This window comes from Streptomyces atroolivaceus (genome assembly GCF_000717025.1).
Classification (GTDB): Bacteria; Actinomycetota; Actinomycetes; order Streptomycetales; family Streptomycetaceae; genus Streptomyces; species Streptomyces atroolivaceus.
In genome coordinates, this window is record NZ_JNXG01000004.1 from 281,973 (window position 1) to 338,861 (window position 56,889).

A 56,889-nucleotide genomic window follows, 5' to 3' on the forward strand; every position below is an offset into this window, starting at 1 on the left:
TCGGCGTACCCGCGGCGACCCTCCTGGGGCAGCACCTCGGCTGGCGCGCCACGTTCATGGTGGTCGCGGTGATCGGGCTGGCCGCGATGGCCGCGCTCGCCCGCCTCGTCCCGCAGATCCCCGTCGAGGCGCACCAGAACGTACGCCGTGAGATGAGCGCGCTCGGCAACCGCCAGGTCGTCCTCGGCCTCCTCACCGCCGTCCTCGGTTTCGCGGGTGTCTTCGCCGTCTACTCCTACCTCTCGTCCATGACGACCGAGGCGATGGGCTTCGGTGAGTCCTCCGTGACGCTCGTCCTCGCGCTCTTCGGCATCGGGATGACCCTCGGCGCGCTGGCGGCGGGACCGCTGACCGACCGGGCGCTCCGTCCCACCCTCTACGGCTCCCTCGGTGCCCTGGCCGTCGTCCTCGTCGTCTTCCCCTTCACCGTCCACGTGCAGTGGGCGGCGCTGGTCATGGTGGTGCTGCTCGGCGGCGTCGGCTTCATGACGACCACACCGCTGCAGATGCTCGTGATGAACAAGGCCAAGGACGCCCCCACCCTCGCGTCGGCCTCCAACCACTCCGCCTTCAACCTCGCCAACGCGGGCGGGGCCTGGCTCGGCGGTGTCGCCATCGCGGCAGGATGGGGCTGGACGTCTCCGGCCCTGGTCGGCGCGGTGCTGGCCGCCGCCGGACTGGCGGTGGCGGTCACGGCCGGTCTGCTGGACCGGACCCCGGGCACCTCGCGCGTGGTGGCATCCGGCACCCGGTCCGAGTCGCGCGAGCGCGTGGGGGCGCGCTCCGAGTCCTGAGACGCGCGGGGGCCGGGCCGGGCTGTCCTGCCCGCCCTCGCGGACCGTAGGACGGAGCCGGGCCGCACGCGCGTGCGGCCCGGCTCCGGTGCTCGCGTCAGCCCGACTCGCGCCACCGGTTCGTGACCGGGAGCCGGCGGTCCTTTCCGAAGCCCTTCGGCGAGATCTTCGTGCCCGGCGGGTACTGACGCCGCTTGTACTCCGCGGTGTCCACCATCCTCAGCGTCTTCGTCACCAGCGCGTCGTCGAACCCGGCCGCCACGATCGCGTCCCGGCCCTGGTCCCGGTCGACGTACAGCTCCAGGATCCGGTCCAGCACGTCGTAGTCCGGCAGCGAGTCCGAGTCCACCTGGTCCGGGCGCAGTTCGGCGCTCGGAGGTTTGGTGATGGACGCCTCCGGGATCGGCGGGATCTGGCCGCGCTCCTCGGCGGCGCGGTTGCGCCATTTCGCGAGGCGGAAGACCGACGTCTTGTACACGTCCTTGATCGGGCCGTACGCGCCGACGGAGTCCCCGTACAGCGTCGAATAGCCCACCGCCAGCTCGGACTTGTTGCCCGGTGCCAGCACGATCTGGCCCTCCTGGTTGGAGACGGCCATCAGCATCGTGCCGCGCAGCCGCGACTGGAGGTTCTCCTCGGCGAGCCCGGTGAGCCCCAGCGAGGCCATGTACGCGTCGAACATCGGCTCGATCGGTACGGTGCGGAAGTTCAGCCCCGTACGCCGTGCCAGCTCGGCGGCGTCACCCTTCGAGTGGTCCGACGAGTACTTCGACGGCATCGAGATGCCGTACACGTGCTGAGCGCCGAGCGCGTCGCAGGCGATGGCCGCGACCAGCGCCGAGTCGATGCCGCCGGAGAGCCCGATCAGCACGCTGCTGAAACCGTTCTTCGCGGCGTACGCCCGCAGCCCCACGACCAGCGCCGAGTACAGCTCCTCGTCGTCGTCGAGCCGCTCGGCGTACCCGCCGGCGAGCTCCGGTTCGTAGGCGGGGAGCGGCTCCCCGCTCAGCACCACGTGGTCGATCCGCAGCCCGTCGTTGACGACCCCGGACGGTGCCTCGGCCGCAGCGGCCGGCAGGTCCAGGTCGAGGATCACCGTGCCCTCGGCGAACTGGGGCGCGCGGGCTATGACTTCGCCGTCCTTGTCGACGACGATCGAGTCCCCGTCGAAGACCAGCTCGTCCTGGCCGCCGATCATCGCCAGGTACGCCGTCGTGCAGCCGGCCTCCTGAGCCCGCTTGCGGACCAGTTCCAGCCTTGTGTCGTCCTTGTCGCGCTCGTACGGAGAGGCGTTGATCGACAGCAGCAGCCCCGCTCCGGCGGCGCGCGCGGCCGGTACGCGGCCGCCGTCCTGCCAGAGGTCCTCGCAGATCGCGAGGGCCACGTCGACGCCGTGCACCCGCACGACGGGCATCGAGTCGCCCGGCACGAAGTACCGGAACTCGTCGAAGACGCCGTAGTTGGGCAGGTGGTGCTTGGCGAAGTTCAGCGCGACCTCGCCGCGGTGCAGCACCGCTGCGGCGTTGCGCGGGGAGCCCGCGGGCTGGCCGTAGCGTTCCGCGGCGTGTTCCGAGCGGTCGAGATAGCCGACGACGACCGGCAGCTCGCCGAAGCCCTCGTCGGCGAGGCGGACGGCGAGCGCGCGCAGTGCGGTCCGTGAGGCCTCGACGAAGGACGACCGCAGGGCGAGGTCCTCGACGGGGTACCCGGTCAGTACCATCTCGGGGAACGCCACCAGGTGGGCGCCCTGCTCGGCGGCGTGCCGGGTCCAGTGGACGATCGACCCGGAGTTACCGGCGAGGTCTCCGACGGTCGCGTCGATCTGATTCAGTGCGAGGCGTAGTTGAGGCACGCGGCCAGTGTAATCGTCTGACTGACGCGATGTCCTGCTCCGCCCGGTGCCCCCGCGGGTGCGGGGGCACCGGGCCGGGGGTGCGCGGGGGCGGACGGCGGGCGGGCGGGGAGTCAGGTACGGGTGTAGACCTTCTCCGCCCAGCCGGCGACCTGCTCGTCCGAGAGGTGGAGCGCCAGGTCCGCCTCGCTGATCATGCCGATCAGCTTCTTGTCCTCGACCACCGGGAGCCTGCGGATCCGATGGCTCTGCATCTCCTCCAGCACCGCGTCGACGTCCGCCGTCGACTCGATCCAGCGCGGGGTGCCGTCGCAGAGCTCGCCCGCCGTCACCTTCGACGGATCGTGCCCCGACGCCACGCACTTGATCACGATGTCGCGGTCGGTGATGATGCCGACCATCCGGTCCTGCTCGCCGTTGGCGGAGACGGGCAGAGCCCCCACCTTGTGGTCCCGCATCATCTCGGCCGCGCGGTCGAGCGTCTCGTGGGCGGGGATCCAGTGGGCCCCGGTGTGCATGATGTCCTTGGCCGTGGTCATGGGGTTGCCTCCTGCGTGCCGGTGGGCACTGCTGTACGGCCCCGAGTCCTTCCATCGTCGCGGGCCCGCCCGCCGCACGCGAACGCTGTCACCCGTTCGGCGTACGCCGGGCTCAAGGCCGGGGGCGTACGCCGGGTCCAGGCCCGGGGGCGTGCGCCGGGCTCAGGGCCGGGGGCGTGCGCCGGGCCGGTCCCGTGCTCAGGACCGGGGGCGTGCGCCGGGCCGGTCCCGTGCTCAGGACCGGGGTGCCGCCCCACGCGCCGCGAGCATGTCCGCCATCAGGTCGAGCTCGGACTGCTGGGCCTCGACCATGCCCTGGGCGAGGCGCTTCTCCACCGCCACCGTGCACTGCCCGGCGCAGCCGCGGGCCATGGTGACGCCGCCCTCGTGGTGGTCGGTCATCAGCTGGAGGAAGAGGATCTCGGCCTGCCGGCCGTCGGCCTCGCCCAGCCGTTTCAGCTCGGTCCTGGTCGCCATGCCGGGCATGAGCGCCCCGTCGTGGTCAGTGCCGTGCGTGCTGTGGGCGCCGTGGGCGCCCGGCATCCAGGCCATCGGGCCCTGCCCTTCGGGCGCCGTTTTGGGCAGCTCCCACAGGTCCAGCCAGCCGAGCAGCATGCCCCGCTGGTTGGCCTGCGTGTTGGCGATGTCGTACGCGAGACGCCGTACGTCCTCGTCACGCGTACGGTCCCGCACGATGAAGGACATCTCCACGGCCTGCTGGTGGTGGACGGCCATGTCCCGCGCGAAGCCCGCGTCCGCGGACTGTGCCGAGGGCGTGCGGGGCGCGTGCGGAGCCCCGTCGCCGCGCGCGGAGGCGACCGTGGCCGCGCCGGCGAACAGCAGGGCGAGGGCCACGGCGGAGCCCGCCACCCACCGATTACGCCGGGTGAGGGCGGCGCTCACCCGTCGATCCCGCCGGTGCACGGCGCGCCGGGCTCGGGTGTCTGCGCACCCTGGACGTACTTCGCGAAGAACCGGGCCACCCGAGGGTCGTCCGCGCCGTCCACCGTGACCTGCTTGCCCCAGGCGCTGAGCATGAGGGACCCGGCCTGGCCCTCGTACGGGGACATCAAGGAGTACGGGGTGCTCCTGACCCGGGAGGCGAGTGCCTCGACGTCGGAACCGGAGGCCTTCCCGTTGTACGTCACCCATACCGCGCCGTGCTCCAGGGCGTGTACGGCGTTGACGTCCGGGACCGCCTTCTCGTATACGACGCCGTCGCAGTTCAGCCAGGCCGGATGGTGGTTCCCGCCGACGGGCGGCGCCATGGCGTACTCCACGCCGGTCGTGACGTGCTCGCGGGTCAGCTTCTGTGCGTCCCACGTCTTCTCGTCCGCGATCGGCTCGGCGGCGAGCTTCTTCTTCTCCTGCTCGGTCTGCTTGGCGTCCTGGGCCTGGCTCTCCCCGGTCTTCTCCTTCGCCTCGGACTTCTCCAGGAGCATGTACGAGCCGAAACCGAGCAGGCCGGCGACGACGACGGCGCTCAGGCCTATGGCGACGACCCGGTTGCGGCGGTCGCGTGCACGGCCGGCGCTGCGCATCTGCTCCATGCGGGTCCTGCGGTCGAAGCTCATGACGTCGGGTCCTTCTGCCAAGGGGGAGTGAGGGACGGGAGCGGAGCGGGGCGGAACCGGGTGCCGGGGGCCGTGGCCGGGCGACCGCGGCCCGTGCACACCGTGGGCGCCGATCGTAGTGGGTGGCCGCGTGCTCTCTCTCACACCGTGTGCGTAATCTGGGTGAAATCCCGGGTCGTGATACTGAGGTGTCCCCCTACCCCGGGCGGTGGTGCACGGACCGTCTGAACTGCAAGGATGTGGCTATGGACAAGCAGCAGGAATTCGTCCTCAGGACGCTTGAGGAGCGCGACATCCGCTTCGTACGGCTGTGGTTCACCGATGTTCTCGGTTACCTCAAGTCCGTCGCCGTGGCCCCGGCCGAGCTCGAACAGGCCTTTGACGAGGGAATCGGCTTCGACGGCTCCGCGATCGAGGGCTTCGCCCGTGTATACGAATCGGACATGATCGCCAAGCCGGACCCCGGCACGTTCCAGATCCTTCCGTGGCGTGCGGAGGCCCCGGGGACGGCGCGGATGTTCTGCGACATCCTGATGCCGGACGGCTCGCCCTCCTTCGCGGACCCGCGCTTCGTCCTCAAGCGCATCCTCGCGAAGACCTCCGACCTGGGCTTCACCTTCTACACCCACCCGGAGATCGAGTTCTTCCTGCTGAAGAACAAGCCGGTCGACGGCAGCCGCCCCACCCCGGCAGACAGCTCGGGCTACTTCGACCACACCCCGCAGAACGTCGGCATGGACTTCCGCCGCCAGGCGATCACGATGCTCGAATCGATGGGCATCTCCGTCGAGTTCAGCCACCACGAGGGCGCCCCCGGCCAGCAGGAGATCGACCTGCGGTACGCGGACGCGCTCTCCACCGCCGACAACATCATGACCTTCCGCCTGGTCATGAAGCAGGTCGCGCTGGAGCAGGGCGTGCAGGCCACCTTCATGCCGAAGCCGTTCTCGGAGTACCCGGGCTCGGGCATGCACACCCACCTCTCCCTCTTCGAGGGCGACCGCAACGCCTTCTACGAGTCCGGTGCCGAGTACCAGCTGTCGAAGGTGGGCCGCTCCTTCATCGCGGGCCTGCTCAAGCACGCCGCGGAGATCTCCGCCGTGACGAACCAGTGGGTCAACTCGTACAAGCGCATCTGGGGCGGCTCCAGCCGCTCCGCGGGCGCCGGCGGCGAGGCCCCCTCGTACATCTGCTGGGGCCACAACAACCGCTCCGCGCTGATCCGCGTCCCGATGTACAAGCCCGGCAAGACCGGCTCGGCCCGCGTCGAGGTCCGCTCCATCGACTCCGGCGCCAACCCGTACCTGACGTACGCGGTCCTGCTCGCCGCGGGCCTCAAGGGCATCGAGGAGGGCTACGAGCTCCCGGCCGGTGCCGACGACGACGTCTGGGCCCTCTCCGACTCGGAGCGCCGCGCGATGGGCATCGAGCCGCTGCCGCAGAACCTGGGCGAGGCGATCTCCCTGATGGAGAAGAGCGAGCTGGTGGCGGAGACCCTGGGCGAGCACGTCTTCGACTTCTTCCTGCGCAACAAGAAGCAGGAGTGGGAGGAGTACCGCAGCGAGGTCACGGCCTTCGAGCTGAAGAACCTGCTGCCGGTGCTGTAGCGGCTGGTCAGCGGTCCAGAGAACGGAATGAGGGCGGGTCGCCCGGTTCAGCCGAAGCGACCCGCCCGCGGTCACGATCAGCTCTGGGCCGCCAAGGGGCCTTCAGACCCGGATGGCGGCCCGACTGCGCCGGTTACGAGACCGATCATGTGGAAGCTCGGTCAGCCCCAGCACCTGCACACCTCAGGTCCAGGGGAGCGTGCGCCACGGGCTGGCCGGGTCACTGGTCAGGGCGCGGTGGGTCGCGAGGGCAGTCTCGTACCACTCGCCGAACTCCTCTTCGTCGAAGTGGAGGCATCGGCCAAGAACGTAGGCGGCCGAGAAGTTCTCCCACGAGCGGTAGTTGAGCTGGACGAGACGGCCGGCGCGGACCACGGCCGCCTCCGCCTCCTGCAGGGAGCACAGGCGGGCGGCGAGGCCCCAGCGGGCCATACCGGAAGCCCGGCCGTAGTCCCAGGCCTCGACACTTTGGACGAAGCCCCCTTCGGGTAGAAGGCCGTCGGCGCGGAACCGCGCCTCGTAGCGGGCGATACGGCCGATCAGCCGCTGCACGCCGGTCACTTGTCCCTCCAGCTCCGCTGCGGTGACGGTGCGGCCCTGAGTGACACCGTCCGCGGTCAGGCAGGGTTCGGCGGCGGCCTCGGTGCGCCGGCGCACCACATTCGCCGCGGCCTCGCGCCAGTGGTCGACGTCGACGGGGCCCGCGAAGTCCAGGACCATGGAGCGGCGCAGCTGCAGGACGAACTCCCAGACGCCGCTGACCATCCCGGCGCGCAGCAGCTGTTCCTGCGTGTCCAGCCAGTCCTCGCGGGTGGTGACACCCCACCAGCGTTCCAGCGTGCGCTTCTCGTTGCGGTAGCCGCCACCGTGGTAGGCCATCGCGTTCCAGTAGCGGCCGTTGCGCACGTTGATGTGCGCGCCGGCCGCGAGACCGAAGGCGACCGGACCGCTACGTGGCCCGCCCATCTCCAGGGTGTGGACGACGTCCTGGGCCAGCCCCGGCCGTTCGACCAAGGCTGAGTGGCGCTGCCACAGGGCGCGGCCCTCCGGCCCGGCCGGCAGGACGCCCTCGCAGGGGCTGCCTGGGTTGACGACGAGGTAGGGCGGGTCGTTCTGGTCCCAGGCCTCCGCGAACCAGCCCAAGTCGTAGCAGTTGTAGACCGGGTCGGCGACGGGCGGCGGCAGCATGCCGCCGGTGTAAACGGCCAGGCACATGGTCTGGGTCTGAGGGCTCCAGTAGGGGTGGAAGCGGGTGTTGCCCGGGTTCGCGTCGACGTACGCCCGCGACTGCATCATGTACAGGTCGGCCCGGGCGACGAGGTCGTAATATGCGGGCCAGTCGCCGCGCGACCTCGCCTCGTACAGCCCCCACTCGACCGCGCTCGGCGCCTGCCAGCCCTGTGCTGGGGCCGTCGGACCGGGCAGGGCTCCTCCGTCGTGACCTGCTGTCAAACCCATGGGCAAACCTTAAGGGGTGGTCCCACGGTCGGCGTACGACTCCGGGGCGTAGGACCCGCGTAGCTCCGCGCAAGGCTCATGCAAGGGTCCTGGTGCCATCTCGGCCGGTGTCGGATGGGCTGCCCTCGTGGACCCAGTGGTACGGCTCACCGAGTTGTCGCGCTGCCGGACCCGTTGAGGACCTCGCCGGGCCGGCGGTCCCCGCTGCCGGACGGCCCGTCACCGCTTCAGTCGTGCCGGGCCGTCCGGGCGTCGTGCGGAGCCCCGTCAGGCGCGGCCGCCTGCGCGGCGTGCACGTCCGGACGCGTGGTGCGCCGGGTGCCGATGGCCGGGGCGAGGAAGACCGCCACGGCGACGAACGCGAGGACGACGATCATGGCGGAGCGCAGCCCGTAGTGGTCGCCGAGGAAGCCGAGGCCGGGGGGCCCGACGAGGAAGGCGATGTAGCCGATCATCGCCACCAGGCTGACGCGCGCCGCCGAGTCGGGGCCCGAGTCGCCGGCCGCGGAGAGCGCGACCGGGAAACCGAGTGAGGCTCCCAGGCCCCAGAAGAGCACAGCGGCACCGGCGAGGACGGGGGAGTCGGCGAAGATGACGAGCGTGAGCCCGAGGGCCGCGGACAGTGCGCTGGCCCGGACGACCGGGGCGCGGCCGAATCGGTCGATGAAGAAGCCGCCGCCGAAGCGGCCGATCGTCATGGCGGCGGCGAAGCCCGCGTAGACGGCCGATCCCAGGGCCGGGTCCACGCCATGGCCGTCGACCATGAGCAGTGGCAGCCAGTCGTTGGCGGCGCCCTCCGCCAGTGCCATGGCGAGGATGATGCCGCCGATCAGCAGCAGCCGCCTGTCCTTCCACACCGCCGCCCGGGGCGGCGCCGTGCTGCCGTCGGCCGGCCGGGGCCCCTTGGTCCTGCCGACCGAGGCCGGGATGGCGCGGAAGGCGTGGACGAACATCGCGGCGGCGACGACGGCTGTCGCGGTCAGGTGCCACTGCACCGGGAACTCGATGGCGGTGAACAGGATGCCGACCGCGGCTCCCACGACCGTGCCGAGGCTGAAGAAGCCGTGCAGGGTGGGCAGCACGGTGCGGCCGATGATCTGTTCGACCTCGGCGCCGTCGATGTTGACCGCGACCTCCCCGCCGCCCATCCCTGCGCCGAAGAGGAACAGCCCGGCCGTGACGGTGGGGGCCGAGGAGAGCAGGGCTCCCCAGCCGATGACCACCATGCTGAGGATGACCAGTGCCGTCCCCACACCCATGACCGGCCTGGTGCCGAACCGTGCCACCAGAGCACCGGAGCCGAGGATGCCGAGCATGGAGCCGACGGACAGGCCGAACAGGACGAGCCCCATCTGGGCCGTGGAAGCGCCCAGCTGATCCCTGATGTCGGGCGTCCGCGTCACCCAGGAGGAGATCGCCAGGCCGGGCATGAGGAAGAAGAGGAACAACGCCGTTCGGCGGCGACGGGTGGCCAGGTCCATCAGACACGTCTTTCACGAGAACACGGCAGGGCGTACGTCACCCCGGGCAGAGCATGTACGAACGTACACTCCGGCGCCGGGCAGAGGAAGAGCGCCCGGCGAGGAGCAGGCGGGCGGAGCGCTCCCGCACCGTCTGGGCGGGCCCCGGTCAGCGGTAGGGGCGTGCGAGGGTGCAAGGGGGGCAGCCGTACCCGTAGACCGTGGGCCCGTCGTGAACGGCCCGCGAACCGCTGCCGAGCCCAGGAGGAAGACGTATGACGACGCTGGCCGTGACCGGGCACACCGACCTGACCGAAAAGACCGTGCCGCTCGTACGGGCGGCGCTGCGCGAGGTGCTGAAGCCCTACAGCGAGGACCTCACGGGGATCTCGTGCATCGCCGCCGGCGCCGACTCGCTCTTCGCGGAGGAGGTCTCCGCCATGGGCGGCCGCCTCGTCGTCGTCGTTCCGTCGCTGGACTATCGCAGTGCAGTGGTGAAGCCCGAGGACCTTCCGGTCTTCGACCATCTCAACGAGACCGCCGTCGAGGTGCAGACCCTGCCGTACGAGAGCGCCGACCGTGCGGCCTACGAGGCGGCCAACTCCGAGCTGCTGGAGCGCGCCGACCGTCTGGTCGCCGTGTGGGACGGAACGCCGTCCACGGGCCGGGCCGGCGGGACGGCAGACCTGGTCGAGGAGGCCCGGCGGGCCGGGCTGCCCGTGGACGTGGTCTGGCCGGACGGCGCCGTGCGGGGCGGCTGAGTCACCTTCCGCGTACGGCCGCGGTGACCGCCAGTGCCATGGTTCCCGTCAGGACGGTCACCACGAGTGAGGCGAAGAACAGCACCACCAGCCATCCAGGGGCCGCTCCGGTGACCGTCCCGTCCGCGGCCGCGCAGGCCACCTCCGTCGGGAAGACCTGCCTGCGTACGTCGTCGCAGGTGTTGGGCAGGTCGTCGTTGACGGCGTACGCCTGGATCCAGCACATGGCCCAGCTCGCCAGGAAGACGGCCAGCGCGCTGAACGAAACGGCCCACAGGTGGTTCGGGCCCGCCGGCCGCGGCGTACCGCCCCTCGACTCCGGTGACATGCGGGGAGCCTATCCGCACGGCGTCAGGACGGGGCGGGCGTCCCGGCCGGCGTCCGGTGGTGACGTGCGGGGTGGCGGGGCGCGCGGGCGCGGTTCCCGCAGCGCCAGCAGTCCTCGAAGGCCGCAGATGTGAGGCATCGTCAGGTGGGTGCCGGTCCGGTAGTGTGACCCCTCCCGAGACCGGGACCGACCCAGGAGGTGAGACCCATTACCGCTTCAGCAGGCTGGGCGCTCACCCCTCGCCGTCGTGTGGCCGACCGGGCCTGAGCGATCGCGGAGCGCCCATCGGTCATCCCGAAAGGCTCCGCACCATGCAGGAACACGCCCCACCGCTCACCTTCCCCGCCCTCGTCACCGCGCTCCGCGCCGCCGGCTGTGTGTTCGCCGAGGACGAGGCGGAACTCCTTCTCGCCTCAGCGGCGGACCCCGCCGGACTCGCCGCCATGCTGGAACGCCGTGCAGCCGGCCTGCCGCTCGAACACGTGGTCGGCTGGGCCGAGTTCTGCGGTCTGCGGATCGAAGTGGACCCCGGGGTCTTCGTGCCACGTCGGCGTACCGAATTCCTCGTCCGGCAGGCTGTGGCCCTCGCGTCCGGCCGGGCGGTCGTGGTCGACCTCTGTTGCGGGACCGGCGCGCTCGGCAGGGCACTCGCGTCGTCGCTGCCCGAGGCCGAACTGCACGCCGCCGACGTGGAACCCGCCGCCGTGCGCTGCGCCCGGCGCAACGTGGGCGGGCGCGGGACGGTCTACGAGGGCGACCTCTTCACGCCCCTGCCCCGCTCGCTGCGCGGGCGGGTCGACGTGCTGCTCGCCAACGTGCCGTACGTTCCGACCGAGGACGTCGAGCTGCTGCCCGCCGAGGCGCGCATCCACGAGCCGCGCGTCGCGCTCGACGGAGGCGGTGACGGGCTCGACGTGCTGCGGCGGGTCGTCGCCGAGGCGGACGACTGGCTGGCCCCCGGCGGCAGTCTGCTGGTCGAGACGAGCGAGCGGCAGGCGGCGCGCGCCCGGGAGACGGTGGGCAGCGGCGGACTGACCGCGCGCGTGGTCGTCTCCGAGGAGCTGTACGCCACCGTCGTCATCGGGACCCGGCCGCGCTAGGCCGGCCAGGGCCACCGGGCCGGTCCGCCTCCCCGGGGACCCGGCCGCGCCAGGGTCTCTCGTTCGGATCGGGCAGGCCAGGGCCACCGGGCCGGTCCGGCCCGGCCCCGTGGCGCCGCTCAGGCGAAGCGCCAGCGCGTCTGGCCGTACGGGTCGCCTTTGGCGAAACCGAAGGCGGTGCGGGGGGCCACCGCGAACACCTCCGCACGGCCGCCCGCACCGTTGGAGAACATCCCGTCCGTGACGCCGAAGTGCCAGTCGGCGCCGTACTTCGCCTCCCAGGCCTCGGCCAGCACGATCAGCCGCTGCTCGTCCGCCACCCGGGCGGCGCGGCCCTCGACCACCACGTCGAACCCCTCGTTCAGCGTGTTGGCGCCGGTGGTCAGGACGACCTCCGGGTTGGAGGCCAGGTTGCGCGCCTTCCGTTCGGAGGGGCCCGTGCAGAAATGCAGCGCGCCCTCCGACCAGAGGCCGATCAGCGGGGTGACGTGGGGGCGGCCGTCGGGCCGGACCGTGGACAGCCAGTACAGCTCCGCGCGGTCCAGCAGGGCGACCGCCTCCGCCCAGGGCCGGGCGGTGGCGTCCTCGCCGCTGTAGTGGGGGTCGAGAGTGGTGTCGGGGGTGGCTGTGTCCTTGGCCGGCATGGCGTGCCTCCTGGGGCGGTATGGCGGTGTGCGTGGCCTTTTCGTCGATCGTGCCTCTGCAGTACGGACTCCGCCGCCGCTCCGGATTCATCGGGGCCGGGCTAGGCTCGAAGGGCGGATATGTGTGATCGGCGGGCAGGAGACACAGGATGACGACGGTGCCGGGACGCAGAAGCAGTACGTTCACCCGACTGCTGCGGCACGGTTTCACCGATCCGTCCGCCGCCGAACGGCTGCTGGATCTGCCCGAGCTCTCCTCCGTACGGGCCGATCCCGTCCTCTTCGACGCCCTCGGGGCGACCGCCGACCCCGATCTGGCCCTGCACAGCCTCGTACGGCTCGTCGAGGCCGAGGAGGCCGGGGAGCGGCAGGTCCTGCTGGACACCCTGGTCACGGCCAAGCCGCTGCGGGACCGGCTCCTGGGGGCCCTGGGCGCCTCCGAGGCGCTCGGGGACCATCTGGCACGGCACCCGCGCGACTGGCAGGTGCTGGTCACGTACGAGGCCACCGATCTGCACCCCGGGGTCCCCGAGTTCGAACACATGCTCTGCGACGCCGTCGACCCGGACTCGCTGCGCGTCGCCTACCGCAGGTCACTGCTGTCGATAGCGGCCCGCGACGTGTGCGGCACGACCGACGTCGCCCAGGTCGCCGCGGAGCTCGCCGACCTTGCGACGGCCACGCTGCGGGCGGCGCTCGCCATCGCCCGGGCAGCCGCGCCCTCGGACGCCGCGCAGTGCAGGCTCGCCGTCATCGCGATGGGCAAGTGCGGCGGACACGAGCTGAACTACGTGTCCGACGTCGATGTGATCTTCGTGGGCGAGCCCGTGAACGGCGCGGAGGAGAGCGGCGCCATGCAGGCCGCGACCCGGCTGGCCGCCCACCTGATGCGCATCTGCTCCGACACCACCGTCGAGGGCACCATCTGGCCCGTCGACGCCAACCTCCGCCCCGAGGGCCGTAACGGGCCGCTGGTGCGGACCCTGTCCTCGCACCTCGCCTACTACCAGCGCTGGGCCAAGACCTGGGAGTTCCAGGCGCTGCTCAAGGCCCGGCCTGTCGCCGGCGACCCCGAGCTGGGGGCGGAGTACGTCGAGGCCGTGTCCCCACTGGTGTGGCAGGCCGCCGACCGGGAGAACTTCGTCAGCGATGTACAGAAGATGCGTCGCCGCGTCGTCGACAACATCCCCGTCGACCGTATAGACCGCGAACTCAAGCTCGGTCCCGGCGGCCTCCGGGACGTCGAATTCGCCGTACAACTGCTCCAGCTCGTCCACGGCCGCAGCGACAGCACCCTGCGCTCCGGCTCCACCCTGGAGGCACTGCGGGCCCTCGCCGACGGAGGATACGTCGGGCGGGCGGACGCCGCTCAGCTGGACGAGGCGTACCGCTTCCTGCGGACCATGGAGCACCGGATCCAGCTCTACCGGCTGCGCCGCACCCATCTGGTCCCCGAGGAGGAGGCCGACCTGCGCAGGCTCGGGCGTTCCCTCGGACTGCGTACGGACCCTGTCGCCGAGCTCAACCGGGCGTGGCGGCGGCACGCCTCCGTCGTACGGCGGCTGCACGAGAAGCTCTTCTACCGGCCGCTGCTCGACGCCGTCGCCCAGCTCGCGCCCGGCGAGAGCAGGCTCAGCGCGAAAGCGGCCGTCGTCCGGCTGGAGGCCCTCGGCTACGCGGACCCCGCCGCCGCCCTCAGGCACCTGGAAGCACTGTCGTCGGGGGTCTCCCGCAAGGCCGCGATCCAGCGCACCCTGCTGCCGGTGCTGCTCGGCTGGTTCGCGGACTCCGCCGACCCGGACGCCGGGCTCCTCGGCTTCCGGCAGGTGTCCGACGCGCTCGGCAAGACCCCCTGGTACCTGCGGCTCCTGCGCGACGAGGGCGCCGCGGCCGAGAACCTCGCCCGGGTCCTGTCCGCCGGCCGTCTCGCCCCCGACCTGCTGATGCGTGCCCCGGAGGCCGTCGCCATCCTCGGTGACCCCGAAGGCCTGAGGCCGCGCAGCCGGGACCACCTGGAGCAGGAGGTACTGGCCGCGGTCGGACGGGCACCGGGGGCCGAAGCGGCCGTCGCGGTGGCGCGCGGGGTCCGGCGCAGGGAACTGTTCCGTACGACCGCCGCCGATCTCATCGGCTCGTACGGCACCGAGGACAACCCCGCCGAGACCGACCCGGGTGCTCTCGCCGACCGGGTCGGCTCCGCGGTCACCGACCTGAACGCCGCCACCCTGTCCGGGGCGCTGCGCGCCGCTGTCCGGGAGCGGTGGGGCGACACCCTGCCGACCCGGTTCGCCGTCATCGGCATGGGCCGCTTCGGCGGTCACGAGCTGGGCTACGGATCGGACGCGGACGTCCTGTTCGTGCACGAACCCCGGGAAGGGGTCGGCGACGAGGAGGCGGCCAGGGCCGCGAACGCCGTCGTCACGGAGATGCGCAGACTGCTGGAGCTGCCGACCGCGGACCCGCCGCTCCTGATCGACGCCGACCTGCGGCCGGAGGGCAGGACCGGCCCCCTGGTGCGCACCCTGAAGTCGTACGAGGTCTACTACCGGCGCTGGTCGCTGGTCTGGGAGAGCCAGGCGCTCCTGCGCGCCGCGCCGGTGGCCGGGGACGAGGAGCTCGGCCGCGCCTTCATCGAGCTGATCGACCCGCTGCGGTACCCGATGGAAGGGCTGGGGGACGACGCGGTCCGGGAGATCCGGCGGCTCAAGGCGCGGATGGAGTCCGAACGCATGCCACGCGGGGCCGATCCGACGCTCCACACCAAGCTGGGGCGCGGCGGGCTGAGCGACGTCGAGTGGACCGTGCAGCTGATGCAGATGCAGCACGGCTGGGTGGAGCCCGGACTGCGGACCCCGCGTACGCGGGAGGCGCTGGCGGCGGCCTGCGCGGCGGGGCTCATCCCCGCGGAGGAGGCACAGACGCTGGACGAGGCGTGGGTCCTGGCCTCGCGGGTCCGTAACGCGGTGATGCTGGTGCGGGGGCGGCCGGGCGACACCTTCCCCTCGAACCCGCGTGAGATGACGGCGGTCGGCCGGTACCTGGGCTACGAGCCGGGGCACGTGGGGGACATGCTGGACGACTACCGGCGGATCACCCGGCGGGCCCGGGCGGTGGTGGAGGAGAGGTTCTACGGCGCCGCGGGGTGAGTGGGGTGAGTGGCGGGGCGCCGGGGCGGCCGGTCCGGCGCCCCGGCCCGTACGCCGTCCCGGCCGAGGCCCGTACCCGTCCCGGCCGAGGGGCCGGGAGAATGCCGCTCAGCCGCCGGGCGGGCTCGATCGCGGCGGGGCGGTTTCCGCCGCTCCGGCGGGTGAAGGACCGGCCTGAGCCGTCAGTTCGGGTGCGAGGGCGGGTGGCCGTCGCAGGGCGCGCAGGCGGCTCGTACCGGACTGCCGCACCTGCTTCGGCAGACGGTGCGGCAGCGCCCCGTACCAGGCGCAGGAGACCGCCACCCCGAACGCCAGGCAGGCCATACCGCCCACCGCGTCCAGCCAGAAGTGGTTCGCCGTCGCCACGATCACGACCAGCGTGGCCATGGGGTACAGGGCGCCGAGGATCCGCGCCCAGGGCGCGGTGGCCAGGGCGCATATGGTCAGACCGCACCACAGGGACCAGCCGATGTGCATGGACGGCATCGCCGCGTACTGGTTCGACATGTGCTTGAGGTCGCCCGAGGCCATCGAGCCCCACGTCTGGTGCAGCATCACCGTGTCTATGAAGGCGTTGCCGTTCATCAGCCGGGGCGGCGCCAGCGGGAAGACGTAGTAGCCGAGCAGGGCGACCGCCGTCGTGGCGAAGAGAACCAGGCGGGTGGCCGCGTAGCGGCCCGGGTGACGGCGGAAGAGCCAGACGAGCACACCGATGGTCACGACGAAGTGCAGCGTCGCGTAGTAGTAGTTCATCGACACGATCAGCCATGTCACCGAGTTGACGGCCCGGTTGACCGTTTCTTCGAAGGCGAGGCCCACGGTGCGCTCGAGTGACCAGATCCAGTCGGCGTTCCGCAGGGCCGCTGCCTTCTGCTCGGGCACGGCGTTGCGCACGAGCGAGTAGAGCCAGTAGCTGACCGCGATCAGCAGGATCTCGAACCAGATGCGTGGGTGGCGCGGGGAGCGCAGGGATCGGAGGGAGGGTCGGGTACGCATGCGTGAAAGGGTGATCGCTCTCGTTGAACCGGAGGCCGTCGTTCCGTTCGCGACGGGTGACGGGGTGGCCGCCGTGCGGTCTTCCTGTGTGGTCACGTGCGATTCACCCATAGGCGCAGAGTCTGCCAGATACGTCCCCCTCTGCCCGATGATCCTCCGGTCGGGTTCCGGTCGCACATCCAGGACTTCACCGATGGGCGCGAGGGGCCGAGGAGGGGCCCGGGCCCGAGGCCGTTGAACCGCGTACGACCAGTTCGGGCATGAACACGAACTCGCTGTGCGGAGCGGGTGTGCCGCCGATCTCCTCCAGCAGTGTGCGCACGGCGGCCTGGCCCATGGCCGTCACCGGCTGCCGGATCGTGGTCAGCGGCGGATCGGTGAACGCTATGAGGGGCGAGTCGTCGTAGCCGACCACCGAGAGGTCGCGCGGCACCTCCATCGACAGCCGGCGGGCGGCGCGGATCGCGCCGAGCGCCATCATGTCGCTCGCGCACACCACCGCGGTGCATCCGCGTTCCATCAGCGCCGAGGCGGCCGCCTGGCCGCCTTCCAGGGTGTACAGGGAGTGCTGGATCAGCTCCTCCACCGCGTCGGCGGTGAGATCCAGCTGTTCCCGCATCGTGGCGTGGAACCCCTCGATCTTGCGGAGCACGGGAACGAAGCGCTTGGGCCCGACCGCCAGACCGATCCGCTGGTGGCCCAGCGCGACCAGGTGCGTCACCGCGAGCCGCATCGCCGCCCGGTCGTCGGGGGAGATGAAGGGGGCCTGCACCTTGGGGGAGAATCCGTTGACCAGGACGAAGGGGACACCCTGGGCGCGCAGTTGCTCGTAGCGCTGCATGTCGGCGGAGGTGTCGGCGTGCAGTCCGGAGACGAAGATGATGCCCGAGACCCCGCGGTCGACGAGCATCTCGGTGAGCTCGTCCTCGGTGGAACCGCCAGGCGTCTGGGTCGCCAGCACCGGCGTGTAGCCCTGCCTGGTGAGTGCCTGGCCGATGACCTGGGCCAGCGCGGGGAAGATCGGGTTCTCCAGCTCGGGCGTGATCAGGCCGACGAGACCGGCACTGCGCCGGCGCAGCCGGACGGGGCGTTCGTAGCCGAGGACGTCGAGCGCCGCGAGGACGGATTCACGGGTGGCCGCTGCGACACCGGGCTTGCCGTTCAGTACGCGGCTGACCGTCGCTTCGCTGACCCCCGCCTGAGTTGCGATATCGGCAAGCCGTGCGGTCATGGCACTGGACTGTACCGGGCGCGTGTCGGATTGCCCACCGTGCGCGGGATTCGGGCGGTCCACCCCCGCAGCCACCGGCCGGAGGGTTTCTCGCAGCAATATCTTGCAAGGCCTTGCGGGCGCTGCCGGGCTGTCGCGTCCGGATCCTCCTGCCACCGCCGTAAGGGGTCTGGCCAGGACAAGGCAGGGTGAAAGGGCTTCCGTCAAGAGGCTTGACGGCAACCTTGCGGACACGCCAATGTAACGATCAGCAGCGCTTGCAGAAATCTTCCGCAAGGTCTTTCGGTCGTCTTTCATCCTTGTTACGTTCACGTCGACCCGGCGCCGCGACGGAGCGGTACGGCAGTTGAAGGAGTTCAGATGCGACGTGGCATAACGGCCACCGCCCTGGTCGCGACCCTGGCGCTCGCGGCGACCGCTTGCGGAAGCGACGACGAGTCCGGCGGCAGCAAGAGCTCGGGCGAGCTCTCCGGCACGGTGACCTGGTGGGACACCTCGAACGTCGGCAGCGAGGACAAGGTCTTCAAGAAGATCGCCGAGGGCTTCGAGAAGAAGCACCCGAAGGTCGACGTCAAGTACGTCAACGTGCCCTTCGGTGAGGCGCAGAACAAGTTCAAGAACGCGGCCCAGGCCGGTTCCGGCGCCCCCGACGTCATCCGCTCCGAGGTCGCCTGGACCCCCGAGTTCGCGGACCTCGGCTACCTGGCCCCGCTGGACGGCACCACGGCGCTCAAGGACCAGGACGACTTCCTCAAGCAGGCCGCCGCGTCGACCAAGTACAAGGGCAAGACGTACGCGGTCCCGCAGGTGATCGACTCCATGGGCATCTTCTACAACAAGAAGATGTTCGCGGACGCGGGCGTCGAGCCGCCCGCGAAGATCGCCGACCTGAAGACCGTCGCCAAGAAGATCAAGGACAAGACCGGCAAGTCCGGCCTCTACCTGCGCGGCGACGACTCGTACTACTTCCTCTCCTTCCTCTACGGCGAGGGCGGCGACCTGGTCGACGCGGACGCGAAGACCGTCACCGTGGACAACGCCGAGGGTGTCAAGGCCTTCGGTGTCGTGAAGGACCTCGTCGACTCCGGGGCGGCCAAGACCGACGCCACGGACGGCTGGGAGAACATGATGCAGTCGTTCAAGAACGGCGACGTCGCGATGATGATCAACGGCCCCTGGGCCGTGGCCGACACGCTGACCGGCAAGGAGTTCACCGACAAGGCGAACCTGGGCATCTCCACGGTGCCGGCCGGCTCCGCCGCACAGGGCGCCCCGCAGGGCGGCCACAACCTCGGCGTCTACGCGGGCTCCAAGAACATCGACGCCTCCTACGCGTTCGTCGAGTACATGACCTCGGTCGAGGCCCAGGCGCAGACCGCCGGTGAGCTCAACCTGCTGCCGACCCGCACCTCCGCGTACTCCAAGAAGGAGGCCGTGGACAGCGAGATCGTCCAGTTCTTCAAGCCCGTCGTCGAGACCGCGGTCGAGCGCCCCTGGATCCCGGAGACCGGCAGCCTCTTCGCCCCGCTGAACGTCGAGTACACCAAGGTCCTCACCGGCCAGACCACGCCGGAGAAGGCCGCCAAGGCGACCGGCGACTCCTACCGCAAGCTCCTCAAGGGCTGGAAGTAACTCAGGAAGGCAGGCCGACTGATGGCTGTCCACACCAGCCAGTCGGTGGCGAAGGCCGCGGGCGACGACGTCGCCCGCGGCCGGAGCCGCGGTACTGGTAACCCCCCACCGCCGAGCAGGTTCCGGCGCGCCCTGTCGGTCCACTGGTACGCCTGGACCATGGTCGCCCCGGTCGTGCTCGTGATCGGCGTGATCATCGGATACCCGCTGGTCCGCGGTATCTGGCTGTCGATGACCGACGCCAACGAGCGCAACGTCGCCCGGTCCATCGGTGTCAACGAGATGCCCGCCACCTACGAGTTCGTGGGGCTGGACAACTACGCCGACGCCCTGACCGGGACCCAGTTCCTCGGAACGCTGGGCTGGACGCTGGTGTGGACGGTCTCCTGTGTGACCATCACCTTCTGCCTGGGCATGGCCCTCGCCAACATCCTCAACCGCAGGATCGCCGGCCGCTCCGCCTACCGGATGGCACTGATCCTGCCCTGGGCGATCCCCGGCTTCGTCTCGGTCTTCGCCTGGCGCTTCCTCTACAACGAGAACAACGGCCTGCTCAACAAGATCCTCGGCGGCGCCGGAATCGACGGCATACCCTGGCTGAACGACCCCACCTGGGCCAAGTTCTCCGTCATCGCCGTCAACGTCTGGCTCGGCGTGCCGTTCATGATGGTCGCCCTGCTCGGTGGACTCCAGTCGATCCCCTCGGAGCAGTACGAGGCCGCCGAGATGGACGGAGCCACCGCCTGGCAGCGCTTCCGCCACGTCACGCTCCCCGGACTGCGCCCGGTGTCCACCACGGTGGTCCTGCTCTCCACCATCTGGACCTTCAACATGTTCCCGGTGATCTTCCTGCTGACCCGCGGCGGACCCGGCGAGGCCACGCAGATCCTGGTCACCCAGGCCTACAAATTCTCCTTCGAGATCAGCCCGCGCGACTTCGCGCAGTCCTCCACCTGGGGCGTGCTGATTCTCGTACTCCTGATGCTCTTCGCCATGGTGTACCGGCGAGTGCTCCGCACGCAGGGAGACAACTGGTGACCACCGTTACGGCAACCCCCGCCCGGCACGGCGCCCGCAAGGCCCCCAAGGTCCGCAAGCGCGGCGACCGCTCGCCGGCCGCCTCCGTGGCCCTGCACCTCACCCTGATCGTCATGTCGGTGATCGCGGTCTTCCCGGTGCTGTGGGTCCTGCTGACCTCGCTGAAGCCCGCGAAGTTCGCTTCCACGACAGACTTCTTCAAAGAGACGACGTTCGAGAACTACACGAACCTGATCAAGGACACCGAGTTCCTGAGCTGGTTCGGCAACTCCGTGGTCGTCGCGGGACTCTCCACCGTCATCGGTGTCTTCGTCTCCGCCACCACCGGCTACGCCGTCAGCCGCTTCCGCTTCCCCGGCAAGCGCGGGCTGATGTGGACCCTGCTGGTCACCCAGATGTTCCCGGTGGCCGTCCTCATCGTGCCGATCTACAACATCATGTCGACGATGGGCCTGCTCAACCAGCCGGCCGGGCTCGTCATCACCTACCTCACCATCTCGGTGCCCTTCTGCGCCTGGATGATGAAGGGCTTCTTCGACACGATCCCGCGTGAGATCGACGAGTCGGGGCAGGTCGACGGACTCACACCGTTCGGGACGTTCTGGCGGCTCATCCTGCCGCTCGCCAAGCCCGGCCTCGCCGTCACCGCCTTCTACTCCTTCATCACCGCCTGGGGCGAGGTCGCGTACGCCTCCGCCTTCATGGTCGGGGACGAGAACCTCACGCTCGCCGGCGGACTGCAGAAGTTCGTCAACCAGTACGGAGCCCAGTGGGGCCCGATGACCGCGGCGTCCGTACTCATCGCGATCCCGGCCGCGCTTGTCTTCCTCTTCGCGCAGAAGCACCTGGTCACCGGCATGTCCGCCGGAGCCGTCAAGGGCTGACAGTCCCGCACGACCGTACGACCGCACCCGTCACGGCGGCGCCGGAACCCCGACCCGGTCCCGGCGCCGCTCCCCACCCAGACACCCCAGGGACGACATGACCCAGCACCTCGCTGCCCCCTCCACCGGCACGTCCGACGACGCCCCGGGCCACCGCACCGGCTGGTGGCAGGACGCGGTGATCTACCAGGTCTACCCACGGAGCTTCGCCGACGGCAACGGCGACGGCATGGGCGACCTCGCGGGCGTCACCGCGCGCCTCCCGTACCTCAGGGACCTCGGCGTCGACGCCGTCTGGCTCAGCCCCTTCTACGCGTCGCCGCAGGCCGACGCGGGCTACGACGTCGCCGACTACCGGGCCATCGACCCGATGTTCGGCACGCTCCTCGACGCCGACGCGCTGATCCGCGAGGCCCACGGCCTGGGGCTCCGCATCATCGTCGACCTGGTGCCCAACCACTCCTCCGACCAGCACGAGTGGTTCAAGCGCGCCCTCGCCGAGGGGCCCGGATCGGCCCTGCGCGAGCGCTACCACTTCCGCCCCGGCAAGGGCGCCGACGGCGAACTCCCGCCGAACGACTGGGAGTCCATCTTCGGAGGCCCCGCCTGGACCCGCACCACCGACCCGGACGGCACCCCCGGCGAGTGGTACCTGCACCTCTTCGCGCCCGAACAGCCCGACTTCAACTGGGAACACCCGGCCGTCGCCGACGAGTTCCGCTCGATCCTGCGCTTCTGGCTCGACATGGGCGTCGACGGCTTCCGCGTCGACGTCGCCCACGGCCTCGTCAAGGCGGAGGGCCTGCCGGACCTCGGATCGCACGACCAGCTGAAACTGCTGGGCAACGATGTCATGCCGTTCTTCGACCAGGACGGTGTGCACGAGATCTACCGCAGCTGGCGCACCATCCTCGACGAGTACCCCGGCGACCGCATCCTGGTGGCCGAGGCGTGGACCCCCACCGTCGAGCGCACCGCCAACTACGTGCGCCCCGACGAGATGCACCAGGCCTTCAACTTCCAGTACCTGTCGACCGCCTGGGACGCCGCCGAGCTGCGCGCGGTCATCGACTCCTCGCTCGACGCGATGCGTCCGGTGGGCGCGCCCACCACCTGGGTGCTCTCCAACCACGACGTCACCCGGCACACCACCCGCTTCGGCAACCCGCCCGGTCTCGGCACCCAGATCCGCACCCCCGGCGACCGCGAGCTCGGCCTGCGCAGGGCGCGCGCCGCGACCCTGCTGATGCTGGCCCTCCCCGGCTCCGCCTACGTCTACCAGGGCGAGGAGCTGGGCCTCCCGGACGTCACCGACCTGCCCGACGAGGCCCGCCAGGACCCGTCCTTCTTCCGCGCCGAGGGTCAGGACGGCTTCCGCGACGGATGCCGCGTGCCGATCCCGTGGACCCGCGAGGGCAGCTCGTACGGCTTCGGCGACGGCGGCAGCTGGCTGCCACAGCCCGGCAGCTGGGGCACGCTCTCCGTCGAGGCGCAGTCCGGCACGGAGGGCTCCACACTGGAGCTCTACCGGGCCGCGATCGCGGCCCGGCGTGAGCACCCGGGGCTCGGCGCCGGCACGGACGTCGAGTGGCTGGACGCCCCCGAAGGCGTACTCGCCCTCGGCCGCCCCGGCTTCGCCTGCACCGTCAACACCACAGGCGCCCCGGTGCGGATCACCGTCCCCGGCACCCTGCTGCTCGCCAGCGCCCCGGTGACCGTCGAGGGCACCACGTTCGAGCTGCCCGCCGACACCACGGTGTGGTGGACGGTGTGACCGTCCCCGCACCCAGGACCGGACCGGCGCTGCGGCTCTCCGACATCGCCGGTCAGGCCGCGGTCAGCGAGGCCACCGTCAGCCGGGTGCTCAACGGGAAGCCGGGCGTCGCGGACACCACGCGTCAGCGGGTGCTCGCGGCGCTCGACATCCTCGGCTACGAACGACCCGTACGGCTGCGGCAGCGCAGCGCAGGGCTGATCGGTCTGGTGACACCCGAACTCACCAACCCGATCTTCCCGGCGTTCGCGCAGTCCGTGGAGCAGGTCCTCGCGGGGCACGGCTACACGCCGGTGCTCTGCACCCAGCTGCCCGGCGGCGCCACCGAGGACGAGCTGGTCGAACAGCTCGTCGAGCGTGGCGTGGGCGGCATCGTCTTCCTGTCCGGCCTGCACGCCGACACCTCGGCCGACCCGGCGCGCTACGCCGCGCTGACCGACCGGGGCGTGCCGTTCGTCCTCATCAACGGCTACAACGAGCGCATCAGCGCCCCGTTCGTCTCGCCCGACGACCAGGCCGCCGTGCGGATGGCCGTCGGCCACCTCGCCGAGCTCGGGCACCGGCGGATCGGCCTGGCGATCGGACCGCAGCGCTACGTGCCCTCCCGGCGCAAGCGCGACGGCTTCGTCGACGCGGCCGTCTCGCTGCTGGACATGGACCGTGAGGAGGCCGAACTGCTGGTGTGCTCCACCCTGTTCAGCGTCGAGGGCGGACAGGTCGCGGCCGGAGCCCTCCTCGACCAGGGGTGCACCGGCATCGTCTGCGGCAGCGACCTCATGGCGCTCGGCGTCGTCCGGGCGGCCCGGGGGAGGGGCCTGGACGTGCCACGCGACGTCTCCGTCGTCGGCTTCGACGACTCGCAGCTCATCGCGTTCACCGACCCGCCGCTGACCACGGTGCGCCAGCCGGTCCAGGCGATGGCCTCGGCCGCCGTCGGTGCCCTGCTGGAGGAGATCGGCGGAAGCCCCGTGCAGCGCACGGAGTACGTGTTCCAGCCGGAGCTCGTGGTGCGCGGGTCCACGGCGGCGGTGCGCACCGCCTGAGCGGGTGCGGGTGCGGGAAGTGAAGGGCCGGGTCCGGAGGGGGGATCCGGCCCTTCGCGTGCCCGGCCCGCCGGCGTATGCCCCCGGAGGCTGCCCCACGGTCATCCTCCGTGCCGGCGGCGCTACCACCTCGGGGGAATCGGCCGTACTGAGCTCCGGGGCAGGCCGGGCACAGGGGCAGTGGTGGACTTTGCTCAGCTGCCGGGGCCCGGGCTCGGGTCGCCCGCAGCGGTGTGATCGGTGCCGGTCCCGGTGGGCGGTGCTTCGACGGGGAAGAGGATCGGGCTGATCAGGTACTGCGTGCGGCCGGGTGATGGCTCGTTCGCCAGGTGGGGGGCGATCGCCTCCCGCATCCCTTCGATCATCCCGCGCAGTTCCCCAGGATCGAGCCAGACGGCATGCTGCCGGTAGCCGACCTGGTCGGCTACCGGGTCGGCGGCGTCACGGCCGAGATACGCGGTGAATTCGGCGGCCAGCGCCGCCAGAGCGTGGGCGAACGCACCGCGATGGTCGTCGAGCGAGAGTGAACCGGCCGTGTCCGTATCGATCCCCGCGCGGTCGCGGCGCAGCCGGTAGCGGCGCTCGACCGCGCCGCGCACACGTCGCTCCAGGGCGACTTCCAGGACCCCTCCGGCCGCGAGCAGGTCGACGTGCCGGTAGACCGTGGCCTTCGAGACGTCCCGAATGCGGTCGCAGAGCTCGGCGGTGGTCAGCTCCCTGCCTCCGGACATCGCATGAATCACTCGCAACCGCACCGGGTGTGCCAAGAGTTCGAAAGCATCCATCCCGCAATGATCTCATGCCGTGCTACCGTTCGCACTTCTTGAGAAAGGTTGTGATGGGATGCCTGCCAGCGCTGCGACAGAGTCCATGACCGGCTCAGAACTCGCTTGGACGCCGCCGCCCTATGCCGAGCCCGACCGCTTCAGTGAACACGAAGTCACCGTCGGCACCGGCCCACTCGCCGTACCGGGCACGATGAGCGTCCCCCGGGGGCGGACTCCCGGCCCCGGCGTGGTGCTGCTCGCCGGTGGCGGGCCGTTCGACCGCGACGAGACCAGCGGGCCGAACAGACCGCTCAAGGACCTGGCCTGGGGGCTCGCCGGCCGCGGGACGACGGTACTGCGCTTCGACAAGGCGACATTCGCCCACCGCGATGTCGCCGCGGCATCGGAGCTGACGATGACGCAGGAATACGTGCCGCACGCCGTCGACGCGGTCGCCCTGCTCCGCCGCCACCGGTCGGTGGACCCCGAGCGGGTTTTCGTCCTCGGCCACAGCATGGGCGGCAAGGTCGCCCCCGCCGTCGCCGTCGCCGCTCCCACGGTGGCGGGCCTCGTGATCATGGCCGGGGACACGCAGCCGATGCACCACGCCGCTGTCCGCGTCGTCAGCTACCTCGCCACCGTGCTCCCCGACCAGGTCCCACCCGCCGCTGTCGAGACCTTCCGACAGCAGGCCGCCCTGGTCGACAGCGCGGACCTCACGCCTTCGACCCCCGCAGCGGATCTGCCGTTCGGTCTGTCCGCGCCGTACTGGCTCGAACTGCGCGACTACGACCCGGTCGCGATCGCGGCCGGACTCGGCAAGCCGATGCTCATCCTCCAGGGAGGGCGCGATTACCAGGTCACCGTCGCCGACGACCTGGCGCGATGGCGGACGGGCCTGGCCGGCCGCCCGGAAGCCGATATCCGTGTCTACGAGGCCGACAACCATCTGTTCTTCCGCGGCGCAGGACCGTCCACCCCCGCCGAGTACGGAACTCCGCAGCACGTCGACCCCGCCGTCATCGCCGACATCGCCCACTGGCTGGGCTGCGACGAGGTATGAGTGCTCGCTCCGCGTGCAAGCAGCGGTCGACAGCCTCCTGACTCCTGCCTCCTGCCTCCTGCCTCCAGCCTCCTGGAGAGGCGTCGGCACACTGCCGGTCCGCGCACCGAGGGAGGTGCCCCGCTCGCCCTTGCGTCAGCGCCGTGAGGCCGAACGTGGCCGATCTCGACGCCTGCCGTCGATCGGCGCGAGGACGGGCGGCCGTTCCCGCAGGGCGCGATCAGCTGTCCCGCAGACAAGTGGGCGTCATCTGCGAAACGACTTGGGCCGGGTCCCTCGCCGACACCCCGTCAGCCGCCCACCAGGGCCGAGCGAGGCTCAGCGCCGGTTTTCGTTCCGATGTTCCTCGACCCCCACTACGTCCTCGAACTGGGCCAGTTCCCCCGAGCTCAGCTGGAGTTCCGCGGCACGGGCCGCGTCCCGGACGGAGGCCGGGCGGCTCGCTCCCGGCACCGGGATCACCGCCGGGGAGCGGCTCAGCAGCCAGGCCAGGGCGATCTGCTGCGGGCTCACGCCGCGCACGGCCGCGATGCGCTGAAAGGCGGTGCCGGCGGACGTCGGACGCGAGGGGCCGTCGAGGGAGCTGCGGGAGATGCCACCGAGAGGGCTCCAGGGCAGGAACGCCAGGCCCAGCCGGGTGCACAGCCGCAGCTCGGGCTCGCTGTCGCGGACGGCGGGCGAGTACCGGTTCTGCACCGAGACGAGTCCGTCGCCCAGGATCTGATGCGCCTGGCGGATCTGGCCCGTGGTCACGTTCGAGATGCCGGCGGCGCGGATCGTGCCGGCGTCGAGCAGGTCGCGCAGAGCGCCGACGGACTCCGTCCACGGCACGGCAGGGTCCGGCTTGTGCAGCTGGTACAGACCGATGGCCTCGACCCCCAAGCGCTTGGCGGAGGCTTCGGCGGCGCGCTTGAGGTGGCCCGGATCGGCGTCGACGGTCCAGCTGCCGTCGCCGGGCCGGCCACGACCGCCCTTGGTGGCGATCAGGACGTCGGAGGTGTCCCCGCCGTAACGGGCCAGGGCCCGGGCGATCAGAAGCTCGTTGTGACCCGCCTCCCCGGCGTGCCAGTGGTAGCTGTCGGCGGTGTCGACGAAGGTGACGCCGGCGTCGAGGGCGGCGTGGACGGTGGCGACGGCCCGCGCCTCGTCCGGGCGGTTCTCGATGGACAGGGGCATGGCGCCCAGGCCGATGGCGCTGACGGCGGTGTCCGCGATGGTGCGGTACTGCATGGCGGTCGAACTCCTTACGCGACGGGCGCGACGGGCGCGACGGGCGCGGCGGATGCGGCGGATGCGGCGGGCTCGGCGGCTGCGGCGACGGTTTCCGCGACGGCGCCGGGCAGCCAGTCGGCGGTACGGGAGAAGGTGAAGCCCAGCTCCTTCGCACGGGTGTTGCTCATGGCGTAATGGCGGTCGAAGGAGAACGGCGAAGCCGTCCCGCCCGCTGCGACGGCCCGGAGGACGGGATCCCTGCCGGTCTGCGCGGCGACCACCGCAGCCAGGTCACGCACGTCGAGCAGGCCGTCGGAGCAGGCGTTGACCGGACCCGTGAAGTCGCCGGCGGTGGCCGCCCACAGCAGCAGGTCCGCCAGCTCCTCGTAGTGGATGAACACCGTGGGCAGCGCCTGCGCGTGCACGGTGATCTCTTCGCCCCGGCAGACGCGCTCGGTGTAGTGCGCCAGCCGGCCGGTGAACTCCTGCGCGCCGCCGCCGAGCACGTGCGCGCAACGCACGGAGGCGAACACGAAGCCACCGTCCCGGGTGAAGACGGCCTCCGCCTGGCGTTTTCCCTCGGCGTAGTGCGCCTCCAGGTATGCCTCGTCGTGCCAGGGCAGGTCCATGGCCACCCGCCAGGTGCGCGGGTCCACGTTCCCCTCCGGCACCGGAGTACCCGCCGGCACAGCCGGCAGCGCGGCGGTCGCCGGATCGTAGACCTCGATCGTGGACGTCATGACACAGCGCCGGGTACGGCCGGCGAAGGCGCGGGCGGCGATCGCGGCCTGCACCGGGGTGTAGCAGACCTGGTCGACGACCACGTCGAAGGTGCGGGAGCCGAGCGCGGCGAGGAGAGCGGCCTCGTCGTTGCGGTCGACGACGAGGTGCTCGACACCGGCGGGCGGCCGGGTGGAGCCGCGGTTGATCACAGTGACGTGATGGCCGGCCGCCTGCAGGCGCGTGACCAGGAGCTTTCCGAAGTAACGGCTTCCGCCGATGACGCAGATCCTTTGCATGCCCCCATCCTGGGGACCTATCGTCATCAACAGAAGTGCCGGCTTACTGGGACCGCCTTAAGGAAAACTGTTGATCGATGTGCAGCGGCTTCGCATCCTGCGGGCGGTGGCGGACCACGGCAGCTTCAGCAAGGCGGCTGCGGTGCTCCGCCTCACTCCTTCCGCCGTCTCCCAGCACGTGGCGGTGTTGGAGCGCAGCCTCGGTGCTCAGGTCGTGACGCGCAGCACCCGCGGGGTCATCCTCACCCGAGCCGGCCAGATCATGGTCGGGGCCGCCGAGTCCGTCGCAGCCGAGCTCGAACAGGCGAGACAACAGGTCGACCGGCTCAGTACAGGGCGCGTACAGCTCACCGTCGCCACCTTCACCAGCGGCGGCAGGCACCTGCTGCCCGGCGCTCTCCCCCGGCTCATGGCGAGCCATCCGAGCACCGTGCTCCACGTCAGGGAGGGAGAGCCCGAGGACACTCTGCCCCTCGTTCGCCAGGGTGCTGTCGACCTCGCACTCGCCTACCACTTCGACGGTCCGCTGCCCGTCGGGCCGGGTCAGAGCTCCAGCCTGCGGTGGACCCCGGTCATGGAAGATCCCCTGCACGTCGTCATGCCTGAGGGGCATCGACTGGCCGGCCACCGGTCGCTCGACATCGCCGAGCTGGCAGCCGAGCCCTGGGTGCTCGGCTGCCTCAAGACCGAGGCGTACCTGCGCCGTTACGCCGAGCAGGCGGGCTTCGAACCGGATGTGCGCGGCACCACCACCGACTACTTCTTCGCGCGCTCGCTCGTCGCGGCGGGAATCGGGATCTCCCTGATCCCTTCCATCGCGCTCGTCCCGCCGGTGCCGGGTCTGCACACCGTCCCGGTCAAGCCCCCGGCTCCGGCCCGCCACATCGGCGTCGCCACGCTCGGCCGCCACGACCACCCGCACGTCGCGACCTTCGTCGAGGCCCTCCGCGAGCAGGCGACGCTTCACACCTGAGGGCGGCGGATCCGTCGTCCGGAAACCGGAACGGGTCCCTCATGAGGTCCGAGCTGTGGTGCGTGACCACCCGGGCTGAAGCGCCCTCTCCCAGTCGTGGCTGTCGAGGCAGTGGCGTGCACGGTCACGGACGCACAAGCTACGAGCTCGTCCACCGAAACGCCACCGGCCGGCGGCAGCCGCCCGTGCGCCGCCCCCTACAGACCTGTCCGTCGGGGGTGGTCAGCTCCCGCATGCGTACGTCACGAAGGCTTCCCAGGTGGCGGGGGTGAAGCCGAGGCGGGGGCCGGGCAGGTCCTTGGAGTCGCGCACGTGTACGGCGCCGGGTGTGGTCGCGATCTCGACGCACTCGTTGCTGTTGCTGCTGTCGCTGTAGCTGCTCTTGAACCACTCAAGCTCCGTGGATTCTCCGGCGGAGGGTTTGTGGGTCATGTCTCTCCTAGCACTTGCTCGATGAAGGCCAGTGACTCCCGGGGCGTGAGAGCCTGAGCCCGGATGATGCCACACCGGAGTTCGATGATCCGGAGGTGCTTCGGGTCCGCGATCGGGCGGCTTCCGAAGTCCCCTTCGGAGCGCCCCACGGCCGAGCCGTCCCCGAACTTCAGCACCTGCATCTCCCCTCCCATACCGGCATGGTCATCGCGTGCGGTCGGCATGACCTGGATCTCGACATTGCGAAACTGCCCAAGTTGCAGCAGGCGTTGGAGCTGCCGGCGCAGGACCATTCTGCCCCCGAGGTGGCGTCGCAGAGTCACCTCTTCCTGGACAAAACTGAGCTCAGGCGCAGGTGAACGATTGAAGATGGACTGACGGGCGACGCGAGCGGCCACCAGCCTTTCCACCTCGTCCGGTGAGAATGCAGGCCGCCGCATCCCGAACAATGCCCGCGCATATTCCTCCGTCTGCAACAAGCCGTGGAAGTTATGGCTGCCGTAGGCCGAGAGCTCTACAGCCCGTGCCTCCAGCTTCGCCAACTCTCGAATCTTCCTCGGATACCGGGCCTCAGCCATTTCCTTCTTGAACATGGCTAGCTTGCCGCCTGCTCCCAGCACCGTGTCCGCCTTGTCGAGGAATTCAGGCCGGGGGATACGCCTTCCGCCCTCCACCTTGTAGACCAGGTCCTCCCCGTACCCGATTGCAGCCCCGAACTCACCGGCCCGCATGCCTGCCGCCTCCCGCCAGGCCTTGATCTGGCGGCCCACGGAGGCGACCACCGCCGCTCCCGGCTCGTCGTCGGGATCGACCTCCCAGCCGGGCTCGTCCGTTCCGTCGTTCCCGCGTGCCGTACCAGCCTCATCCACGCTCATTCGTGCCCCACTTCTGACGCATCAGCCGTTCTTGCACCAACCTCTGTGATCCCCCGCGAGTCACCCAGGACAGTCGGGACAGCACTGGACAAGGCCGGGACAATCACCGTACGTAACCGGCCTGCTGCTCCTCACGGTAAGCAAGAAGGGCCACGCTGAGTGACGTGACCGAAGAAATCACTCGAACCGAACATTCCGCTCCGACGCGGCAGTTCACCGTGCTGCTCTCGCCCACCCGCCGGGGCGCCAGGCTCGCCCGTCTGCTCGCCACCGCACACCTGGGTGAGTGGGGGCTGCCCACGGAGCCGGCGGTGAACGTCGTGGCCGAACTGGCTGCGAACGCGGCCGTGCACGGCCGCGTATCAGGCCGGGACTTCAGGCTGGACCTCATGGTCCACCGCGATGCGCTCCTCCGTATCGAGGTCACCGACACCCGGGGCGAGCGCCTGCCTCCTGCGCCCGGAGCCGTCGATGTGCCCGCCGGTGACGCGGAGTCGGGGCGCGGTCTGCTGATCGTCGAGGCGCTTGCGGACCGCTGGGGCATCGATGTCGGGACTGCCCCGCGCAAGACGGTCTGGGCCGAACTCGACCTCGTGCGGTGACCGACGCCACCGGGTCGCGGGGTTCCACGACCCGGTGGGCCGTGACGCGGTGGCCCGCGATGTCCAAAAGCCTTTAAAGAACCAGGGAAACAACCCTTCCCCACCCCACCCGCCCTCATGCCCGTTTCGTCACTCACTCGGGTGACATAACGCAACTGAGCTGGATTTGGCACGTGTTGCCGGGCATATGCTCGCCCCGACCGCCACAGACATGCGACGGCCCCCGACGGGACTGGCATCCCGATCGAGGGCCTGACCACCGAGGAAGTAGAGGCTTCCCGATGGGTACCCAGCAGATTACCGCGCCCCCGTGCGTCAAGCCCGGTGCATCCGGCGTGATCCACAGCAACGTCCGGCACACCGCAGGTTTCACCGTCATCGGCAATCACCTGGCCCAGCACCGGGGCCTCTCCCTCGTCGCGGTCGGCCTGGCCGTGCACATCCAGTCGCTGCCGGCCGGAGCGAAGATCGGCATCAAGCGTCTCGCCGAACGCTTCCCGGAGAGCGAGACCCGCATCGCTGCCGCCCTGCGGGAGCTGGGGGCGGCCGGTTACCTGCACCGCAGCCGTGTGCGCCTCGCCGACGGCCGCATTGTGACGCGTACGGTCTCGTACAACCAACCAGGCGCGGATGCTCCCGCAACAACGGCCGCTCAACCTCGGTCCGCGCGAAGCACGGCCGTGCCCGCGCCGGTGATCGCGGCGAGGCCGCCACTGACGGCGCCTCCCGAACCCGCGCCGCCGCCCGCCGCCGTGGTCGTACCGTCACCTACCGCCCGTACAGCGTCTCCAGCACCGCTCCCGCAACCGCAGGCCCTTACCCCGGAGCTTCAGAGCGTGGCTGCCGCGCTGCTCTCCAACCTGCGACGTCACGCGCCCCAACTCCTCCTGTCCGAGGAGGACATCCGGACTCTCGTGCCAGGAATCGTCACCTGGCTCGAACGAGATGCCCACGCCGACACCATCCGGCACGCGCTCACCACCGACCTCCCCGTCCCTCTCACAACCCTTCTGCCGCCGCCGCTGCCCGGCACGCACGAACTGGAGGCCGCGCGCCCTCGAGTGATCGTCATCCCGCTGCAGAACTGCGACCGCTGCGACCGCGCGTTCCGCTCGCGGCACCCCGGCCACTGCCGCGACTGCCGCACCGACCTGCCCACAGCCGCCTGAGCCCGAACGGAAACCCATGGTCAGCGCACCGCACGAAGCGATGCACCGCGTCTTCCAGGAATATCCCAGCCTTCTTTCCGGGCTCTCCGACGTCCTCGGGCTCGAACTGCCGCCCGTCGCTTCGGCAGAGCTTCTGACCGTCGACCTCACTGAAACCGAACCGCTCGAACGTCGCGTCGACACCCTCCTGCGTATCAGGACGGAGAACGACGGCCCCTTTCTCCTCGTCGTCGAAGCCCAGGGCAAGCAGGATCCTGGCAAAACAGTCAGCTGGCCGTACTACGTCACGTACCTCAACAACAAGTACCGGCTCCCCGTCCTGCTCCTCGTGATCTGCCAGGACCACGCGACCGCCGCATGGGCGGCCCGTCCTCTCACCATCGGCCTGCCCCAGTGGCCGACCGTGACCACGCGCCCCCTCGTGGCGGGCCCGCACAACATGCCCATCATCACCAACGTGGCGGAAGCCCGCAAAGACCTGGCGTTCGCCACCCTTTCGGCGATCACACACGCTGACAATCCGGGCGTCGATGCGATACTGAAGACGATGTCCGTCGCCCTGCGTGACGCACCGGAATCGCTCGTCGAACCACTCGTCGAATTCATCGCACAAGGGCTGGGGAACCGCCCCGCCGCGCAACAGCGGAGGAACCTGGTGGCCGTGGATCTCTCCTTCTACACCTCGCCGCTCTCAGAGGAAATCCGGGACGAAGGCCGAGTTGAGAACCGCGCCGAGGATGTTCTGCTCATTCTCAGCGCACGCAGTGTGGACATCACTGACGCCACCCGTGAGAAGGTCACCAGCTGCGGTGACCTGGAAGTGCTCCGCCGCTGGTTGGTGCGGGCAGCGTTCGTCACCACCTCCGACGAGATCTTCGACGAGGAGACCGCCGCCGATCGGTGACGTCGTTCCCGTGTCGTGCCCCTGTTCGGCGCACCGACACGGGCCTCGCCCGCACGACATGGGAGGTACTGGTGGCCGATCTCTCCTTCTATATCTCGCCCCTGTCCGAGGAGATTCGCGAGGAGGGCCGCGTTCAGGGCCGCGCCGAGTCCATCCTGCTCCTCCTCGGCGCGCGTGGTATCGACGTCCCCGACGCCACCCGCGAGAAGATCACCGCCTGTGGTGACCCGGAACAGCTGCGCCAGTGGCTCAGGGCTGCCGCCCACGTCACCTCCGCCGAGGAGATCTTCCGCGAGGAGACCTCCGCAAGCGGGTGACGGCAGGTGTGCCGGACCCGCCGTTCACGTCAGACCAGCAGCGCGGCGGCCTGATCGCGTGCCTCGCGCAGCCAGGATTCGCGTGCCTCGTCGGAGGAGTCGGTGACGGTACGGAAGACGACCCGGCGTACGTCGGTGACTCCCACGTACGGCAGGACACATGCCGACCAGATCTTGTCCAGCGGATCCCCGAACTCGATTTCCTCGCGGTCGGCGGGAGTGTCGGAGGTGTTCAGGACGAGGGCGCGGCCGGCCTTCAGCAGCCCCTCGGGTTCTCCGTCCGACGCGGCCAGCTTGTAGGCGACGCCGGGCATCAGCACCCGCTGCACCCACCCGGTGAGGACGGCGGGTGGCATCCCCCACCAGTTGGGGTGGATGAACACCATGGCATCGAGGGTGGCCACCTCCGCCCGGTGCAACGACAGTTGCCCATCAGGGGAGTCCGAGGCGGCCCGGACCGTCTCCGTCTCGTCGGCGGACAGCCCGGGGGTGAATCCCTCCGCGCAGAGATCGTGCGCGATCACGTCGCTCCCGCGGTCGCGCAGCTCTTGCACCACGGCGTCGAAGACCGCGTGGTTGAAGCTGCCGGGCCGTGGGTGTGCGAGGTAGACCCCGGTACGCGACATGCCATCTCCCCAAGGACGTTGTTGCAGTCGTCAGCCTTGGGGTCATGGAGGAGCCCCCGCCCGGCCGCCCATCATGACCGGTGAGGAACCGCGGGGAGAAGCCGGCCGGTGGGGCCGGGCCGAGCCGCGGGTGACGCGGCCGGTGGACAGGACAGCCCGGCCGCGCACAGGAGAGGCCCCGGAGTCGGCCCAGGCTTGGGCCGGCGGGGAAGCGACTCCGGGGCCTCTCCTTGGCGTGACCGGCCCGGCCGGCCGGGCGCGTGGGGCCGGCGTACCGGCCCCCGGCCGGCCGGGCCGGAGTCGGGATGAACCTAACAGCCGCGCAATATCTTGCGTAAGGCCTTGCAGGAAGAAATCTCCGAGATTTCGTGGATGTGAGCGGGATGTTATCGCGTCGTGTCCAGGGGGTTGACCTGCGCAGGTCAGGCTCGTACGGTCTGCCGCACATGGGGTTTTGCATCCTTGCTGCAAGAACCTTCATGAGCCTTGAGGGCACGGCGCGTTGCCACGTGAGGCTGCTCCGCCATCCCCGCACTTCCCCCACCGCAGGAGGAAAGTCATGGCACGCAGACCCCTGTCTGGCGCGCTCGCCCTCGCCATGGGCGCCGCTGTCCTCGCCATCCCCACCGGGCTCGGCACCGCCGGGACCGCCCAGGCCGCACCGCCCGGCGAGAAGGACGTCACCGCGGTGATGTTCGAGTGGAAGTTCACCTCCGTGGCCAAGGCCTGTACCGACAGCCTCGGGCCGGCCGGCTACGGGTACGTCCAGGTCTCACCGCCCCAGGAACACATCCAGGGTGCGCAGTGGTGGACCTCCTACCAGCCCGTCAGCTACAAGATCGCCGGACGCCTCGGTGACCGAACCGCCTTCGCGAACATGGTCAGCACCTGTCACAGCGCGGGCGTCAAGGTCGTAGCCGACTCGGTCGTCAACCACATGTCAGCCGGTTCGGGCACCGGCACGGGCGGCTCCTCGTACACCAAGTACGACTACCCGGGGCTCTACTCGGTCAACGACATGAACGACTGCCAGACGCAGATCGGCAACAACTACGGCGACCGGGGCAACGTCCAGAACTGCGAACTGGTCGGTCTGGCCGACCTGGACACCGGCGAGGACTACGTACGCGGCAGGATCGCCGGGTACCTCAACGACCTGCTCTCCCTCGGCGTCGACGGCTTCCGTATAGACGCCGCCAAGCACATGCCGGCCGCAGACCTCGCGAACATCAAGTCCCGGCTCAGCAACACCGGGGTGTACTGGAAGCACGAGGCGATCCACGGAGCCGGCGAGGCCGTCTCGCCCTCCGAGTACCTCGGCAGCGGCGACGTCCAGGAGTTCCGCTACGGCCGCAGCCTCAAGCAGGTCTTCAACAACGAGAACCTCGCCAACCTCCGGAACTTCGGCGAGGGCTGGGGCTTCATGGAGTCCGGCAGGTCCGCCGTCTTCGTCGACAACCACGACACCGAGCGCGGCGGCGACACCCTGAACTACAAGGACGGGTCGAAGTACACCCTGGCCAGTGTCTTCATGCTGGCCCATCCCTACGGCTCCCCGGACGTCCACTCCGGCTACGAGTTCAGCAGCCACGACGCCGGCCCGCCCAACGGCGGCCAGGTGAACGCCTGCTACAGCGACGGCTGGAAGTGCCAGCACGCCTGGCGCGAGATCTCCTCCATGGTCGGCTTCCGCAACGCCGCCCGCGGCCAGGCCGTCTCGAACTGGTGGGACAACGGCGGTGACCAGATCGCCTTCGGCCGGGGCTCCAAGGCGTACGTCGCCCTCAACCACGAGGGCTCCTCGCTGACCCGTACGTTCCAGACGTCGCTGCCCGCCGGTGACTACTGCGACGTCCAGTCCGGCAAGGGCGTCACCGTGAACGGCTCCGGGCAGTTCACCGCCACCCTCGGCTCCGGCACCGCCGTCGCGCTGCACGTCAACGCCCGTACCTGCTCCGGGGGCGGCAACCCCGACCCGGGAACCGGCCAGTCCGGCGCCTCCTTCGGCGTCAACGCCACCACCCAGCTCGGCCAGGACATCCACGTCACCGGCAACCAGGCCGCGCTCGGCAACTGGGCGGCCGGCAGCGCGCTGAAGCTCGACCCGGCGACCTACCCCGTCTGGAAGCTCGACGTCGCCCTGCCGGCCGGCACCACGTTCGCGTACAAGTACCTCCGCAAGGACGCGAGCGGCAACGTCACCTGGGAGAGCGGCGCCAACCGCACCGCCACCGTGCCGTCCTCCGGAAAGGTCGCGCTGACCGCCGACGTCTGGCGCAGCTGACCCGCACCGGCCACCGGGCCGGGGGCGCGCGTGACGCGCCCCCGGCCCGCGCCTCCGAACCCACACCCGAAAGCCGAGGAGTACCCGCCCGTGTCCCGAACCACCCTCCGGCGGGGAGCCGTCGCCGCACTGTGCGCGGCGCTGCTCCCCGTCGTACCGGCGGCCTCCGCGTCCGCCGCGCCCAGACCTCCGTCACCGCCCTCGGACGCGAAACTCGCGAAGGAGCCGGCCCGGCACGACCTGACCCGCGAGCAGTTCTACTTCGTGCTGCCCGACCGGTTCGCGAACGGCGACACCTCCAACGACCGGGGCGGGCTGACCGGCTCGCGGCTGGAGACCGGCTACGACCCCACGGACAAGGGGTTCTACCAGGGCGGCGACCTCAAGGGCCTCACCCAGCGGCTCGACTACATCAAGGGCCTCGGCACCACCGCGATCTGGCTCGCCCCGATCTTCAAGAACCGGCCCGTCCAGGGCACCGGTGACAACGCCTCGGCCGGCTACCACGGCTACTGGATCACCGACTTCACCCAGGTCGACCCCCACTTCGGGACCAACGCCGACCTCACGAAGCTGATCGACAAGGCCCACGGCAAGGGCATGAAGGTCTTCTTCGACGTCATCACCAACCACACGGCCGACACCGTCGACTACGCCGAGAAGAAGTACGGCTACAAACCCAAGGGCGCCTTCCCGTACCTCGACAGGACCGGCCGTCCCTTCGACGACACCCGGGGCGTCGAGGAGGTGGACGCCGGCTCCTTCCCGTACACCCCGCAGAACACGGGGAAGAAGGTCCCGTCCTGGCTCAACGACAGCACGATGTACCACAACAGGGGTGACTCGACCTACGCGGGCGAGTCCACCGAGTACGGCGACTTCTCCGGCCTCGACGACCTGTGGACCGAGCGCCCCGAGGTCGTCTCCGGCATGGAGAAGATCTACGAGAAGTGGGTCCGCGACTTCGACATCGACGGCTTCCGCATCGACACCGTCAAGCACGTCGACCTCGACTTCTGGACCCAGTGGGCGACCGCGCTCGACGGATACGCGGCGAAGCGGGGCCGCGACGACTTCTTCATGTTCGGCGAGGTCTACTCCGCCGACACGGCGATCACCTCGCCCTACGTGACACGGGGCAGGCTCGACGCCACGCTCGACTTCCCCTTCCAGGAAGCCGCCCGGCAGTACGCCTCCCAGGGTGCGCCGGCCTCGAAGCTCGCCGCGGTCTACGGTGACGACTACCGCTACACCACCGACAAGGCCAACGCCTACGAGCAGGTGACCTTCCTCGGCAACCACGACATGGGCCGGATCGGCGCCTTCCTGAAGCAGGACAACCCGAAGGCCGGCGACGCCGAGCTGCTGGACCGTGCCCGCCTCGCCAACGAACTGATGTTCCTCGGCCGCGGCAACCCGGTGATCTACTACGGCGACGAACAGGGCTACACCGGAGCGGGCGGCGACAAGGACGCCCGTCAGACGCTGTTCGCCTCGAAGACCGCCGACTACCTCGACGACGACCAGCTGGGCACCGACCGCACGCACGCCTCCGACGCGTACGACACGGAGCACCCGCTCTACCGGTCCGTCTCTGCCCTGTCGAAGCTCACCCGGGAACACCCGGCCCTGCGCGACGGCGTGCAGACCGAGCGCTACGCCAAGGACTCCGTCCACGCCTTCTCGCGTACGGACACCAAGCGCCCGTACGAGTACGTCGTCGCCGCCAACAACGCCACCGAGGCGAAGACCGTCGAGATCACCACCGAGTCGGCCGGCATGAACTTCCGCACGCTGTACGGCGGTTCCGGCAGCGTCCGCAGTGGATCGGACAAGACCGCCGAGGTCACCGTGCCCGCGCTGTCCAGCGTCGTGCTCCGCGCCGACAAGCCGCTCGGCGCCCCCGCCGCGAAGCCGTCGGTCACCCTGAAGGCCCCGGCCGCCGGAGCCACCGGCACCGTCGAGATCAGCGCCGACGTGGACGGCGGAGACCTGAACCGCGTCGTCTTCGCCGCGCAGACCGGCAACGGCAAGTGGACCACCCTCGGCTCCGCCGACCACGCCCCGTACAAGGTCACCCAGCACCTGGACGACTCGGTGAAGGCCGGGACCCCGCTGCGGTACAAGGCCGTGGTGATCGACCGCGCCGGACGTACCGCGAGCGCCCTCGCCTCCACGACCGCCGGCCAGGCGCCGCCCGCCCCGAAGCCCGTCGCCGTCGAGCGTGACCACGCCGTCGTCCACTACAAGCGCGCGGACGGCGACTACGAGGGCTGGCAGCTGAAGTCCGGGGACAAGAAGGCCGACTTCATCGGCCGGGACGCCTACGGCGCCTTCGCCTGGATCGACCTGGAGGAGGGCGCCTCCTCCGTCCCGTACACGGTCGAGAAGGACGGGACCGCCGACGGCCCCGAGCGCACCGTCGACCTCGCCAGGACCGGCCAGGTCTGGATCGAGCAGGGCAAGGACGAGCAGGCCACCGAGGCTCCCGAGACCCCGCCGCAGGACACCACCAAGGCCGTCCTGCACTACCACCGCGCCGACGGTGACTACGACGGCTGGGGCCTGCACACCTGGACCGGTGCCGCCGCCCCCACGGACTGGGCCAAGCCCCTGCGGCCCGTGAAGACCGACGCCTACGGGGTGACCTTCGAGGTCCCCCTCACCGACGGCGCCACCTCGCTCAGCTACATCCTCCACAAGGGCGACGAGAAGGACCTCCCCAGCGACCAGTCCCTGGACATCGCGTCGCACGGGCACGAGGTCTGGATGCTCGGCGGGAAGCCCGGCTACCTGCTGCCGCAGGCCGGAGGCGTGCCGACGCCCGACCTCACCAAGGCCGAGGCCCAGTGGATCGACGCGAACACCGTCGTCTGGAAGGTGAAGGCCACCGACGCCACCAGCCAGCAGCTCGTGTACGCGAAGAACGGCGGCATCTCCGTCGTCGACGGGGCGCTCTCCGACGAGGGACAGTGGCTCCGGCTCGGCGCCACGGAACTGACCGACACGCAGAAGGCGAAGTACCCGCACCTGAAGGACTATCCGGCCTTCACCGTCGACACCCGCGACCGGGACAGGGTCCGTGAGTCACTGCGCGGCCAGCTGATCGCCACCCAGCGCGCCGCCAACGGCGCCCTGCTCGCCGCGACCGGCGTGCAGACCGCGGGCATCCTGGACGAGCTGTACGGGAAGGCCGCGAGCGGCGCCGCCCTCGGCCCCGTCTTCCGCAAGGGAAGCCCGACGCTCTCCGTCTGGGCGCCCACCGCCCGTACCGTCTCCCTCGAACTCGACGGGAAGACACTCCCGATGCGGCGCGACGACCGCACCGGCGTCTGGTCGGTCACCGGGAAGAAGTCCTGGACGGGCAAGCCCTACCGGTACTCCGTCCAGGTCTGGGCGCCCACCGTCCAGAAGCTGGTCACCAACAAGGTGACCGACCCCTACTCCACCGCCCTGACCACCGACTCCGCCCGCAGCCTCGTCGTCGACCTCGACGACCCGAAGCTGGCCCCGCGCGGCTGGTCCGGCCTGCGGAAGCCCGCCGCGACCCCGCTGCGGGACGCCCAGATCCAGGAACTGCACGTCCGCGACTTCTCGGTCACGGACACCACGTCGAAGCACCCCGGCGAGTACCTCGCCTTCACCGACGCCCGCTCCGACGGGATGAAGCACCTCAAGGAGCTCGCGGACTCCGGCACCAGCTACGTGCACCTGCTGCCCGCCTTCGACATCGGGACCATCCCCGAGAAGAAGTCCGACCGGCAGCAGCCGGCCTGCGACCTGTCCGTCTACGCCCCCGACTCCGAGGAGCAGCAGGCCTGCGTCTCGAAGGCCGCCGCCAAGGACGCCTTCAACTGGGGGTACGACCCCCTGCACTACACGGTCCCCGAGGGCAGCTACGCCTCCGACCCCGACGGCACGAAGCGCACCGTCGAGTTCCGGCAGATGGTCCAGGGGCTCAACGGCGCCGGGCTGCGGACCGTCATGGACGTCGTCTACAACCACACCGTCGCCTCCGGGCAGGACGACAAGTCCGTCCTCGACAAGATCGTGCCCGGCTACTACCAGCGGCTCCTGGAGGACGGCACCGTCGCCACCTCGACCTGCTGCGCCAACACCGCGCCCGAGAACACCATGATGGGCAAGCTCGTCGTGGACTCGGTCGTCACCTGGGCGAAGGAGTACAAGGTCGACGGCTTCCGCTTCGACCTGATGGGGCACCACCCCAAGGCCAACATCCTCGCGGTCCGCAATGCCCTCGACGAGCTGACCGTCGCCGAGGACGGCGTCGACGGGAAGAAGATCATCCTGTACGGCGAGGGCTGGAACTTCGGTGAGATCGCCGACGACGCCCGCTTCGTCCAGGCCACCCAGAAGAACATGGCCGGCACGGGCATCGCCACCTTCTCCGACCGGGCCCGTGACGCCGTGCGCGGCGGCGGCCCCTTCGACGAGGACCCCGGTGTCCAGGGCTTCGCCTCCGGTCTCTACACCGACCCCAACACCTCGGCCGCCAACGGCACCGAGGCCGAACAGAAGGCCCGGCTGCTCCACTACCAGGACCTGATCAAGGTCGGACTCACCGGAAACCTCGCCGACTACACCTTCACCGACACCCAGGGCCGTACGGTCAAGGGCTCGGCCGTCGACTACAACGGGGCCCCCGCCGGATACGCGGCGGCGCCCGGTGACGCCCTCGCCTACGCCGACGCCCACGACAACGAGACCCTCTACGACGCCCTCGCCTTCAAGCTGCCGGCGGACACCACGGCAGCCGACCGGGCGCGCATGCAGGTCGTGGCGATGGCGACCGCCGTGCTCTCGCAGGGGCCGGCGCTCTCCCAGGCCGGCACCGACCTGCTGCGCTCCAAGTCGCTGGACCGCAACTCCTACGACAGCGGTGACTGGTTCAACGCACTGCACTGGGACTGCCGCAAGGGCAACGGCTTCGGCCGGGGGCTGCCGCCCGCCGCCGACAACCAGGACAAGTGGTCCTACGGCAAGCCGCTGCTGGCCTCCGCCGCGCTGAACCCCGGGTGTGCGCAGATCACGGGCGCGTCCGCCGCCTACCAGGACCTGCTCACCATCCGCACCACCGAGAAGGACTTCGGCCTCGCCACCGCCGAGCAGGTGCAGGACACCCTGTCCTTCCCGCTCTCCGGCAAGGAGGAGACCCCCGGGGTGATCACCATGCGCCTGGGCGAGCTGGTCGTCGTCATGAACGCCACGCCGGGTACGCGGAGTCAGGACATCCCCGAGCTGGCCGGGAAGGCGTACGCGCTGCACCCCGTCCAGGCGGATGGAGCGGACGCCGTGGTCAAGAGGTCCGCGTACGAAGGGAAGTCGGGCAGCTTCACCGTGCCGGGACGCACGGTGGCCGTCTTCTCCCAGCGCTGACGCCTCCGTCCCCGCGGCCGGTCTCCGGCTCCGTGCCCTCGTCGGCCCGGAGCCCGGGGACCGGCCGGTCCGCGTCGTGGGTGCGTCTCTTGTGCGTGCGGCCCGATCAGGCGAAGCTGAAGCCGTACACGTGCTTGCACGCCGTACACGTATACGTACTGGTACCCGCAATCAGGAGCGCTTGATGCCGCAGATCACCGTCGACTACTCCGCCGAGCTCGACGACAGCTTCGACCGCCGCGGCTTCGCGCTGGCCCTGCACCCGCTGGTCGCCGAGACCGTGTCGACCAAGGTCCCCGCCTGCAAGACCCGGTTCCGCCGGGCCGAGGACTCCGTCGTCGGTGACGCCGCGACGGGCGACTCCCTCGTGAACGTCTCGATCGCGATGCTTCCGGGCCGGACCCCCGAGACCAAGGCGCGGCTGACGGAAGCCGTCCTGGAGCTGCTGGCCGGCCACCTGAAGCCCGTCGAGGGCCTCACCGTGCACGCCTCGGCCGAGGTCCGCGACCTGGACGCGTCCTACCGCAAGAACTGAGGCAGCCGCTGCGACGGGACGGCCGGTGCGGCGGGTGCCAGGACCGACAGCCTGGTGAGCAGTTCACCCAGCGGGCCGTCCGACGGCTCCTGCGCGAAGACCCGCAGCATGATTCCGGCCATCTCCTGGTCGTACGCGGCGCTCACCGACGCCAGGGCCGCGAAGTCGTGCACCAGCTGCAACTCCAGCTCGGCACGCGGAACGTGCTTCCCGTCGAGCCAGAGCAGCGCCGTCGACTCGGCCAGTGAAACCCAGGACCGCACGACGAGCTCCAGCCGGGCGGGCGGGGACGGGACGCCCAGATGCGCGATGATCTGCTCGTAGGCCGCCTGCCGCACTCCGTCGACCAGGGCGTTGGCCGTGGACGAACCGCCTGCCGGGCCGCCCCGCATCAACGCGGAGAAGCCCTGACCGTGCTCCTCGACGAAGTCGAAGAACCGGTGCATCACCCGGATCAGCCGTGCGCCGAGCGGCCCTTCGTGCGCCTCCAGGAAGCGGCGGGACAGCTCGTCGGCGGCCCGCTTCAGCGCCGCTTCGTACAGGCTGCGCTTCCCCGGGAAGTAGTGGTAGACGAGCGGGCGCGAGATGCCGGCGGCCGCCGCGATCTCGTCGATCGACACCTCGTCGGGCGAACGGTGACTGAACAACTCCAGTGCGACGCCGATCAACTGGGCCCTGCGCTCGTCGACACCCATCCGGCGCCGCACCCCGGTCGTCATGAAGGACAGCCTAACCGGGCAGGCCAGGCGGCCCTCCGTCGCACTCCCGCCGCCGGCCCCTGGCTCAGCGCAGCGCGCTCACCCGGCTGCCGTCCGTCAGCACCCCGTCGAGGCGGGGCCGGTCGCCCTCCCCGGCCGGCAGCGCCAGCAGCCGTCCGTCCACCCGGCCCTGGACGCCTCCGCTCGCGGTGAGGGAGGCGAACTGCCGTGAGCCCGCCGCCAGTACGTACCACCGCCCGCCGCCCGACCTCCACAGCACGCCGGCCAGCACCAGCGGTCTGCGAATCCCGCAGTCCGGGGAGTCCTCGGCACGTGCCGCGACCGCCCCGGGGGCCCCGGCTCCGCCCGACAGCTCCGGAGGGGCCTGGAACTGTGCCAGCACCCTGCTGCCCGTACCCCGCCAGGTGTCCGCCCTGGTGCAGAACCACAGGGCGTGCCCCCCGCCCTCCGGCAGCCGTTGCCTGGCGTACCGCCAGGAGTTGACCGACCGGACACCGTTGGACCGGACCGCCGGCAGGAGACAGGCGGTGCGCGCCCAGCTCTCCCGCTCGGCCCGCCCCGACACGTCGTGCGGAGCGGACGGCGCGCCGGAGGTGAGACGCACCGGAGTGAGCTCACCGAGGTCCGCCATCAGGCGCGCCGCCGTGCCGTCCCGCAACTCCAGGACCTGCCAGGAACGGCAGTCCGCCCCACCGTCCGCCTCCGGTTCCGTGAGCGGATCCGTCACACCGTGACGGTCGCGGCGCAACGGCCGTGCCGCTTCACGGGGTGCGAGCAGGTCACGTATGCCGGCCTCCCGTATCCACGGCGCGGTCAGATAGCGGATCCGGCCGGCGCGGCGCTGCACCACCAGCGCGCCCGCCGCCACCGCGTCCGCGCCGTCCACCCGGGCGAAGTCCAGCGCGGCGCCCCCGGACGGATCAGCGTTGCGCGGCTCGGCGTAGCGCACGACACGCAGGCCGTCGTGGAGCAGCACCACCGCGGCCGCGTCGACCTCACCCGCGTACAGCAGCTGCGGCGGTCCCGTCGGCGGGCCGTCGGGCGTCCCGGGCGTCGAGGACGAGACCACCGCCGGGCCGGGGCGCGCCCACGCGGCGAGGGCACGGCCCAGGAGGCGGTTGTCCCTGGTCCGGTCTCCGCGTGTGGGCCACACGGTGAAGTCCCTGCGCGTGGAGACCCGCCAGAGCCTGTCGGGCACCCGCCGCAACGCGGCCGGGTCGAGGGCCTGCTGGGCGGTGTGGTGGCGTGAGTAGGGCGGCGCGGAAGCGGCGCGCGGTCCGCCCAGACCGTCCCCCGGCAGCAGGAGCAGCGTCCCGCAGACCAGGAGCGCGCCGACGCCGGCCAGGAGGGTGCGCCCGCCCCTCCGGCGCCGGGCCGGATCGGCCGGCCTGACCTGCAGGGAACACGGGTCGAACTCGGGCGAGGCCAGCAGGGCGTGGGGTGCGGTCAGCGCACCGGCCTCCAGCAGCGCCGCCCGCGGATCCGTGACGCCCGCCGCGTCGAGAACACGGCACACCTCGGCGTCGTCGAGCCCTTCGAGCCCTCGAAGTACATGTGCGGCCCGGCACGGCCCGGACACCTCGGCCAGGGCCTGCTCCAGAGCCAGCTCGTCCGCGCCGCAGGCGCGCGGAAGCAGCCGCAGCCCCCATACCTGGGGGACCAGTGGCGGGAACTGGGCCCGCCGAGGCAGGGCGAACCGGAGCAGCGGCAGGCCCGTCTCCAGTGCGGAACGCAGCACCCGGAGCCGCACACAGGCATACGCGCGGCCCGGGTCCGCGTCCTGCGGGCCGGCCAGAGCCCGCTGGGCCAGCCAGTGGGCCGACAGCACCCGGCGGTTGCGGCCGAGCGAGGGCGCCAGCACGAGATACGCGATCCGCGCCAGCCGGACGTAGTGCTCGGCGGGCGCCGCCTCGGCACGCAGCCCGGCGGCCCGCTCCGCGTACGGGCGGCCGGCGGACGGCGGTACTGCTCGCAGAGGGGACATGTTCAGCTGAACGAGCGAATGGTGCGATGGTCACTCCGGCGCACGCGACCCGGGGCGGGTTGTGCGATTCGCCCGCGCGAGCCGGAGCGCCGGGGCACGATGGCCGGATGGTGGAGCTGCTGGAGTGGCGACGAGGACGGGCCCGCCGGGCATCCGCGGCCGTGCTGACGGGGCTCGCCCTGCTCACCGCGTGCGGCGGGGGAGCGGACGGCGACGACAAGCCCGCCGTGCCCCCCACCGCGAGCGGGACCCTGGAGCAGCTCGCCTCGAAGGCGCACTGCGAGCCGGACGTGCAGACGGACGCGCAGGAGCTCAGGAGGGCCAACTGCACGACCGAAGACGGGCGTTACGTCCTGGCCACCTTCGCCACCGACCGAGGGCAACGGGAGTGGATCAACGAGGCCAACGACTACGGCGGGTCGTACCTGGTCGGCCGGAAGTGGGTCGCGGTCGGTGACGCGGACGTGGTCGCGGCGCTGCGCGGCCGGCTCGGGGGGACGGTGGAGACCGCCTCGCCGCACCACTCGGGGAACAGTGGCGGTGGGGGGAGCGAGGAAGGGCACTCCGGTCACCACAAGAGCTGACCGCGCAGGTTCAAGGGGCGGACGACGCCGCCGGGGCCGCCGCGTCAGCGGCACTTACGTCCGCCGTTGATGCAGCTCACCACCTTCCTCATCAGCTTGTCGTCGAACACGTTGATGAAGTCACCGTGGTCGGTGACGGGCTTGTGCAGCTGCTCCGGGAAGGAGTCGACCGCGAAGCCGGGGCCCGGAGGGACGTCGTACACGATGCGCTGGACCAGCTGCGGAATGGCCCTGAAGCCGTCCGGGCACCGCCCGTCGTCCTCGGCGAAGGCCACATGGGTGCGATGGTTGGCGCTGTCGGTGTTCTGTCCGTCCCAGCAGCTCTGGAAGGCGAAGGAGCGCACCACCTGGCTGCCCTCCGGACAGATCGGATACCTGTCCCGCAGCTGCCTGTCCTCGAATCCGGTGCAGCTCCAGGACGCGTTGGCGTTGGCATCGCCATTGGTGAACGCCTTGGCGTCCCCGGTGATGATCCGCAGGAAGCGCGGCATGGCCGTGACCTTCCCGGCGGGGGACCCGACGAACCGCAGCGTGACCTGGGACGGGGTCTGGATCTCCCCGGTGTTCTGGTCCTTGCCGCCGCCGTCCGCGTCCACGTCGTTCTCGTCCTGGCCGTTCTGCAGGCGGAGCACGGGCCAGTAGTACGTCGACCTGTCGCCCTGGTTCCGGCAGGTCGTCTCCCCGCCCGCCAGGTCGTCGTCACCGGAGAAGGCGTCGGTGGCCTGGTTGCCGACGTAATCGTGCATGTGGTGGGCGCCGTTGCCCACCCCGGGTGCGGCGATGACGTTGTCCGGGTTGAACTTGCCGTTCTCGTTGCGGCCGCAGTCGGTGGTGAACGTTCCGCGGGATGCGCCCCGCCGGTTGCGGGGCCGGTCGGCATCGGGCCGGACGGACCGGATGTCGACGAAGTCGGATGCCTCGGGGCCGTTGCCCTCCTGGCCCTGGCCGCCGTCCTGGTCCCCTTCTCCCTGACCGCCGTCCTGCCCCTGGTCCGCGCCCTCGCCGGGGTCCTGCCCGCCGTCACCGTCCCCGGAACCGCCGTCACCGTCACCGCCGGGCGCGCCCTCCTGGCCGCCGCCCCGGCCATCGGCGTCGTCGGCACGCAGGCTGCATCCCGCCAGCCCCTCCAGGCCCTGCGGCCGGTCGCCGTCCGCGCGCTCGACGGCGATCCCGATCCGGTCGAGACTGGCCGCCCGCTTGGCCCGCAGCGGACCGAGCACCGCGTTCTCGGCGAGAGCCGGATCCCGGGCGATCCGCTCCTTGCGGTCCGCGAACTGCCGGTACGCGTCGGTGATCTGCGTGTCCATGGCGGCCAGTTCGCGGTCGACCTCCGGCCGGGCCCCGTCCGGTACACCGGGGAGGGAGATCCCGGCGTCCGGGCAGTCGATCGTGGACAGCTGTCGGGCCGCGGTCCGGGCCTGCCCCGGAGGCGAACCGGACCCGCCCTCTCCGGCGCTCGCGTAGACGTTGACGGCAACCAGCCCGCCTCCGCCCAGAATCAGCGCGGCCGCGGCGGCGATGGCCCGGTTGGCCGGTGTCGAACGTTTCTTGCGCGATTTGCGTCCCATGGAACTCCTCCGCTTCGGTGCTTCGAGTCAGAAGCGTGACGTCCCATACGGACCGCTGGTCGCGCTCGTTCAATCCGCTGCGGAATCCGTGCGGGCACATCAGCATCCGTGCGGGCGCATCACGCCGGAAGGACGTCCGCGGGTGCTCCCGTCATGCGGGGGCCGGCGTCGGCATCGTGCAGGCGCCGACGCCGGGAACCACGGGGAACGGGCCGGCCGTCAGCCCCGGTCGAGGTAGGCGAGGACCGCGAGCACGCGGCGGTTGTCGTCGTCCGACACCGGCAGGCCGAGCTTGCTGAAGATGTTCGAGGTGTGCTTGGCCACCGCCCGCTCCGTGACCACCATCTGCGAAGCGATCGCCACGTTCGAACGGCCCTGCGCCATCAGCTCCATGACCTCACGCTCCCGGGGCGTCAGGCCGCCCATCGGCGCGTCGGCCGAGCGCCGGGACAGCAGCTGCTGGATGACCTGCGGGTCCATCGCCGTACCGCCTGCGGCGACCCTGCGTACCGCGTCGATGAACTGGTCGGCGTCGAACACCCGGTCCTTCAGCAGGTAGCCGATGCCGCCGTTGCCGTCGGCCAGCAGTTCCCGGGCGTACAGCTGCTCCACGTGCTGCGACAGTACGAGCACCGGGAGCCCGGGCCTGTCGCGGCGGGCGGCCAGCGCGCACTGCAGGCCCTCGTCCGTGTGGGACGGCGGGAGCCGGACGTCGACGACGGCGACGTCCGGCTCCAACTCGGCCAGGGCCTTGGTCAGTTCCGGCCCGGTCTCGACAGCCGCCGCGATCTCGAAATCGTAGGCTTCGAGCATGCGCACGAGGCCGTCGCGGAGCAGGAAGAGATCTTCGGCTAGGACAACGCGCAAGGGATCTCCATGGTCACCATGGTGGGGCCGCCCGCAGGGCTGCTGACGGCCAGTACGCCGTCGAATGTACCCAGTCGGCGTTCGATCCCGCTCAGTCCCGAACCGCTTCCGGCCGCGGCGCCGCCCTTGCCGTTGTCCGTGACGGAGATCCGCAGCATGCCTTCGGCATGGTGCATGTCCACCCAGATGCGGTCGGCGTCCGCGTGCTTCACCACGTTCGTCAGGGCCTCACTGACGGCGAAGTACGCCGCCGACTCGACCGGCGCCTCGGCACGGCCCGTGAGTTCCACGGTCACCTCGGACGTGATCGGCATCCGCAGCGACAGCGCCTTCACCGCGTCCCCTAGCCCGCGTTCGGCGAGCACCGGCGGGTGGATTCCCCGTACGAGGTCACGCAGCTCGGTCAGAGCCTCCGCGGAGGACGCACGGGCCGTCGCCAGCAGCTTCTTCGCCTGCGCCGGGTCCTTCTCGATGAGGGCCTCGATGGTGCCGAGGTTCATGCCCATCGCGACCAGCCGCGCCTGTGCCCCGTCGTGCAGATCCCGCTCGATGCGCCGCAGTTCCGACGCGGCCGTGTCCACGGCCTCGTGGCGGGTCTCGGTGAGCCGGTCGATGCGCTGCGCGAGCTCCTCCTGGGTGGGTGCCAGCGCCGACCGGGCGAGGACGAAGTGCAGCCGCAGCAGGGGCTGGCTCGCCCACAGCCCGACGACGAAGAGCACGATGCCGAGTGCCGCGGCCGCCAGGCCCGTCGCCTGGCTGTCGACCGGCACGAAGGTGTACCAGTACGTGCTGTCCTCGAACACCCGCCACAGCCCCGCCGCCAGGACGAGTCCCTCCAGCGGGTAGATCATCAAGGCGAAGGTGAAGACCAGCAGCACGAAGCCCGCCGTCATGTCGAGCAGCAGCCACCGCAGGTCCCGCCAGGTCGCGGGGTCCTTCAGCAGGAGCGTCGTGCGCTCGACCTGCCCGGTGAACCCGGCGCGCACGTCCTTCGGGAACGGCCGGTAGTAGGCGGGGATCCGGACGTCCGACCAGGTCGCCGCGAGCCGCCTGCGCTGATCGGCGTGCTTGCGCACGGCTTCCATGACCCACGGTGTGGTGACCAGGCCGATGCCGAGGAGGATGAAGGTGATCGAAAGCACCGACAGGACGAAGAGGGTGACGGAGCCCGCGATGCACGCGAAGGAGAGGACGAACGCCCGCCCGCCGGTGAGCATCGCGGTCCGGACCCGGGACTGTGCCGGTTGCTTCATCGTGTCTCCCCTCACCGGACCCCCGTCGGATCCCGTTCTACGCCCAGTCTCGCCTGTGGAGGGGGACGGATGTCAGCCGTTCCGCCACCCGACGGGGGGTGTACCTGGCACCACCACCGGAACGGCGGGGAGGCCCCGGGACCGGTCCCGGGGCCTCCCGTGCGAGCGGTGGGTGATCAGGGCACGTACTTGTAGCCCACGCGCCGGACGGTCTGGATCGACCGGCGGTGTTCGGCACCCAGCTTGCGGCGCAGCCGGGCCACATGGACATCGACGGTGCGCCCGTCGCCCACGTGTCCGTAGCCCCAGACCGTCGTCACCAGCTGATCGCGGGTGTGCACCCGGTGCGGGTGCGCCACCAGGTGCGCCAGCAGCTCGAATTCGAGGTACGTGAGGTCCAGGGTGACGCCGGCGACGGCGGCGGTGCGCCGCGTGGCGTCGATCTCCACGGGCCCGTCCGCGGGGGCCGTCACCGGCTCGGGCACGGACTCCCGGTGCTGGGCGGAGGCCACGGCCCCGGCCAGGGCCGGCTGCTGGTCGGCGGGCACGAGCACCAGGTACCCGACCATCGGCGGCCGGCCCGGCAGCGCAGGCAGGGTGTGCTGGGGCGCGGGCAGCCAGGTGGCGCCCGGCGGCAGGAAGCCGGCCACGTCCGCGAGCTCGACGACCTCGTCACGGTCGACGGCACGCAGCCGGTGGCGGTTGGGGGACAGGGTGTGACGGGCGGTGGTGGTGGCCGCAGCGGGCACCGCGGACGCCGCGGTGGCGGCGGACGCGGTGGAGAAGGTACGGGTGTTCGCCATGGGGGTCAGCTCTTTCGCGCGAGGAGTCGTCGAGGACGTACGTCGTGCGCGCGGGCCGAAGGCCGGGATGAGGCGGCTTTAGAGGGCCTGCGCGTTCCACGCGCGGCAACACACCCGGTCGAAGTCATGGTGCTGACGAGAGGGCCAGAACGGCTCGAGGTCGCTGCGACCCGACGCGGTGTACTGGAAGCTGGCCATGGCCCCATTGAAGCAGAGATCGGCCCCGCGCAGCAGGGCTCTCCCACCTGTCGGTACGGACCGCCGTGTCAGGTTCCTCACGGACCCCTCCCGCACCGGCCGTTGCCGTCGGCTCGCGGTCGTGTGGACGCCCGGGCACGCCGAAGGGGCGCCCGTGAGCGGGCGCCCCTTCGTGCCGAGCCGGTGACGGATCAGACCTGGCCGGCCTTCTCCAGAGCGGTGCAGCAGGTGTCGACGATCAGCCGCGTGACCACGTACGGGTCGACGTTGGCGTTCGGGCGGCGGTCCTCGATGTAGCCCTTCTGGTCCTGCTCGACCTGCCACGGGATACGCACCGAGGCGCCGCGGTTGGAGACACCGTAGCTGTACTCGTTCCACGGGGCGGTCTCGTGCAGACCGGTCAGGCGGTCGTCGATGCCCGCGCCGTAGTTCTTGACGTGGTCCATCGGCTTCGAGCCCTCACCGAGCGACTCGGCCGCGGTGATGATCGCCTCGTAGCCCTCGCGCATGGCCTTGGTGGAGAAGTTGGTGTGCGCACCCGCGCCGTTCCAGTCGCCCTTGACCGGCTTCGGGTCCAGGGTCGCGGAGACGTCGAAGTCCTCGGCGGTGCGGTACAGCAGCCAACGGGCGATCCACAGGTGGTCGGAGACCTCCAGCGGGGAGACCGGGCCGACCTGGAACTCCCACTGGCCGGGCATGACCTCGGCGTTGATGCCGGAGATGGCGAGGCCCGCCTTCAGGCAGTTGTCCAGGTGCTTCTCGACGATGTCGCGGCCGAAGATCTCGTCGGAGCCGACGCCGCAGTAGTAGCCGCCCTGCGCGGCCGGGAAGCCGCCCTCGGGGAAGCCGAGCGGACGGTGTCCGTCGAAGAAGGTGTACTCCTGCTCGATGCCGAAGATCGGCTCCTGGCCCGCGAACTGCTCGGCGACGGGGCGCAGCGAGGCGCGGGTGTTGGACTCGTGCGGAGTCATGTCGATGTTGAAGACCTCGCACAGGACGAGGATGTCGTCGCCGCCGCGGATCGGGTCCGGACACGTGAAGACCGGCTTCAGGACCCGGTCGGAGGCGTGACCCTCGGCCTGGTTGGTGCTCGAACCGTCGAAGCCCCAGATGGGCAGATCCGCCACGTCCTGCGCGGGGCTTCCGGCCATGATCTTCGTCTTGGAACGAAGCTTGGCGGTCGGCTCGGTGCCGTCGATCCAGATGTACTCAGCCTTGAACGTCACGGACGCCATCCTTTGCGGGTGCTGCGGTCTATGGTGCGCAGCTTCGCAAGGTGCGATTTCCCGACCGTTGCCCGAATGTGAACCCCGTGTTACCGAGGTTTCCCGAGGGTGTCGGACGGCAGGTCCACACCGCCCGGGGCCGTCTCACCCTGCGGCGCACCGGATACGTTCCGCGCCGGAGGGCCGGTCCGGCAGACTGGCCCCATGACCGCACACGCTGCTTCCGGACCGCTCCGGGTCGGCCTCGTCGGGGCGGGCCCCTGGGCGCGCCTGACCCACGCCCCCGCCCTCGCCGCCCACCCCGGTGCCGTACTGAGCGGCGTGTGGGGCCGCCGGCGGGAAGCGGCGGACGCCCTCGCCGCCGCCCACGGCACCGAGGCGTACACGGGTGAAGCGGGCATCGACGCGCTCCTGGCCACCAGTGACGCGGTGGCGTTCGCCGTACCGCCGGACATCCAGGCGCCCCTCGCCGTGCGTGCCGCGGACGCCGGGTGCCACCTCCTGCTGGACAAGCCGGTCGCCACCACCGTGGCCGGCGCGCGCGAGGTCGCCGACGCGGCCGAGCGGGCCGAAGTGGCCTCCGTGGTCTTCTGCACGCTGCGGTTCGCCGAGGGCACAGCCGGGTGGATCGCCGAGCAGGCCGCGGCGGGCGGCTGGTTCACGGCACGCGCCCTGTGGGTCGGCGCGCTGTTCGCCCCGGGGTCGGACAACGAGTTCGCCGCCTCGCCCTGGCGCCGGGAGAAGGGCGGCCTGTGGGACGTGGGCCCGCACGCGCTCTCGGTCCTGATCCCGGTCCTGGGTGACGTGACGGAGGTCGTCGCGGCCCGTGGCCCGGCCGACACCACGCATCTGCTGCTACGCCACAGCTCCGGCGCGTCGAGCACGGTGACGCTCGCCCTGGACGCGCCGGAGGGCGCCGTCGGGACCGAGGTCGAATTCCGGGGCGAGCGGGGTGTGTCCACCCTGCCCGCCGGAGGCGGCGACGCCCTCGGCGCCTTCCGGACGGCCGTGGACGCGCTGGCCCACGCGGCGCGTACGGGCAGGGCGCACCCCTGCGACGTACGGTTCGGGCTGCGGCTCACCGAGGTCCTCGCTCAGGCGGAGGCGGGGCTGGGGCGGACCTGACCGCGGGCGCCGGCGCGGCCCGGGCCTCCCTACCGCCCCAGCGCGTCCCTGACCGCCTCGTCCGTCCGGGCCACCACGGCAGAGCCGTCCTGCGCGGTGATGATCGGGCGCTGGATCAGCTTCGGACGGGCGGCCAGCGCCGTGATCCACCGCTCGCGCGAACCCGCGTCCCTCGCCCACTCCTTGAGCCCGAGCTCCTTGGCCTCCGGCTCCTGGGTCCGGGTGATGTCCCACGGCTCGAGCCCGAGACGGTCGAGCACGGCCCGGATCTCCTCGGGTGACGGTACGTCCTCCAGGTAGCGGCGGACCGTGTATTCGGCACCCTCCGCGTCGAGCACGCTCAACGCGCTGCGGCACTTGGAACAAGCGGGATTGATCCAGATCTCCATGGGGCCCAGGGTACGGGAGGGATCCGCGAAAACGCCTCTGGCCAGGGGCGATTGTCAGTGGGGGGCAGTAAAATGGAGGGAGTTCGTGAGGGTTCCACCACCGTGCCAGGAGGTTGCCGATGGCCGTTGCCACAGTCACGACCGAGCCGCTCCACAAGCCGCTGCGGAAGAAGCCGCTCCCCGCAGGGCGGCCCCGCGAGTGGTACGTCTCCCACAACCGCCGCCTGAAGGCCATGCGCCTGGCGATCGCACTGCTCGACGCGGGGGTGTACCAGCCGTCGAGCGCCGACAACGCCCGCATCCGCGCGGCGGCGGAACGCCTTGCCATCCACCCGCCGTCCGACGCCACCTGCCGCATGGTCCGTGCTCTGATCCGCCACGGCCGCTGACCCGGTGCCTGTGCCCCCGGAGGAGCCGGGGGCACAGGTCCGGTTCCCCTGCCGTGCGGGGCGGGTGCGAGACTGCACGCCATGTCTCCCGCCGACCTGACCCTCGCGTGCTGGCGCGCCCTGGACACGGCCGCCGCCACGCGCTGCGCGGAGGACGCCGCCCGCCGGGCGGGCGGCCGGCTCCTGGGGCTGGACACGTCCGCGCACCCGGGCGGTGTCCGGCACCGTGCGGTGATCGAGCGGGCCGGTGAGCGGTACGCCCTCGTCCCCGGCGGAGAGGTGACCGTCGGCTTCGACGTGGACGCCTGGCAGCCGCTTCCCGAGCAGCTCGGCTCCTACCGCGAGGAGAGCCTCGCCGGAGGCTTCGGGTTCGAGCCGGACCCGCGCGCGCGTCTCGCTCAGGTGATGACCCCGCCGCGCACGGTCACCCTGCCCACCGTGCTCATGGCGGTCGAGCCCAGGAGGCTCCCCGAAATCCCCTCCCTGGTCCCCGCGTTGCTCGCCGGGGAGGGCCTGCGGCTGCCCAGCCCGGACGAGTGGGAGCACGCCTGCGGAGCAGGTGCCGGCACGCTGTTCCGCTGGGGTGACGGCTTCCCGGCGGACTCGTCCCCCTACGGTGGCGGCACGGGCCCGCACCACCCGCACAACGCCTTCGGGCTGCACATCGCATTCGACGTCTACGACTCCGCCGAGATGACCTCCGACCCCGGTTCCGTATACGGCGGCGACGGGGGAGAGGCGGTCTGCGGCGGGTACGGAACCCTGCTCGAATGGCTGCCGCTGGCCACGGCCAACCGCAACCCGTCCACGGCCGCATTCCTCGACGGGCCGGAGGGCGAGGACGTGTTCGAGGACTTCAACGCGCGCCCCGTCATCGATCTGGACTGACCGGAGACGGCCGGAATGGGCCCTGACCACCGCCCGCGCGGTCCGGAAGTGTGTCGTGTCACAGACAACACGGCCGGGGCTGTGGGAACTTCACCTGGTTACTCGTCAGTTGAGTCACCGACGTGCGCGTGGAGAGGTCGAATGAGCACTCTGCAAGCCATCACGCTCGACCAGGTGGTCGACACGGAGCACTACCCGCTGTCGGACCCCGGAAGCACCGACGCCCGCGCCGTGGTGGCCCGGGCGAGGCAGGAACTGGCCGAGGCCGGCTGCACCGTTCTGCCGGACTTCATCCGGCCCTCGCTCCACGAGGTCCTGCGACAGGAGTGCGCCGCCATCGCCCCGCAGGCGTACTTCGACGTGGAGACGGTCAACGTCTACAACACCGATGTGGACGCGGACCTGCCCGAAGACCACCCCGGCCGTCGCACCTTCGAGCGTGGCAACGCCTTCGTCGCCCGCGACCGCATCCCCGGGGCCTCCCTGATCAGCAGGCTCTACGCCCACGAGTCGTTCCAGCGCTTCGTCGCCGACTGCTTCGGACTGCCGCGCCTGCACGAGCTCGCCGATCCGCTCTCCGGCCTCGTACTCAACGTCGTACGGCCGGGCATGGAGCACCCCTGGCACTTCGACACCAACGAGTACACGGTCAGCATGCTGACCCAGGAAGCGCAGGAGGGCGGCCTGTTCGAGTACTGCCCGAACATCAGGACCGCCGCCGACGAGCGCTTCGACGACGTGCGGGACGTCCTGGACGGCCGCGGCACACGGCGGCCGGAGCGGCTGCCACTGCGGCCGGGCGACCTGCAGCTGTTCAAGGGCCGCTACTCGCTGCACCGGGTCAGCCCCGTCCGGGGCGGCCTCGCACGCCACAGCGCGATCTTCGCCTACAGCGAGCGTCCCGGAGTCGTCGGGAGCGTGGCGCGCACCCGGCAGCTCTTCGGCCGCGTACTGCCGGAACACCTGGCCGCCGAAGGCCGGGCCGTACGGGGGGACCGGCTCCTGGACTAGGCCCCGGTGAACGGTTCCAGGCACTGCCACGCGCCCCACCGAGGAGAATCCCCTTGCGTCTCGACGCGTCCGGAAAAGTCTCGCTGGACCACATCTACACCGCACCCGACCCACGCACGTACTTCCAGGTGCTCCGCCCGCTCGGCTACTGCGTCCCCCAGCTGGCCAAGCCCTACTTCGACAAGCTGATCAAGGAGTACAGGGAGACGGAGCACGTGGCCGTGCCCAGCGTGCTGGACATCGGCTGCTCCTACGGGATCAACGCCGCCCTGCTCAAGTACGACGCCACGATGGACGAGCTGTACGCACGCTACGACGGCAGCGGCCCGGCGACCCGCGCCGGGCTGCTGGAGCGTGACCAGGACCTCTCCCGCTCCCGCAGCCCCGCGCACGCCCTGCGCTTCACCGGCCTGGACGCCTCCGCCGAAGCCCTGGCCTACGCGCACGAGGCCGGATTCCTCGACGCCACCGTCAACGCCGACCTCGAGGCGAACGACCCCACGCCCGCGCAGCGCGACCGGCTCGCCGGGACGGACCTGGTGATCTCGACGGGCTGCATCGGCTACGTCACCGAGCGCACCCTCACCCGCGTCGTCCGCGCGCAGGACGGACGCCTCCCCTGGATGGCGCACTTCGTGCTGCGGATGTTCCCCTTCGACCCCGTCGAGGACGCCCTGGCGGAGCTGGGCTACCGGACTGCCAGGGTCGACGAGGTCTTCAAGCAGCGGCGCTTCGCCGGACCGCAGGAACAACAGGGCGTCCTGGACAGCCTGGCCGCGGCCGGCGTGGACGGGAGCGGGCTGGAGGAGGCCGGCTGGCTCTACGCTCAGCTCTACCTCTCCAGGCCGCAGCACCGGTAGACCGCCCCCCTCCGCCCACCGACTCACCGACTCACCGAGAAGAGAGCCGCATTGAACGTCAGTCAGGAAGCAGCGTCCGGAGCCACCTTCGCCCGTGAGAGCAGCCTTCCGCGCGTGCCGCTGCCTACGCTCGAAGCCAGTTGCGAACGGTTCCTCGCCTGGTGCGCGCCCCTGCTGACCGTTGAGGAGCGGGCAGCGACGGAGGCCGAGGTCGCCGCCTTCCTGCGGCCCGGCGGCCCCGGCCGGACCCTGCACGCGGCGCTGGCGGAGTACGACGCCACGGACGGCGTGCACAGCTGGCTCGACACCTTCTGGCCGTACCGCTACCTCGGGCGCCGGGACCGGATCGCGCTCAACGCCAACTTCTTCTTCCTGTTCCAGGACACCAGCCAGGGGCAGCTCGACCGGGCGGCCGGGCTCGTCGCGGGCGCTCTGGACTACAAGCGGCAGCTCGACGAGGGGCTGATCGCGCCGGTGGAGCAGCGTGGCGTGCCCCAGTCGATGGTGCAGAACAAGTACCTCTTCTCCACGACCCGTATCCCCGGGGTGCCGCTGGACACCGTGCGCACCCCGTACAGCGAGCAGGCGCCCGGCCCGTCCACGGCCCGGCACATCGTGGTGTTCTTCCGGGGCACCATGTTCCGGCTGGACGTGCTCGGTACCGACGGCGTCCCGCACAGCCTCGACGAGATCGAGGCCGGGCTGCGTGCCGTCACCAAGGCCGACGTCCACACGGCCGAGGAGGACAGGGCCGGCCACCTCACCACCCTGGCGCGGGCCGAATGGGCGGCCACCCGCGCGGCCCTCGTCGAGGGCCACCCCGGCAACGCCCGGACACTGGACGACATCGAGACCGCCCTCTTCTGCGTCTGCCTGGAGGACTTCGCACCCGAGGACACCCAGGCCGCCTGTGACGAGCTGCTCCACGGGGACCGCGGCAACCGCTGGTTCGACAAGGCCGTCTCCTTCGTCGTGTACGCGGACGGCCG

At 70.9% G+C, this 56,889-nt stretch carries 50 protein-coding genes (2 of these 50 running past the window's edge); 26 read left to right on the forward strand and 24 right to left on the reverse strand.

The window, feature by feature from the left end:
- Nucleotides 1–794: the 3' portion of an MFS transporter gene (locus OO67_RS12875; protein ID WP_033299860.1), read on the forward strand. 424 nt of this gene lie to the left of the window's left edge; only the last 794 of its 1,218 coding nucleotides appear in the window; its start codon lies beyond the left edge, outside the window; its stop codon occupies nt 792–794.
- A gap of 97 nt (nt 795–891) precedes the next feature.
- On the opposite strand, the gene OO67_RS12880 is transcribed toward OO67_RS12875, so the two are convergent.
- From OO67_RS12880 to OO67_RS12895, 4 genes are all read right to left on the reverse strand, one after another.
- On the reverse strand, nt 892–2,646 hold the full coding sequence (locus tag OO67_RS12880) for an NAD+ synthase (RefSeq protein WP_033299861.1): 1,755 nt from the start codon (nt 2,644–2,646) through the stop codon (nt 892–894).
- Nucleotides 2,647–2,759: 113 nt separating this feature from the next.
- Nucleotides 2,760–3,185, reverse strand: coding sequence for a CBS domain-containing protein (locus tag OO67_RS12885; protein WP_033299862.1), 426 nt, complete (start codon nt 3,183–3,185; stop codon nt 2,760–2,762).
- A gap of 234 nt (nt 3,186–3,419) precedes the next feature.
- Entirely contained in the window at nt 3,420–4,088 is a 669-nt protein-coding gene (locus OO67_RS12890; protein ID WP_033299864.1) for a DUF305 domain-containing protein, read from the reverse strand.
- A complete protein-coding gene (locus OO67_RS12895; RefSeq protein ID WP_033299866.1) occupies nt 4,085–4,759 on the reverse strand; it encodes a DUF3105 domain-containing protein in 675 nt (224 codons plus the stop codon). The genes OO67_RS12890 and OO67_RS12895 overlap by 4 nt, the downstream gene beginning before the upstream one ends.
- 245 nt (nt 4,760–5,004) lie before the next feature.
- Between OO67_RS12895 and glnA the strand changes: the two genes are divergently transcribed.
- Nucleotides 5,005–6,366 (forward strand): type I glutamate--ammonia ligase, encoded by a 1,362-nt coding sequence (gene glnA / locus OO67_RS12900; RefSeq protein WP_014156604.1) that lies wholly within the window; start codon nt 5,005–5,007, stop codon nt 6,364–6,366.
- Nucleotides 6,367–6,549: 183 nt separating this feature from the next.
- Here glnA and OO67_RS12905 read toward each other — a convergent pair whose 3' ends face one another.
- On the reverse strand, nt 6,550–7,824 hold the full coding sequence (locus tag OO67_RS12905; protein ID WP_033299867.1) for a DUF1266 domain-containing protein: 1,275 nt from the start codon (nt 7,822–7,824) through the stop codon (nt 6,550–6,552).
- Nucleotides 7,825–8,051: 227 nt separating this feature from the next.
- The gene (locus tag OO67_RS12910; protein ID WP_033299868.1) at nt 8,052–9,305 is read right to left on the reverse strand and encodes an MFS transporter; all 1,254 of its coding nucleotides are present in this window, start codon (nt 9,303–9,305) and stop codon (nt 8,052–8,054) included.
- Nucleotides 9,306–9,559: 254 nt separating this feature from the next.
- Here OO67_RS12910 and OO67_RS12915 point away from each other — a divergent pair, with 254 nt between their 5' ends.
- Entirely contained in the window at nt 9,560–10,045 is a 486-nt protein-coding gene (locus OO67_RS12915; RefSeq protein ID WP_033299870.1) for a hypothetical protein, read from the forward strand.
- A 1-nt stretch (nt 10,046) separates the two neighbouring features.
- Here the strand turns inward: OO67_RS12915 and OO67_RS12920 are convergent, their stop codons facing one another.
- On the reverse strand, nt 10,047–10,373 hold the full coding sequence (locus OO67_RS12920) for a hypothetical protein (protein ID WP_033299872.1): 327 nt from the start codon (nt 10,371–10,373) through the stop codon (nt 10,047–10,049).
- Between the two features lie 311 nt (nt 10,374–10,684).
- Here OO67_RS12920 and OO67_RS12925 point away from each other — a divergent pair, with 311 nt between their 5' ends.
- Complete coding sequence (locus OO67_RS12925) at nt 10,685–11,473, forward strand: putative protein N(5)-glutamine methyltransferase (protein ID WP_033299874.1); 789 nt, start codon at nt 10,685–10,687, stop codon at nt 11,471–11,473.
- Nucleotides 11,474–11,592: 119 nt separating this feature from the next.
- On the opposite strand, the gene OO67_RS12930 is transcribed toward OO67_RS12925, so the two are convergent.
- Nucleotides 11,593–12,117 carry a pyridoxamine 5'-phosphate oxidase family protein gene (locus OO67_RS12930; RefSeq protein WP_033299875.1) on the reverse strand — a complete coding sequence of 175 codons (525 nt, stop codon included), beginning with the start codon at nt 12,115–12,117 and terminating at the stop codon, nt 11,593–11,595.
- A 149-nt stretch (nt 12,118–12,266) separates the two neighbouring features.
- Between OO67_RS12930 and OO67_RS12935 the strand changes: the two genes are divergently transcribed.
- Nucleotides 12,267–15,263: a bifunctional [glutamine synthetase] adenylyltransferase/[glutamine synthetase]-adenylyl-L-tyrosine phosphorylase gene (locus OO67_RS12935; protein WP_033299876.1), complete on the forward strand. Its 2,997-nt coding sequence runs from the start codon at nt 12,267–12,269 to the stop codon at nt 15,261–15,263.
- A 108-nt stretch (nt 15,264–15,371) separates the two neighbouring features.
- Here the strand turns inward: OO67_RS12935 and OO67_RS12940 are convergent, their stop codons facing one another.
- Together OO67_RS12940 and OO67_RS12945 are read right to left on the reverse strand one after the other, a co-directional pair.
- Nucleotides 15,372–16,259: a phosphatase PAP2 family protein gene (locus OO67_RS12940; protein ID WP_382055847.1), complete on the reverse strand. Its 888-nt coding sequence runs from the start codon at nt 16,257–16,259 to the stop codon at nt 15,372–15,374.
- Nucleotides 16,260–16,446: 187 nt separating this feature from the next.
- A complete protein-coding gene (locus OO67_RS12945) occupies nt 16,447–17,490 on the reverse strand; it encodes a LacI family DNA-binding transcriptional regulator (protein WP_033299877.1) in 1,044 nt (347 codons plus the stop codon).
- A 360-nt stretch (nt 17,491–17,850) separates the two neighbouring features.
- On the opposite strand from OO67_RS12945, the gene OO67_RS12950 reads away from it, so the two are divergent.
- From OO67_RS12950 to OO67_RS12970, 5 genes are all read left to right on the forward strand, one after another.
- On the forward strand, nt 17,851–19,122 hold the full coding sequence (locus OO67_RS12950; protein WP_033299878.1) for an extracellular solute-binding protein: 1,272 nt from the start codon (nt 17,851–17,853) through the stop codon (nt 19,120–19,122).
- 21 nt (nt 19,123–19,143) lie between these two features.
- A complete protein-coding gene (locus tag OO67_RS12955) occupies nt 19,144–20,160 on the forward strand; it encodes a carbohydrate ABC transporter permease (protein WP_033299880.1) in 1,017 nt (338 codons plus the stop codon).
- A complete protein-coding gene (locus OO67_RS12960) occupies nt 20,157–21,044 on the forward strand; it encodes a sugar ABC transporter permease (RefSeq protein WP_033299882.1) in 888 nt (295 codons plus the stop codon). The genes OO67_RS12955 and OO67_RS12960 overlap by 4 nt, the downstream gene beginning before the upstream one ends.
- A gap of 97 nt (nt 21,045–21,141) precedes the next feature.
- Entirely contained in the window at nt 21,142–22,818 is a 1,677-nt protein-coding gene (locus OO67_RS12965; protein ID WP_033299885.1) for a glycoside hydrolase family 13 protein, read from the forward strand.
- Nucleotides 22,803–23,861 carry a LacI family DNA-binding transcriptional regulator gene (locus tag OO67_RS12970; protein WP_033299886.1) on the forward strand — a complete coding sequence of 353 codons (1,059 nt, stop codon included), beginning with the start codon at nt 22,803–22,805 and terminating at the stop codon, nt 23,859–23,861. Before OO67_RS12965 ends, OO67_RS12970 begins: the two co-directional genes overlap by 16 nt.
- A gap of 194 nt (nt 23,862–24,055) precedes the next feature.
- Here the strand turns inward: OO67_RS12970 and OO67_RS12975 are convergent, their stop codons facing one another.
- Nucleotides 24,056–24,646, reverse strand: coding sequence for a helix-turn-helix domain-containing protein (locus OO67_RS12975; RefSeq protein WP_051709325.1), 591 nt, complete (start codon nt 24,644–24,646; stop codon nt 24,056–24,058).
- A gap of 85 nt (nt 24,647–24,731) precedes the next feature.
- Here OO67_RS12975 and OO67_RS12980 point away from each other — a divergent pair, with 85 nt between their 5' ends.
- Entirely contained in the window at nt 24,732–25,691 is a 960-nt protein-coding gene (locus OO67_RS12980) for an alpha/beta hydrolase family protein (protein WP_244300163.1), read from the forward strand.
- A 318-nt stretch (nt 25,692–26,009) separates the two neighbouring features.
- Here OO67_RS12980 and OO67_RS12985 read toward each other — a convergent pair whose 3' ends face one another.
- Entirely contained in the window at nt 26,010–26,921 is a 912-nt protein-coding gene (locus tag OO67_RS12985; RefSeq protein WP_051709327.1) for an aldo/keto reductase, read from the reverse strand.
- A gap of 14 nt (nt 26,922–26,935) precedes the next feature.
- Entirely contained in the window at nt 26,936–27,922 is a 987-nt protein-coding gene (locus OO67_RS12990) for an NAD-dependent epimerase/dehydratase family protein (protein WP_051709330.1), read from the reverse strand.
- A gap of 70 nt (nt 27,923–27,992) precedes the next feature.
- Between OO67_RS12990 and OO67_RS12995 the strand changes: the two genes are divergently transcribed.
- Entirely contained in the window at nt 27,993–28,895 is a 903-nt protein-coding gene (locus tag OO67_RS12995; RefSeq protein WP_033299887.1) for a LysR family transcriptional regulator, read from the forward strand.
- 222 nt (nt 28,896–29,117) lie between these two features.
- Here the strand turns inward: OO67_RS12995 and OO67_RS13000 are convergent, their stop codons facing one another.
- Nucleotides 29,118–29,327 (reverse strand): DUF397 domain-containing protein, encoded by a 210-nt coding sequence (locus tag OO67_RS13000; protein ID WP_033299889.1) that lies wholly within the window; start codon nt 29,325–29,327, stop codon nt 29,118–29,120.
- A complete protein-coding gene (locus OO67_RS13005) occupies nt 29,324–30,202 on the reverse strand; it encodes a helix-turn-helix domain-containing protein (protein ID WP_033299890.1) in 879 nt (292 codons plus the stop codon). The genes OO67_RS13000 and OO67_RS13005 overlap by 4 nt, the downstream gene beginning before the upstream one ends.
- Before the next feature lie 164 nt (nt 30,203–30,366).
- Here OO67_RS13005 and OO67_RS13010 point away from each other — a divergent pair, with 164 nt between their 5' ends.
- The 4 genes from OO67_RS13010 (at nt 30,367) to OO67_RS13025 (ending at nt 33,194) form a co-directional block, all read left to right on the forward strand.
- The gene (locus OO67_RS13010; protein WP_033299891.1) at nt 30,367–30,804 is read left to right on the forward strand and encodes an ATP-binding protein; all 438 of its coding nucleotides are present in this window, start codon (nt 30,367–30,369) and stop codon (nt 30,802–30,804) included.
- 281 nt (nt 30,805–31,085) lie between these two features.
- Nucleotides 31,086–31,973, forward strand: a complete 888-nt coding sequence (locus OO67_RS13015; protein ID WP_033299893.1) for a DNA-binding protein — start codon at nt 31,086–31,088, stop codon at nt 31,971–31,973.
- Between the two features lie 16 nt (nt 31,974–31,989).
- Complete coding sequence (locus tag OO67_RS13020) at nt 31,990–32,877, forward strand: hypothetical protein (protein WP_033299895.1); 888 nt, start codon at nt 31,990–31,992, stop codon at nt 32,875–32,877.
- Between the two features lie 71 nt (nt 32,878–32,948).
- A complete protein-coding gene (locus tag OO67_RS13025) occupies nt 32,949–33,194 on the forward strand; it encodes a hypothetical protein (protein WP_033299897.1) in 246 nt (81 codons plus the stop codon).
- Between the two features lie 29 nt (nt 33,195–33,223).
- On the opposite strand, the gene OO67_RS13030 is transcribed toward OO67_RS13025, so the two are convergent.
- A complete protein-coding gene (locus OO67_RS13030) occupies nt 33,224–33,820 on the reverse strand; it encodes an NAD(P)H-dependent oxidoreductase (protein WP_033299899.1) in 597 nt (198 codons plus the stop codon).
- Between the two features lie 559 nt (nt 33,821–34,379).
- Here OO67_RS13030 and OO67_RS13035 point away from each other — a divergent pair.
- The 3 genes from OO67_RS13035 to OO67_RS13045 all read left to right on the forward strand — a co-directional run bounded on the left by OO67_RS13035 (nt 34,380) and on the right by OO67_RS13045 (nt 42,036).
- On the forward strand, nt 34,380–36,104 hold the full coding sequence (locus tag OO67_RS13035; protein WP_033299901.1) for a carbohydrate-binding module family 20 domain-containing protein: 1,725 nt from the start codon (nt 34,380–34,382) through the stop codon (nt 36,102–36,104).
- A 90-nt stretch (nt 36,105–36,194) separates the two neighbouring features.
- Entirely contained in the window at nt 36,195–41,501 is a 5,307-nt protein-coding gene (pulA, locus tag OO67_RS13040; protein WP_033299902.1) for a pullulanase-type alpha-1,6-glucosidase, read from the forward strand.
- 184 nt (nt 41,502–41,685) lie between these two features.
- Entirely contained in the window at nt 41,686–42,036 is a 351-nt protein-coding gene (locus OO67_RS13045) for a 5-carboxymethyl-2-hydroxymuconate Delta-isomerase (protein WP_033299903.1), read from the forward strand.
- On the opposite strand, the gene OO67_RS13050 is transcribed toward OO67_RS13045, so the two are convergent.
- Entirely contained in the window at nt 42,021–42,755 is a 735-nt protein-coding gene (locus OO67_RS13050) for a TetR/AcrR family transcriptional regulator (protein WP_033299904.1), read from the reverse strand. The genes OO67_RS13045 and OO67_RS13050 overlap by 16 nt on opposite strands.
- A gap of 64 nt (nt 42,756–42,819) precedes the next feature.
- A complete protein-coding gene (locus OO67_RS13055) occupies nt 42,820–44,739 on the reverse strand; it encodes a hypothetical protein (RefSeq protein WP_033299906.1) in 1,920 nt (639 codons plus the stop codon).
- 107 nt (nt 44,740–44,846) lie between these two features.
- Here OO67_RS13055 and OO67_RS13060 point away from each other — a divergent pair, with 107 nt between their 5' ends.
- On the forward strand, nt 44,847–45,323 hold the full coding sequence (locus OO67_RS13060) for a hypothetical protein (protein ID WP_051709331.1): 477 nt from the start codon (nt 44,847–44,849) through the stop codon (nt 45,321–45,323).
- 44 nt (nt 45,324–45,367) lie between these two features.
- Here the strand turns inward: OO67_RS13060 and OO67_RS13065 are convergent, their stop codons facing one another.
- The 5 genes from OO67_RS13065 to glnII form a co-directional block, all read right to left on the reverse strand.
- The gene (locus tag OO67_RS13065; protein ID WP_033299908.1) at nt 45,368–46,891 is read right to left on the reverse strand and encodes a DUF1996 domain-containing protein; all 1,524 of its coding nucleotides are present in this window, start codon (nt 46,889–46,891) and stop codon (nt 45,368–45,370) included.
- Between the two features lie 219 nt (nt 46,892–47,110).
- Nucleotides 47,111–47,758: a LuxR C-terminal-related transcriptional regulator gene (locus OO67_RS13070; RefSeq protein WP_033299910.1), complete on the reverse strand. Its 648-nt coding sequence runs from the start codon at nt 47,756–47,758 to the stop codon at nt 47,111–47,113.
- Nucleotides 47,743–49,011 (reverse strand): sensor histidine kinase, encoded by a 1,269-nt coding sequence (locus OO67_RS13075; RefSeq protein WP_033299911.1) that lies wholly within the window; start codon nt 49,009–49,011, stop codon nt 47,743–47,745. Before OO67_RS13075 ends, OO67_RS13070 begins: the two co-directional genes overlap by 16 nt.
- A 176-nt stretch (nt 49,012–49,187) precedes the next feature.
- Entirely contained in the window at nt 49,188–49,814 is a 627-nt protein-coding gene (locus OO67_RS13080) for a winged helix-turn-helix domain-containing protein (protein ID WP_033299912.1), read from the reverse strand.
- A 389-nt stretch (nt 49,815–50,203) separates the two neighbouring features.
- A complete protein-coding gene (glnII, locus tag OO67_RS13085) occupies nt 50,204–51,238 on the reverse strand; it encodes a glutamine synthetase (RefSeq protein ID WP_033300032.1) in 1,035 nt (344 codons plus the stop codon).
- A gap of 204 nt (nt 51,239–51,442) precedes the next feature.
- Here glnII and OO67_RS13090 point away from each other — a divergent pair, with 204 nt between their 5' ends.
- Entirely contained in the window at nt 51,443–52,363 is a 921-nt protein-coding gene (locus OO67_RS13090) for a Gfo/Idh/MocA family protein (protein WP_033299913.1), read from the forward strand.
- A 29-nt stretch (nt 52,364–52,392) separates the two neighbouring features.
- Here the strand turns inward: OO67_RS13090 and OO67_RS13095 are convergent, their stop codons facing one another.
- The gene (locus OO67_RS13095) at nt 52,393–52,752 is read right to left on the reverse strand and encodes an arsenate reductase family protein (protein ID WP_033299914.1); all 360 of its coding nucleotides are present in this window, start codon (nt 52,750–52,752) and stop codon (nt 52,393–52,395) included.
- 119 nt (nt 52,753–52,871) lie between these two features.
- On the opposite strand from OO67_RS13095, the gene OO67_RS13100 reads away from it, so the two are divergent.
- The 5 genes from OO67_RS13100 to OO67_RS13120 all read left to right on the forward strand — a co-directional run.
- The gene (locus OO67_RS13100) at nt 52,872–53,141 is read left to right on the forward strand and encodes a hypothetical protein (RefSeq protein WP_033299916.1); all 270 of its coding nucleotides are present in this window, start codon (nt 52,872–52,874) and stop codon (nt 53,139–53,141) included.
- Nucleotides 53,142–53,222: 81 nt separating this feature from the next.
- Nucleotides 53,223–54,029 carry a formylglycine-generating enzyme family protein gene (locus OO67_RS13105; protein WP_033299918.1) on the forward strand — a complete coding sequence of 269 codons (807 nt, stop codon included), beginning with the start codon at nt 53,223–53,225 and terminating at the stop codon, nt 54,027–54,029.
- Between the two features lie 141 nt (nt 54,030–54,170).
- Entirely contained in the window at nt 54,171–55,040 is an 870-nt protein-coding gene (locus OO67_RS13110) for a HalD/BesD family halogenase (RefSeq protein WP_033299919.1), read from the forward strand.
- Nucleotides 55,041–55,093: 53 nt separating this feature from the next.
- The gene (locus OO67_RS13115) at nt 55,094–55,900 is read left to right on the forward strand and encodes a class I SAM-dependent methyltransferase (RefSeq protein WP_033299920.1); all 807 of its coding nucleotides are present in this window, start codon (nt 55,094–55,096) and stop codon (nt 55,898–55,900) included.
- Nucleotides 55,901–56,014: 114 nt separating this feature from the next.
- Nucleotides 56,015–56,889 carry the 5' portion of a choline/carnitine O-acyltransferase gene (locus OO67_RS13120; RefSeq protein WP_244300165.1) on the forward strand. The gene runs 874 nt beyond the window's last position, so the window shows 875 of its 1,749 coding nt (coding positions 1–875); its start codon is at nt 56,015–56,017; its stop codon lies off the right edge, out of view.

What these genes read in the sequence shown, in the direction of transcription:
- OO67_RS13035 (WP_033299901.1), top strand. Translation starts at nt 34,380, where the DNA reads ATGGCACGCAGACCCCTGTCTGGCGCGCTCGCCCTCGCCATGGGCGCC.
- OO67_RS12895 (WP_033299866.1), bottom strand. Translation starts at nt 4,759, where the DNA reads ATGAGCTTCGACCGCAGGACCCGCATGGAGCAGATGCGCAGCGCCGGC.
- OO67_RS12940 (WP_382055847.1), bottom strand. Translation starts at nt 16,259, where the DNA reads ATGCGTACCCGACCCTCCCTCCGATCCCTGCGCTCCCCGCGCCACCCA.
- OO67_RS13055 (WP_033299906.1), bottom strand. Translation starts at nt 44,739, where the DNA reads ATGTCCCCTCTGCGAGCAGTACCGCCGTCCGCCGGCCGCCCGTACGCG.
- OO67_RS12990 (WP_051709330.1), bottom strand. Translation starts at nt 27,922, where the DNA reads ATGCAAAGGATCTGCGTCATCGGCGGAAGCCGTTACTTCGGAAAGCTC.
- OO67_RS12965 (WP_033299885.1), top strand. Translation starts at nt 21,142, where the DNA reads ATGACCCAGCACCTCGCTGCCCCCTCCACCGGCACGTCCGACGACGCC.
- OO67_RS12980 (WP_244300163.1), top strand. Translation starts at nt 24,732, where the DNA reads ATGACCGGCTCAGAACTCGCTTGGACGCCGCCGCCCTATGCCGAGCCC.
- OO67_RS12925 (WP_033299874.1), top strand. Translation starts at nt 10,685, where the DNA reads ATGCAGGAACACGCCCCACCGCTCACCTTCCCCGCCCTCGTCACCGCG.
- OO67_RS12985 (WP_051709327.1), bottom strand. Translation starts at nt 26,921, where the DNA reads ATGCAGTACCGCACCATCGCGGACACCGCCGTCAGCGCCATCGGCCTG.
- OO67_RS12930 (WP_033299875.1), bottom strand. Translation starts at nt 12,117, where the DNA reads ATGCCGGCCAAGGACACAGCCACCCCCGACACCACTCTCGACCCCCAC.
- OO67_RS13045 (WP_033299903.1), top strand. Translation starts at nt 41,686, where the DNA reads ATGCCGCAGATCACCGTCGACTACTCCGCCGAGCTCGACGACAGCTTC.
- OO67_RS12945 (WP_033299877.1), bottom strand. Translation starts at nt 17,490, where the DNA reads ATGACCGCACGGCTTGCCGATATCGCAACTCAGGCGGGGGTCAGCGAA.
- OO67_RS13000 (WP_033299889.1), bottom strand. Translation starts at nt 29,327, where the DNA reads ATGACCCACAAACCCTCCGCCGGAGAATCCACGGAGCTTGAGTGGTTC.
- OO67_RS12910 (WP_033299868.1), bottom strand. Translation starts at nt 9,305, where the DNA reads ATGGACCTGGCCACCCGTCGCCGCCGAACGGCGTTGTTCCTCTTCTTC.
- OO67_RS13075 (WP_033299911.1), bottom strand. Translation starts at nt 49,011, where the DNA reads ATGAAGCAACCGGCACAGTCCCGGGTCCGGACCGCGATGCTCACCGGC.
- OO67_RS13030 (WP_033299899.1), bottom strand. Translation starts at nt 33,820, where the DNA reads ATGTCGCGTACCGGGGTCTACCTCGCACACCCACGGCCCGGCAGCTTC.
- OO67_RS12920 (WP_033299872.1), bottom strand. Translation starts at nt 10,373, where the DNA reads ATGTCACCGGAGTCGAGGGGCGGTACGCCGCGGCCGGCGGGCCCGAAC.
- OO67_RS12885 (WP_033299862.1), bottom strand. Translation starts at nt 3,185, where the DNA reads ATGACCACGGCCAAGGACATCATGCACACCGGGGCCCACTGGATCCCC.
- OO67_RS13020 (WP_033299895.1), top strand. Translation starts at nt 31,990, where the DNA reads ATGGTCAGCGCACCGCACGAAGCGATGCACCGCGTCTTCCAGGAATAT.
- OO67_RS13015 (WP_033299893.1), top strand. Translation starts at nt 31,086, where the DNA reads ATGGGTACCCAGCAGATTACCGCGCCCCCGTGCGTCAAGCCCGGTGCA.
- OO67_RS13105 (WP_033299918.1), top strand. Translation starts at nt 53,223, where the DNA reads ATGTCTCCCGCCGACCTGACCCTCGCGTGCTGGCGCGCCCTGGACACG.
- OO67_RS13110 (WP_033299919.1), top strand. Translation starts at nt 54,171, where the DNA reads ATGAGCACTCTGCAAGCCATCACGCTCGACCAGGTGGTCGACACGGAG.
- glnA (WP_014156604.1), top strand. Translation starts at nt 5,005, where the DNA reads ATGGACAAGCAGCAGGAATTCGTCCTCAGGACGCTTGAGGAGCGCGAC.
- OO67_RS13065 (WP_033299908.1), bottom strand. Translation starts at nt 46,891, where the DNA reads ATGGGACGCAAATCGCGCAAGAAACGTTCGACACCGGCCAACCGGGCC.
- OO67_RS13100 (WP_033299916.1), top strand. Translation starts at nt 52,872, where the DNA reads ATGGCCGTTGCCACAGTCACGACCGAGCCGCTCCACAAGCCGCTGCGG.
- OO67_RS12955 (WP_033299880.1), top strand. Translation starts at nt 19,144, where the DNA reads ATGGCTGTCCACACCAGCCAGTCGGTGGCGAAGGCCGCGGGCGACGAC.
- OO67_RS13095 (WP_033299914.1), bottom strand. Translation starts at nt 52,752, where the DNA reads ATGGAGATCTGGATCAATCCCGCTTGTTCCAAGTGCCGCAGCGCGTTG.
- OO67_RS12950 (WP_033299878.1), top strand. Translation starts at nt 17,851, where the DNA reads ATGCGACGTGGCATAACGGCCACCGCCCTGGTCGCGACCCTGGCGCTC.
- OO67_RS13080 (WP_033299912.1), bottom strand. Translation starts at nt 49,814, where the DNA reads ATGGCGAACACCCGTACCTTCTCCACCGCGTCCGCCGCCACCGCGGCG.
- OO67_RS12915 (WP_033299870.1), top strand. Translation starts at nt 9,560, where the DNA reads ATGACGACGCTGGCCGTGACCGGGCACACCGACCTGACCGAAAAGACC.
- OO67_RS12935 (WP_033299876.1), top strand. Translation starts at nt 12,267, where the DNA reads ATGACGACGGTGCCGGGACGCAGAAGCAGTACGTTCACCCGACTGCTG.
- OO67_RS13050 (WP_033299904.1), bottom strand. Translation starts at nt 42,755, where the DNA reads ATGACGACCGGGGTGCGGCGCCGGATGGGTGTCGACGAGCGCAGGGCC.
- OO67_RS12975 (WP_051709325.1), bottom strand. Translation starts at nt 24,646, where the DNA reads ATGGATGCTTTCGAACTCTTGGCACACCCGGTGCGGTTGCGAGTGATT.
- OO67_RS13005 (WP_033299890.1), bottom strand. Translation starts at nt 30,202, where the DNA reads ATGAGCGTGGATGAGGCTGGTACGGCACGCGGGAACGACGGAACGGAC.
- OO67_RS12905 (WP_033299867.1), bottom strand. Translation starts at nt 7,824, where the DNA reads ATGGGTTTGACAGCAGGTCACGACGGAGGAGCCCTGCCCGGTCCGACG.
- OO67_RS13060 (WP_051709331.1), top strand. Translation starts at nt 44,847, where the DNA reads ATGGTGGAGCTGCTGGAGTGGCGACGAGGACGGGCCCGCCGGGCATCC.
- OO67_RS13090 (WP_033299913.1), top strand. Translation starts at nt 51,443, where the DNA reads ATGACCGCACACGCTGCTTCCGGACCGCTCCGGGTCGGCCTCGTCGGG.